At 63.5% G+C, this 57,671-nt stretch carries 48 protein-coding genes (1 of these 48 cut by a window edge); 32 read left to right on the top strand and 16 right to left on the bottom strand.

The features are described 5' to 3' along the window. The 11 genes from NH14_RS06600 to NH14_RS06550 all read left to right on the top strand — a co-directional run. Positions 1–1,074, top strand: partial view of an NADH-quinone oxidoreductase subunit M gene (locus NH14_RS06600; RefSeq protein WP_035533887.1) — the 3' portion only. 474 nt of this gene lie to the left of the window's left edge; only the last 1,074 of its 1,548 coding nucleotides appear in the window; its start codon lies off the left edge, out of view; the stop codon is at positions 1,072–1,074. 351 nt (positions 1,075–1,425) lie between these two features. Continuing rightward, entirely contained in the window at positions 1,426–2,313 is an 888-nt protein-coding gene (gene cyoA / locus NH14_RS06595; RefSeq protein ID WP_035533912.1) for a ubiquinol oxidase subunit II, read from the top strand. Between the two features lie 7 nt (positions 2,314–2,320). After that, the gene (cyoB, locus tag NH14_RS06590) at positions 2,321–4,357 is read left to right on the top strand and encodes a cytochrome o ubiquinol oxidase subunit I (RefSeq protein WP_035533885.1); all 2,037 of its coding nucleotides are present in this window, start codon (positions 2,321–2,323) and stop codon (positions 4,355–4,357) included. Next, a complete protein-coding gene (gene cyoC / locus NH14_RS06585; RefSeq protein ID WP_035533883.1) occupies positions 4,357–4,968 on the top strand; it encodes a cytochrome o ubiquinol oxidase subunit III in 612 nt (203 codons plus the stop codon). Before cyoB ends, cyoC begins: the two co-directional genes overlap by 1 nt. Continuing rightward, positions 4,969–5,298: a cytochrome o ubiquinol oxidase subunit IV gene (gene cyoD / locus NH14_RS06580; RefSeq protein WP_035533881.1), complete on the top strand. Its 330-nt coding sequence runs from the start codon at positions 4,969–4,971 to the stop codon at positions 5,296–5,298. It abuts the gene before it with no gap. 209 nt (positions 5,299–5,507) lie between these two features. Further along, a complete protein-coding gene (locus tag NH14_RS06575) occupies positions 5,508–6,110 on the top strand; it encodes a TetR/AcrR family transcriptional regulator (protein WP_035533879.1) in 603 nt (200 codons plus the stop codon). A 193-nt stretch (positions 6,111–6,303) separates the two neighbouring features. Then, a complete protein-coding gene (locus NH14_RS06570) occupies positions 6,304–6,987 on the top strand; it encodes a type 1 glutamine amidotransferase domain-containing protein (protein ID WP_035533877.1) in 684 nt (227 codons plus the stop codon). Between the two features lie 327 nt (positions 6,988–7,314). Further along, positions 7,315–8,412 carry an NADH:flavin oxidoreductase/NADH oxidase gene (locus tag NH14_RS06565; protein WP_035533876.1) on the top strand — a complete coding sequence of 366 codons (1,098 nt, stop codon included), beginning with the start codon at positions 7,315–7,317 and terminating at the stop codon, positions 8,410–8,412. A 153-nt stretch (positions 8,413–8,565) separates the two neighbouring features. After that, positions 8,566–14,541: an excinuclease ABC subunit UvrA gene (gene uvrA, locus NH14_RS06560; protein ID WP_052148535.1), complete on the top strand. Its 5,976-nt coding sequence runs from the start codon at positions 8,566–8,568 to the stop codon at positions 14,539–14,541. A 333-nt stretch (positions 14,542–14,874) separates the two neighbouring features. Further along, positions 14,875–15,105: an H-NS family nucleoid-associated regulatory protein gene (locus NH14_RS06555; protein WP_035533873.1), complete on the top strand. Its 231-nt coding sequence runs from the start codon at positions 14,875–14,877 to the stop codon at positions 15,103–15,105. Positions 15,106–15,362: 257 nt separating this feature from the next. Next, positions 15,363–15,941 carry an NnrU family protein gene (locus tag NH14_RS06550; protein ID WP_035533871.1) on the top strand — a complete coding sequence of 193 codons (579 nt, stop codon included), beginning with the start codon at positions 15,363–15,365 and terminating at the stop codon, positions 15,939–15,941. Positions 15,942–16,077: 136 nt separating this feature from the next. On the opposite strand, the gene pcaG is transcribed toward NH14_RS06550, so the two are convergent. Together pcaG and pcaH are read right to left on the bottom strand one after the other, a co-directional pair. After that, positions 16,078–16,668 (bottom strand): protocatechuate 3,4-dioxygenase subunit alpha, encoded by a 591-nt coding sequence (gene pcaG, locus NH14_RS06545; protein ID WP_152617318.1) that lies wholly within the window; start codon positions 16,666–16,668, stop codon positions 16,078–16,080. Then, entirely contained in the window at positions 16,668–17,372 is a 705-nt protein-coding gene (pcaH, locus tag NH14_RS06540) for a protocatechuate 3,4-dioxygenase subunit beta (protein WP_035533867.1), read from the bottom strand. Before pcaH ends, pcaG begins: the two co-directional genes overlap by 1 nt. A 138-nt stretch (positions 17,373–17,510) precedes the next feature. Between pcaH and pcaQ the strand changes: the two genes are divergently transcribed. After that, the gene (gene pcaQ, locus NH14_RS06535) at positions 17,511–18,551 is read left to right on the top strand and encodes a pca operon transcription factor PcaQ (RefSeq protein ID WP_035533865.1); all 1,041 of its coding nucleotides are present in this window, start codon (positions 17,511–17,513) and stop codon (positions 18,549–18,551) included. A gap of 12 nt (positions 18,552–18,563) precedes the next feature. Here pcaQ and NH14_RS06530 read toward each other — a convergent pair whose 3' ends face one another. Continuing rightward, positions 18,564–19,256 (bottom strand): helix-turn-helix domain-containing protein, encoded by a 693-nt coding sequence (locus tag NH14_RS06530; protein ID WP_052148534.1) that lies wholly within the window; start codon positions 19,254–19,256, stop codon positions 18,564–18,566. Between the two features lie 187 nt (positions 19,257–19,443). Between NH14_RS06530 and NH14_RS33410 the strand changes: the two genes are divergently transcribed. After that, a complete protein-coding gene (locus NH14_RS33410) occupies positions 19,444–19,791 on the top strand; it encodes a DUF6900 domain-containing protein (RefSeq protein WP_237179518.1) in 348 nt (115 codons plus the stop codon). 293 nt (positions 19,792–20,084) lie between these two features. Here NH14_RS33410 and NH14_RS06520 read toward each other — a convergent pair whose 3' ends face one another. The 3 genes from NH14_RS06520 to NH14_RS06510 all read right to left on the bottom strand — a co-directional run bounded on the left by NH14_RS06520 (position 20,085) and on the right by NH14_RS06510 (position 22,618). Beyond that, positions 20,085–20,591 carry a metal-dependent hydrolase gene (locus tag NH14_RS06520; RefSeq protein WP_035533862.1) on the bottom strand — a complete coding sequence of 169 codons (507 nt, stop codon included), beginning with the start codon at positions 20,589–20,591 and terminating at the stop codon, positions 20,085–20,087. A 116-nt stretch (positions 20,592–20,707) separates the two neighbouring features. Next, entirely contained in the window at positions 20,708–21,061 is a 354-nt protein-coding gene (locus NH14_RS06515; RefSeq protein WP_035533860.1) for a hypothetical protein, read from the bottom strand. A gap of 393 nt (positions 21,062–21,454) precedes the next feature. After that, positions 21,455–22,618, bottom strand: coding sequence for a porin (locus tag NH14_RS06510; RefSeq protein ID WP_035533858.1), 1,164 nt, complete (start codon positions 22,616–22,618; stop codon positions 21,455–21,457). Between the two features lie 699 nt (positions 22,619–23,317). On the opposite strand from NH14_RS06510, the gene NH14_RS06505 reads away from it, so the two are divergent. After that, positions 23,318–23,848, top strand: a complete 531-nt coding sequence (locus NH14_RS06505) for a hypothetical protein (RefSeq protein ID WP_035533856.1) — start codon at positions 23,318–23,320, stop codon at positions 23,846–23,848. Positions 23,849–23,914: 66 nt separating this feature from the next. Here the strand turns inward: NH14_RS06505 and NH14_RS06500 are convergent, their stop codons facing one another. Next, a complete protein-coding gene (locus NH14_RS06500) occupies positions 23,915–24,346 on the bottom strand; it encodes a hypothetical protein (protein ID WP_035533854.1) in 432 nt (143 codons plus the stop codon). Between the two features lie 308 nt (positions 24,347–24,654). Between NH14_RS06500 and NH14_RS06495 the strand changes: the two genes are divergently transcribed. The 8 genes from NH14_RS06495 (at position 24,655) to NH14_RS06460 (ending at position 33,415) form a co-directional block, all read left to right on the top strand. Continuing rightward, positions 24,655–25,356, top strand: a complete 702-nt coding sequence (locus NH14_RS06495; protein ID WP_052148539.1) for a CDP-alcohol phosphatidyltransferase family protein — start codon at positions 24,655–24,657, stop codon at positions 25,354–25,356. Next, positions 25,353–26,201, top strand: coding sequence for a 2OG-Fe(II) oxygenase family protein (locus NH14_RS06490; protein WP_035533852.1), 849 nt, complete (start codon positions 25,353–25,355; stop codon positions 26,199–26,201). The genes NH14_RS06495 and NH14_RS06490 overlap by 4 nt, the downstream gene beginning before the upstream one ends. Further along, the gene (locus NH14_RS06485) at positions 26,198–27,208 is read left to right on the top strand and encodes a flippase-like domain-containing protein (protein ID WP_035533849.1); all 1,011 of its coding nucleotides are present in this window, start codon (positions 26,198–26,200) and stop codon (positions 27,206–27,208) included. The genes NH14_RS06490 and NH14_RS06485 overlap by 4 nt, the downstream gene beginning before the upstream one ends. Before the next feature lie 21 nt (positions 27,209–27,229). Beyond that, the gene (locus tag NH14_RS06480) at positions 27,230–28,009 is read left to right on the top strand and encodes a phosphocholine cytidylyltransferase family protein (protein ID WP_035533847.1); all 780 of its coding nucleotides are present in this window, start codon (positions 27,230–27,232) and stop codon (positions 28,007–28,009) included. Between the two features lie 219 nt (positions 28,010–28,228). Next, positions 28,229–29,632, top strand: coding sequence for an MFS transporter (locus NH14_RS06475; protein ID WP_035533906.1), 1,404 nt, complete (start codon positions 28,229–28,231; stop codon positions 29,630–29,632). A 166-nt stretch (positions 29,633–29,798) separates the two neighbouring features. Next, entirely contained in the window at positions 29,799–31,565 is a 1,767-nt protein-coding gene (gene ggt / locus NH14_RS06470) for a gamma-glutamyltransferase (RefSeq protein WP_035533845.1), read from the top strand. 448 nt (positions 31,566–32,013) lie between these two features. After that, positions 32,014–32,241 carry a helix-turn-helix domain-containing protein gene (locus tag NH14_RS06465; protein WP_035533843.1) on the top strand — a complete coding sequence of 76 codons (228 nt, stop codon included), beginning with the start codon at positions 32,014–32,016 and terminating at the stop codon, positions 32,239–32,241. Between the two features lie 148 nt (positions 32,242–32,389). Further along, positions 32,390–33,415, top strand: a complete 1,026-nt coding sequence (locus NH14_RS06460) for a VTT domain-containing protein (RefSeq protein ID WP_035533841.1) — start codon at positions 32,390–32,392, stop codon at positions 33,413–33,415. A gap of 87 nt (positions 33,416–33,502) precedes the next feature. On the opposite strand, the gene NH14_RS06455 is transcribed toward NH14_RS06460, so the two are convergent. Together NH14_RS06455 and NH14_RS06450 are read right to left on the bottom strand one after the other, a co-directional pair. Beyond that, positions 33,503–34,204 (bottom strand): carbonic anhydrase, encoded by a 702-nt coding sequence (locus NH14_RS06455; RefSeq protein ID WP_035533838.1) that lies wholly within the window; start codon positions 34,202–34,204, stop codon positions 33,503–33,505. Positions 34,205–34,648: 444 nt separating this feature from the next. Continuing rightward, complete coding sequence (locus NH14_RS06450) at positions 34,649–35,893, bottom strand: MFS transporter (protein WP_035533905.1); 1,245 nt, start codon at positions 35,891–35,893, stop codon at positions 34,649–34,651. Between the two features lie 114 nt (positions 35,894–36,007). Here NH14_RS06450 and NH14_RS06445 point away from each other — a divergent pair, with 114 nt between their 5' ends. Both NH14_RS06445 and NH14_RS06440 read left to right on the top strand, forming a co-directional pair. Further along, the gene (locus NH14_RS06445; protein ID WP_035533836.1) at positions 36,008–36,889 is read left to right on the top strand and encodes a LysR substrate-binding domain-containing protein; all 882 of its coding nucleotides are present in this window, start codon (positions 36,008–36,010) and stop codon (positions 36,887–36,889) included. Positions 36,890–37,284: 395 nt separating this feature from the next. After that, a complete protein-coding gene (locus NH14_RS06440) occupies positions 37,285–37,698 on the top strand; it encodes a BON domain-containing protein (RefSeq protein ID WP_035533834.1) in 414 nt (137 codons plus the stop codon). A 163-nt stretch (positions 37,699–37,861) separates the two neighbouring features. On the opposite strand, the gene NH14_RS06435 is transcribed toward NH14_RS06440, so the two are convergent. Further along, positions 37,862–38,815, bottom strand: coding sequence for a LysR family transcriptional regulator (locus tag NH14_RS06435; RefSeq protein WP_035533832.1), 954 nt, complete (start codon positions 38,813–38,815; stop codon positions 37,862–37,864). A gap of 252 nt (positions 38,816–39,067) precedes the next feature. On the opposite strand from NH14_RS06435, the gene NH14_RS06430 reads away from it, so the two are divergent. Both NH14_RS06430 and mmsB read left to right on the top strand, forming a co-directional pair. Beyond that, positions 39,068–40,594, top strand: a complete 1,527-nt coding sequence (locus tag NH14_RS06430; protein WP_035533830.1) for a CoA-acylating methylmalonate-semialdehyde dehydrogenase — start codon at positions 39,068–39,070, stop codon at positions 40,592–40,594. A gap of 41 nt (positions 40,595–40,635) precedes the next feature. Beyond that, entirely contained in the window at positions 40,636–41,526 is an 891-nt protein-coding gene (mmsB, locus tag NH14_RS06425; RefSeq protein ID WP_035533828.1) for a 3-hydroxyisobutyrate dehydrogenase, read from the top strand. A 61-nt stretch (positions 41,527–41,587) separates the two neighbouring features. Here mmsB and NH14_RS06420 read toward each other — a convergent pair whose 3' ends face one another. Together NH14_RS06420 and NH14_RS06415 are read right to left on the bottom strand one after the other, a co-directional pair. Further along, the gene (locus tag NH14_RS06420; protein WP_035533825.1) at positions 41,588–42,676 is read right to left on the bottom strand and encodes a phytoene/squalene synthase family protein; all 1,089 of its coding nucleotides are present in this window, start codon (positions 42,674–42,676) and stop codon (positions 41,588–41,590) included. Between the two features lie 103 nt (positions 42,677–42,779). Continuing rightward, positions 42,780–43,730 carry a LysR substrate-binding domain-containing protein gene (locus tag NH14_RS06415; RefSeq protein ID WP_035533823.1) on the bottom strand — a complete coding sequence of 317 codons (951 nt, stop codon included), beginning with the start codon at positions 43,728–43,730 and terminating at the stop codon, positions 42,780–42,782. A 144-nt stretch (positions 43,731–43,874) separates the two neighbouring features. Here NH14_RS06415 and NH14_RS06410 point away from each other — a divergent pair, with 144 nt between their 5' ends. The 5 genes from NH14_RS06410 to NH14_RS06390 all read left to right on the top strand — a co-directional run bounded on the left by NH14_RS06410 (position 43,875) and on the right by NH14_RS06390 (position 53,119). Then, positions 43,875–45,050, top strand: a complete 1,176-nt coding sequence (locus NH14_RS06410; RefSeq protein ID WP_035533821.1) for a M20 aminoacylase family protein — start codon at positions 43,875–43,877, stop codon at positions 45,048–45,050. A 124-nt stretch (positions 45,051–45,174) separates the two neighbouring features. Next, positions 45,175–46,503 (top strand): MFS transporter, encoded by a 1,329-nt coding sequence (locus NH14_RS06405; protein WP_035533819.1) that lies wholly within the window; start codon positions 45,175–45,177, stop codon positions 46,501–46,503. A 329-nt stretch (positions 46,504–46,832) separates the two neighbouring features. After that, complete coding sequence (locus tag NH14_RS34000) at positions 46,833–48,467, top strand: efflux RND transporter periplasmic adaptor subunit (RefSeq protein WP_035533817.1); 1,635 nt, start codon at positions 46,833–46,835, stop codon at positions 48,465–48,467. 3 nt (positions 48,468–48,470) lie between these two features. Beyond that, a complete protein-coding gene (locus tag NH14_RS06395; protein ID WP_035533815.1) occupies positions 48,471–51,632 on the top strand; it encodes an efflux RND transporter permease subunit in 3,162 nt (1,053 codons plus the stop codon). A gap of 2 nt (positions 51,633–51,634) precedes the next feature. Beyond that, positions 51,635–53,119, top strand: coding sequence for an efflux transporter outer membrane subunit (locus NH14_RS06390; RefSeq protein ID WP_237179517.1), 1,485 nt, complete (start codon positions 51,635–51,637; stop codon positions 53,117–53,119). Positions 53,120–53,149: 30 nt separating this feature from the next. Here the strand turns inward: NH14_RS06390 and NH14_RS06385 are convergent, their stop codons facing one another. Continuing rightward, positions 53,150–53,515, bottom strand: coding sequence for a hypothetical protein (locus NH14_RS06385; RefSeq protein WP_035533814.1), 366 nt, complete (start codon positions 53,513–53,515; stop codon positions 53,150–53,152). A 374-nt stretch (positions 53,516–53,889) separates the two neighbouring features. On the opposite strand from NH14_RS06385, the gene NH14_RS06380 reads away from it, so the two are divergent. Beyond that, entirely contained in the window at positions 53,890–54,546 is a 657-nt protein-coding gene (locus NH14_RS06380; RefSeq protein ID WP_035533813.1) for a peroxiredoxin, read from the top strand. A 123-nt stretch (positions 54,547–54,669) separates the two neighbouring features. Here NH14_RS06380 and NH14_RS06375 read toward each other — a convergent pair whose 3' ends face one another. The 3 genes from NH14_RS06375 to NH14_RS06365 all read right to left on the bottom strand — a co-directional run bounded on the left by NH14_RS06375 (position 54,670) and on the right by NH14_RS06365 (position 57,465). Next, positions 54,670–55,533 carry an ABC transporter permease gene (locus NH14_RS06375; protein WP_035533812.1) on the bottom strand — a complete coding sequence of 288 codons (864 nt, stop codon included), beginning with the start codon at positions 55,531–55,533 and terminating at the stop codon, positions 54,670–54,672. A 45-nt stretch (positions 55,534–55,578) separates the two neighbouring features. After that, entirely contained in the window at positions 55,579–56,373 is a 795-nt protein-coding gene (locus NH14_RS06370) for an ABC transporter ATP-binding protein (RefSeq protein ID WP_035533811.1), read from the bottom strand. Positions 56,374–56,445: 72 nt separating this feature from the next. Continuing rightward, positions 56,446–57,465 carry an ABC transporter substrate-binding protein gene (locus tag NH14_RS06365; RefSeq protein WP_035533810.1) on the bottom strand — a complete coding sequence of 340 codons (1,020 nt, stop codon included), beginning with the start codon at positions 57,463–57,465 and terminating at the stop codon, positions 56,446–56,448. Between the last annotated feature and the right edge of the window lie 206 nt (positions 57,466–57,671).

The following is a 57,671-nucleotide window of genomic DNA, read 5'->3' as shown; positions in this document are numbered from 1 at the left end:
GCTCGCCGCACCTACGCCGCGGTCAAGTTCTTCTTCTTCTCGCTCGCGGGCTCGCTGCTGATGCTGCTGTCGATGCTGTATCTCTACAGCCAGTCGCACACCTTCGACATGTCCGCGTGGCATAACCTCACGCTCGGCTTCGTTCCGCAGATTCTCATCTTTATCGGTTTCTTCGCGGCCTTCGCGGTCAAGGTGCCGATGTGGCCGTTCCACACGTGGCTGCCCGACGTCCACCTCGAAGCGCCCACCGGCGCAACCGTGCTGATGGCGATGCTCAAGCTCGGCGGCTACGGCTTCCTGCGCTTCACGCTGCCGATCACGCCCGACGCCGCGCATTTCTTCGCGCCGGCGATCATCACGCTCTCGCTCGTGGCAGTGGTGTACTCGAGCCTGCTCGCGCTCGCGCAGACCGACATGACCAAGATGCTTGCGTACTCAACGGTCGCGCACATGGGTCTCGTCACACTGGGCCTGTTCCTTTTCAACCAGATCGGCACCGAAGGCGCGATCGTGCAGATGATCTCGTACGGCTTCGTCTCGGGCGCGTTGCTGCTCTCGGTCGGCGTGCTGTTCGACCGCACGAAGACGCGCACGATCTCGGCCTATGGCGGCGTCGCCAACGTGATGCCGCGTTACGCCGCTTTCATGATGCTGTTCTGCATGGCCAACCTGGGCCTGCCGGGCACCTCGGGCTTCGTAGGCGAGTTCATGGTCATCATGGGCGCGATCCGCGTGAACTTCTGGGTCGGCGCGATTGCCGCGACGACCGTCATTCTGAGCGCTGCGTACACCCTCTGGATGTACAAGCGCGTGATCTTCGGCGCTGTGGCGAACAAGCGCGTGGCGAAGCTGGCCGACCTCGGCCGCCGCGAAACGCTGATCTTCGCTTCGCTCGCAGCGCTGGTGCTGGCAGTGGGCCTCTATCCGAAGCCCATGACCGATGCGATCGAGCTTTCGGCAGCGAACCTCGTGAACCAGGCTGGCCGCTCGAAGCAGCCCGCCGACGATGGCGCGCCTGCGGAAGCCGTGCGTGCGGGCACGGACGTTCGTGCCGCGCAGCACTCGCCGACGTAAAGGTCGTGATCAGCAAGTAAGGAATGACGGCGCACCTGCGTGCCGCCCCGCCATGAGGCGGCGCGGCGCGCGAGTGCGTCCAGAAGGTTTCGAATTTTGAGATTCGAAAAGAGCCGCTGCGGATCGGTGTCAAGACCGAAGTAGGGCGCGACGTGCGTGTGTTCCCGAGGCGCGACAAACCTCGCGAACACATGCGACATAGTGTCTCGATTTCGGTTTTGACAAAGATCATTTCTGCATTCATTGATTGTCTTCGATCAGAGCGGCTGTATGATTCGGGCGCGCTTCCCTTGTCTCATGTCAAAGGGGTGTGTCCGGAACTATTCAATGAATGAATTTCAGGCAAACGTGATGAAAAGAACGACCTTGCAAAGGTTACTGCTTCCCGTGAGTGCCGGATTGGCCATGTGTCTTTCCGGATGCAACTTGGAAGTCCTCGACCCCAAAGGCAGCGTGGGGATGGCGGAAAAGTCGCTGATCGCGACCTCCACCTGGGCCATGCTGATCGTGGTGATCCCCGTGATCATTCTGACGCTGTGGTTCGCGTACCGTTATCGCGCGTCGAACCGCAACGCCACTTATGCGCCGAAGTGGTCGCACTCGACGGCTATCGAAGTCGTCGTCTGGACCGTGCCGACGCTGATCATTCTGTTCCTCGGCGTGCTCACGTGGAAAACCACGCATGAGCTCGATCCGTACAAGCCGCTCGAATCGAACGTCAAGCCGATCAACGTCGAAGTGGTCGCGCTGGACTGGAAGTGGCTGTTCATTTATCCGGACCTCGGCATTGCCACGGTGAACCAGCTGGCTGTGCCCGTTGGCACGCCGGTGAACTTCAGCATCACGTCCGACTCGGTGATGAACTCGTTCTTCATCCCGCAACTGGGCACCCAGGTCTACGCGATGGCCGGCATGCAGACGCGCCTGCACCTGATCGCGGACGAAGCGGGCGATTACGCGGGCCTGTCGGCGAACTTCAGCGGCAAGGGCTTCTCGGACATGAAGTTCCGCACGATCGCAACGAACCAGCAAGACTTCGACGCATGGGTCCAGAAGGTGAAGGCGTCGCAAACGTCGCTTTCGATGGACCAGTACGCGACGGTCGCCAAGCCGAGCGAGAAGGCTCCGGTTGAGTACTTCTCGACGGTCGACCCGAAGCTCTTCAACAACATCATTGCGAAGTACAACAACGGCCATGTCACGAATTTCAGTGACCCGTCGTGCGTGACCAAGGGGTAAACCAGGCATGTTCGGAAAACTTACACTGGATGCCGTTCCGTATCACGAGCCGATCATTCTCGGCACGATGTTCGGCATGGCGGTCATCGGCGCACTCGTGCTCGGTGGCATCACTTACTTCGGTAAGTGGAAATATCTGTGGACGGAGTGGCTGACGAGCGTCGACCACAAGCGTCTGGGCGTGATGTACATCATCGTCGCTCTCATCATGCTCGTGCGTGGCTTCGCCGACGCCATCATGATGCGTACCCAGCTCGCGATTGCGTACAACGCGCCGGGCTATCTTCCGCCGCATCACTACGACCAGATCTTCACGGCGCACGGCGTGATCATGATTTTCTTCATGGCCATGGCCTTCATGGTCGGCCTGATGAACATCATCGTGCCGCTGCAGATCGGTGCGCGCGACGTGGCGTTCCCGTTCCTGAACTCGCTGTCGTTCTGGATGACCGCTGTTGGCGCGGCCCTGCTGATGATCTCGCTGGTCGTCGGTGAATTCGCGCAGACCGGCTGGCTCGCGTACCCGCCGCTTTCGGAGCTCGCATACAGTCCAGGGGTCGGCGTCGACTACTATCTGTGGGCGCTGCAGATCTCCGGTGTCGGCACGCTGCTGACCGGCGTGAACTTCTTCGTCACCATCATCAAGATGCGTGCCCCCGGCATGACGATGATGAAGCTGCCGGTGTTCACGTGGACGGCGCTGTGCACGAACGTGCTGATCATGGCTTCGTTCCCGGTCCTGACCATCGCGCTCGCGCTGCTCGGCCTCGACCGCTACATGGGCATGCACTTCTTCACGAACGATGCCGGCGGCAACGCCATGCTGTACCTGAACCTGATCTGGGCTTGGGGTCACCCAGAGGTGTACATCCTGATCCTGCCGGCGTTCGGCATTTTCTCGGAAGTCGTTTCGACCTTCGCGAAGAAGCCGCTGTTCGGCTACAAGGCGATGGTCTACGCGACCTGCGCGATCATGGTGCTGGCGTTCCTCGTGTGGCTGCACCACTTCTTCACGATGGGCTCGGGCGCCGACGTCAACGCGTTCTTCGGCATCGCCACGATGATCATCTCGATCCCGACGGGCGTGAAGATCTTCAACTGGCTGTTCACGATCTACCGCGGCCGCCTCGAGTTCAACTCGGCCGTGCTGTGGACGCTCGGCTTCATGGTCACCTTCACCATCGGCGGCATGACCGGCGTGATGATGGCGATCCCGGGCGCGGACTTCGTGCTGCACAACTCGCTGTTCCTGATTGCTCACTTCCACAACGTGATCATCGGCGGCGTGCTGTTCGGCTATCTCGCCGGCATGAACTTCTGGTTCCCGAAGGTGTTCGGCTTCAAGCTCAACGAAAAGCTCGGCAAGCGCGCGTTCTGGTTCTGGCTCACGGGCTTCTATGTCGCGTTCACGCCGCTGTACGTGCTCGGCTTCATGGGTGCAACGCGTCGTCTGAACCACTACGACAACCCGGCATGGCATCCGTGGATGCTGATCGCCTGGTTCGGCGCCGTGCTCGTGCTGATCGGCATCGTGCACCAGTTCGCACAACTGTACGTTTCGATCCGCGACCGCAACCTGCCGGAAAACCGCGACCTGACGGGCGATCCGTGGGGTGGCCGTACGCTGGAATGGTCGATCTCGTCGCCGCCGCCGTCGTATAACTTCCCGGTCATCCCGCACGTGAGCGAGCTCGACGAATTCGCGCACATGAAGGAAATGGGCCGCGAAACGCCGGACGTCGCGAACACGAAGTACACCGATATCCACATGCCCTCGAACACGAGCGCAGGCGTCTTTATCGGCTTCTTCAGCCTGGTGGTCGGCTTTGCTGGCATCTGGCACATCTGGTGGCTCATGATCGCTGGTTTCGTCGGCATTCTCGCGACGGCAATCGGCTACAGCTTCCAGAAGAACGAGGGTTACTACATCCCGGCCTCCAAGGTCCGGGCCGATGAAGAAGCGCGTAATCGCGCACTGGTCAAGGCGTTCGAAGACAAGCAGCGCCGTGGCAAGGTTGACGAAGCAGCACTGGAGGCCAACTGATGTCGACGAAAGCAAGTGCGGCCGCGCTCGCGGCGCACGATCACCACGATCACCCGCCGTCACATTCGGTGTTCGGCTTCTGGCTGTACCTGATGACGGACTGTATTCTGTTCGGCTCGCTGTTCGCAGTGTTCGCCGTGATGCAGAACCAGTTCGCAGGCGGCCCGACCGGCAAGGACCTGTTCGACATTCCGGGCGTCGCGCTGGAAACGGCAGTGCTGCTGCTGTCGTCCATCACGTACGGCTTCGCGATGATCGGCGCGTACAAGAAGCGCACCGGCCAGGTGATGTTCTGGCTGGCCATCACGTTCCTGCTGGGCGCGACCTTCCTGTACTTCGAACTGCATGAATTCGCGCACCTGATCGAAGAAGGTGCGGGCCCGCAACGCAGCGCGTTCCTCTCGTCGTTCTTCACGCTGGTGGCCACCCACGGTATCCACGTGACGTTCGGCATGCTGTGGATGATCGTGCTGATGGTGCAGACCCTGAAGGCGCCGGAAATCGGCGAGCGCGAAATTCGCCGCCTGTCGTGCCTGAGCCTTTTCTGGCACTTTCTGGACATCGTCTGGATCTGCGTGTTCTCCTTTGTTTATCTTGCGAGCGTGATCTAAATGAGTGCTCATTCCATCCACGAAGATGAAAGCCACGGCAGCCTCGGCGGCTATCTGGCAGGTTTCGTCCTGGCGGTGGTGCTCACGGCCGCTTCGTTCTGGCTCGTGCTGCATGGCGGCTTCTCGCGCGAAACCGCGCTGCTCGGCCTCGCCGTGCTGGCGGTCGTGCAGATCCTCGTGCACCTCGTGTTCTTCCTGCACATGAACTCGTCGTCGAGCCAGCGCTGGAACGTGACCGCGTTCACCTATACCGTGCTGACGGTGTTGATCATCGTTGGCGGTACGCTGTGGGTCATGCACAACGTCGGCATGAATATGATGTCGCGTTAAATGCTTGTTTCGTTATGCCGGAGCTTGACTCCGGCATAACGACAAGACAACGCCGCTTGGGCTCGCGCCCGGCGGCGTTTTTCATTTCTGGGCCTGGAGTTTCGTTTCGGAAACGCCGCGGAGCGAAGGGGTTTCCGATCGTGGAAGACACTACGCCGCATGCGTGTTTACTAGACGACTGGTCTATTCCGCCGGTAACATGACAACCCATGAACGCAGCGCCAGCCGTCGAAACGCGGCAACACATCCTCGATACCGCCATGCCCATCTTGCTGGGCAAGGGTTTTTCGGCCGTGGGTCTCAATGAGATCCTCGCGGCCGCAGGCGTCCCCAAGGGGTCGTTCTATCACTATTTCGGCTCGAAAGAAGCATTCGGCGAAGCGTTGCTGACGTCGTATTTCGCCGAGTACGCGGAACGCCTCGCGGTGCAGCTCTCGAGCGAGGCGGGTACGCCGGCCACGCGGCTCATCGGCTATTTTGACGCGTGGCGCGTGATGCAATGCGCGGACGGTCCGGACGGCAAGTGCCTCGCGGTGAAGCTGGGCGCAGAGGTCAGCGATCTTTCGGAGCCGATGCGCGCGGTGCTGCGCCGCGGCACGGACGAGATCATCGCGCGCATCGCGGCATGCATCGAAGAAGGCCGCGCGGATGGGTCGCTCTCGGGCGTGAGCGATGCTGCCGTAACGGCGGCGGCCCTGTATCAGCTATGGCTGGGCGCGACATTGATGGAGAAGATCCGTCGCGACCGCAGCCCGCTCGACGCTGCGATGACGACTACGCGGCAATTGTTGAATCTGCCGGTCGGCGACTGATTGAAGTCGAGCCGGCGTTTCCCGGTAACACGATTGCAGTGAAGCGGCGCGCTTGAGCGGGGCGCCGTATAAACGGGCGGCTTGGCGCGGCCTATGAATAGACGACTGGTCTAATAGTTCGTATCTGGCGCATTGTGCGGACCGGTTTTGCGAAGTGCGCAAGCACACGGACATCACCAAATAGAGGAACCCGATGAAGGTACTGATCGTTTTGACTTCGCACGAAGACCTCGGCAACACGGGCAAGAAGACCGGCTTCTGGCTCGAAGAATTTGCCGCGCCGTATTACGCGTTGCGAGACGCGGGGGCGCAGATCATGCTGGCTTCGCCCAAGGGCGGCCAGCCGCCGCTCGATCCGAAGAGCAGCGACCCCACGGCTCAGACCGACGCGACGCGCCGCTTCGACGCCGACGCCACGGCGCGTGCCGAGCTTTCCAATACGAAACGCCTCGCCGATGTCGATGCGAGCACGTTCGACGCGGTGTTCTACCCCGGCGGCCACGGCCCGTTGTGGGACCTCGCGGAAGATCCGGTCTCGATCGCACTGATCGAGAAAACGATTGCGGCGGGCAAGCCGGTCGCGGCCGTGTGCCATGCGCCGGGCGTGCTACGCCATGTGAAGGGCGCGGACGGCCAGCCTCTGGTGGCGGGCAAGGCGGTCACCGGCTTTTCGAATAGCGAAGAGGCTGCGGTGCAACTGACCGACGTGGTGCCGTTCCTTGTCGAGGACATGCTCAAGGAAAGCGGTGGCAAGTACACGAAAGCCGCTGACTGGGCGCCGCATGTCGAAACTGACGGATTGCTCATCACCGGGCAGAACCCGGCTTCGTCGGAACCGGTTGCTCACGCGCTGCTTGCGGCGCTGCGCAGCAAGTAAATACGGGCTGGTTGCCTGTAAAGGATTGCAGGCGCGGCCAGTCCAGCTTCGAGTTTCTTCACCGGATGTATCGCACGCGAGTTGTATCCGGTGAGTGCGCCGGTTTGCCCGTTGCGGGGCCGGCGCTCAATCGAGGAGGGCGGGGAGTTCGCGACCGCCGCCGTCTGCTTCCGATCTCTGTTTCCTTTCGGCAACGCGAGGAAATCCCGATTTTTCAAACCCAACGCACGCGTTGCGCGCATTGGGTGCTTGCGTCAATCAGTAACCGTTACGTGACCGGAGCGGGCCACTAGAGTGGCGGCTCGGGTTAATACAGGAGAGCACTAGATGTCTGCATTGTTCGAACCGTTCAAGCTCAAGAGCACAACGCTGCGCAACCGCATCGCCGTTCCGCCGATGTGCCAGTACATGGCCGTCGACGGCGTGATCAACGATTGGCATCACGTCCACTACGCACAAATCGCGCGCGGCGGCGCAGGCCTCGTGATTGTCGAGGCCACGGCGGTTTCGCCGGAAGGCCGCATCACGCCGGGCTGTACGGGCATCTGGAACGACGAGCAGGCCAAGGCCTTTGCGCCGACGGTCGCCGCAATCAAGGCGGCGGGCGCGGTGCCGGGCATCCAGCTCGCACACGCGGGCCGCAAGGCGAGCGCGAACCGTCCGTGGGAAGGCGACGACCATATCGCCGAAATCGATGCGCGCGGTTGGCAGACGATTGCGCCGTCCCCGATCGAGTTCGGCGCGCATCTGCCGAAGGTCCCGCGCGCAATGACGCTCGACGACATCGCGCGCGTGCGCGAAGACTTCGTTGCGGCGGCGAAGCGCGCGCTCGACGCCGGCTTCGAGTGGCTCGAACTGCACTTCGCGCACGGCTACCTCGGCCAGAGTTTCTTTTCGGAACATTCGAACCAGCGCAACGACGCTTATGGCGGCAGCCTCGAAAACCGCAGCCGTTTCCTTCTGGAAACGCTGGCTGCGGTGCGCAAGGTCTGGCCGGAGCACCTGCCGCTGACCGCGCGTTTCGGCGTGATCGAATACGACGGCCGCGACGAGCAGACGCTCGCCGAGTCGATCGAACTGGCCAAGAACTTCAAGCGCGAAGGGCTCGACATGCTGGGCGTGAGCGTGGGCTTTTCCACCCCGGCCGCGCGGATTCCCTGGGCGCCGGCTTTCCTCGCGCCGATCGCGCAGAAGGTGCGTCGCGCGGCGGGGTTGCCGGTGTCGTCGGCGTGGGGTATCGGCACGCCCGAGCTTGCGGAACGTTGCGTGGCCTCGGAGCAACTCGACCTGGTGATGGTCGGCCGCGCGCACCTCGCGAACCCGCACTGGCCGTACTTTGCCGCCCAGGAGTTGAGGGTCGAGCGCGCCGCGTGGACGCTGCCCGCGCCTTACGCGCATTGGCTCGAACGTTACAAGATGGGTTAAGCAGGGCGACGGCAAATATTGCCCATCGGAAACCGAACGGCGCATACCCGGCGTGCTGTATAAACATACAGTAGAATCTCGATCAAGACAGCCCGTGCCGGGCTGCGAACTGCCGGGCGGTCACGCCCGGCTCCCGCGTTTGATCCAGCCGGAATGCCAGCGCAAGTGAGCGATAACCGATCCATTCGAATCCGCGGTGCCCGCCAGCACAACCTCAAGAATCTCGACCTCGATCTGCACACCGGCCAAATGACGGTCGTAACCGGGCCGTCAGGTTCGGGCAAATCAAGTCTCGTATTCGACACCCTTTACGCGGAAGGGCAGCGCCGTTACGTCGAAACCTTCAGTGCCTATGCGCGTCAGTTTCTCGATCGCATGGACCGGCCGCAGGTCGATCGCGTCGACGGCGTGCCGCCCGCCATCGCCATCGACCAGACCAATCCGGTGCGCAGTTCGCGCTCCACGGTCGGCACGATGACGGAGCTCAACGACCATCTGAAGCTGCTCTACGCGCGCGCCGCGAATCTGTTCGACCGCATGACCGCGCAGCCGGTGCGCCACGACACGCCCGAGACGATTTACGCGGAATTGCGCGCGCGCACGGCGGCGGATGATCCGCGCCTCGTCGTGACGTTCCCGGTCGAGCTGCCCGAGACGACTACCGAAGAAGAAGTTGCGCAATGGCTTTCCGCGAGCGGCTATACGCGCGTGCAGGCGCAGCGCGAAGTGAAAACCGCCGACGGCACGCGCAAGATGCTCGACGTGGTGGCCGACCGCTTCCGCCTGCAGAACGCCGAAAAGAGCCGCGTGATCGAGGCGATCGAGGCTTCGCTCAGACGCGGCGCCGGACGCGTGAACATCTATGTCATATCGGAAGCCGACGGCGCCGCCGACGTTTCCGATGAGAAATCCGAGCCGCTGATCTGGCGTTTTTCCACCGGCCTCCATTGCCCCGACAGCGATCTGCGCTATGCAGACCCGCAGCCGGCGCTGTTCTCGTTCAACTCGGCCTACGGCGCCTGCGAGGTGTGCCGCGGCTTCGGCCGCGTGATCGGCGTCGACTGGGGGCTCGTGATTCCCGACGCGCGTAAGACGCTGCGCGGCGGCGCGATCAAGCCGCTACAAACGCCCGCGTGGAAGGAGTGCCAGGACGACCTGATGCGCTACGCCGCCAAGGCCGGCATCCCACGCGACACCGCATGGTCGGAACTGACGCAGGAGCAGCGCGACTGGGTGCTCGATGGCACGCCTGACTGGAAGGGCAGCTGGCAAACGCAGTGGTATGGCGTCAAGCGGTTCTTTCAGTATCTGGAGTCGAAGGCGTACAAGATGCACATTCGCGTGCTGCTTTCGAAGTACCGCAGCTACACGCCGTGCGAAACGTGCGGCGGCGCGCGCCTGAAAACGGAAGCGCTGCAATGGCGCCTCGGCACCGGCGAAAACGCCGACGAAGTGCTCGCGCCCGAAGCGCGCTTCATGCCGCGCGGTGTGGAGTGGTCGCGCGCGCAACTCGAAGCGCTGCCCGGTCTCACGCTGCACGACGTCATGCTGCTGCCGATCGAGCGCATTCGCCTTTTCTTCGACGGTCTTTCGCTATCGTCTGCACTGCTTGACGACGCGCTCAAGCTGCTGCTCGCTGAGGTGCGCACACGACTGAAGTATCTGTGCGACGTCGGCCTCGGCTATCTCACGCTCGACCGCCAGAGCCGCACGCTTTCGGGTGGCGAGGTGCAGCGCATCAACCTGACCACGGCGCTCGGCACGTCGCTCACGAAAACGCTGTTCGTGCTCGACGAGCCGAGCATCGGCCTGCATCCGCGCGACCTGAACCGTATCGTCGAGGCCATGCAGCGCCTGCGCGACGCCGGTAACACGCTAGTGGTCGTCGAACACGATCCCTCGGTGATGCTGGCCGCCGACCGCCTGATCGACATGGGGCCCGGCCCCGGCGAGCGCGGCGGCACGATTGTCTACGACGGCACACCCGACGACATCCGCTCGTCCGGCACCTTGACGGGCGAGTATCTGGGCGGCCACCGCGCCGTCGCCGACGCGTCGCACTGGGCACGCCGAGCCGTCGATGCGGACACGCCACGCCTTGTGCTCGAAGGCGCGAGCGAGCACAACCTGCGCGATGTCACGGTGGAAATTCCGCTGCAGCGGCTAGTGTGCGTGACGGGCGTCTCGGGCTCGGGAAAATCGACTCTGGTGCAGGACGTGCTGTATCCGGCGCTTGCGCGCCATCTCGGCAAGGCAACCGAAGCGCCGGGCGTCTATCGCAATCTGGTCGGCGCGGAGCAGATCAGCGACGCCGTGTTCGTCGATCAGTCGCCGATCGGCAAGACCGCGCGCTCGAATCCGGCCAGCTACGTGGGAGCGTTCGACGAGATCCGCAAGCTGTTCGCCAGGGCGCCGCTCGCGAAGCAGCGCGGCTACACGCCGGGCATGTTCAGCTTCAACTCGGGCGAGGGGCGCTGCCCGACCTGCGGCGGCTCGGGCTTCGAGCATATCGAAATGCAGTTCCTGAGCGACGTCTATCTGCGTTGCCCGGACTGCGACGGCAGCCGCTATCGCCCTGAAGTGCTCGAAGTGAAGATTGAGCGCGGCGGCCGCCTGCTGTCGGTGGCGGACGTGCTGGATCTCACCGTGAGCGAGGCAGTGCAGTGCTTCGGTGAGGATGCCGAAGTATTGAGGGTAATTCAGCCGATCGTCGACGTGGGCCTCGAATACGTGAAGCTCGGGCAGCCCGTGCCGACGCTTTCGGGCGGCGAGGCGCAGCGCCTGAAGCTCGCGGGCTATCTTGCGGAAACGGCGCAGGCAAACGGCAAGGGGAGCAAGGAGACCGCAGCGGGCGGGCGCCTTTTCATGTTCGACGAGCCCACCACGGGCCTGCATTTCGACGACATCGCCAAGCTCATGCGCGCGTTCGGCAAGCTGCTCGCGGGCGGCCATTCGCTGCTCGTGATCGAACATAATCTCGACGTGATCCGTGCTGCGGACTGGCTGATCGACCTCGGCCCCGAAGGGGGCGACGCGGGCGGCGAGGTGGTGTGCGTCGGCACCCCGGACGACGTGATCGCCTGTCCGCGCTCGCATACGGGCGCGGCGCTCGAACGTTATGAAGCCGCGCTCGGCAACGGTGTCGGCACGCTCGTTGCCGAAGAAGAGGGCGTGGCGCTGCAGACGGCGTTGCGTGCGGCGCAGGCGCGCCGCGAGATTCAGGGCGAAGACGTGGTGCGCATCGTGAACGCGCGCGAGCACAATCTCAAGGCGCTCGACGTCGACATTCCGCATGGCCGGTTCAACGTCATTACCGGCGTTTCGGGTTCGGGCAAGTCCACGCTCGCGTTCGACATTCTGTTCCATGAGGGACAGCGCCGTTACCTCGAATCGTTGAACGCCTACGCGCGTTCCATCGTGCAGCCCGCAGGGCGGCCGGAGGTCGATGCGGTCTACGGCATTCCGCCCACGGTCGCCATCGAACAGCGTCTCTCGCGCGGCGGTCGCAAGAGCACGGTCGCGACCACGTCCGAGGTGTGGCACTTCCTGCGGCTGCTGTACGTGAAGCTCGGCGTGCAGCATTGCGTGCACGACGGCACGCCCGTGACGTCGCAAAGCGCCGATGCCATCGTCGCGCAACTGCTGCGCGAGCATCGCGGCCAGCACGTGGGGCTGCTCGCGCCGCTCGTCGTGAACCGCAAGGGCGTGTATACGGATCTCGCGAAATGGGCGAAGGCGCGCGGCAATACGCATCTGCGCGTCGATGGGGAATTCGTGCCGGTAGCGCCGTGGCCGAAGCTCGACCGGTTCCGCGAGCACACGATCGAGTTGCCGGTCGGCGATCTCGTGATCGAGCCCGAAAACGAGGCGCAACTGCGCCAGTTGCTCGATGCGACGCTCGAAGCCGGCAAGGGTGTCATGCATTTGCTGGCGCCGCTCGACGGACTCGATCATGCAATCGGCAACGGCAATTCGACTGCACGCATCGGCATGGTGAAAGTGCTCTCGACGCGGCGTGCCTGCCCCGTGTGCGGCACGAGCTATCCCGAGCTCGATCCGCGCATGTTCTCGTACAACAGCAAGCACGGCTGGTGCACGACCTGCGTGGGCACGGGGCTTGCGCTCACGCGCGAGCAGCGCGCGGTCTATGACGATACCGTTCTTGCTGCCGATGATCGCGGCCGAGAGCAGACCTTGCCGTCCGAAGAGCAGGAACCGGAGGGCATGGTCGACGAGCCGTGTCCGGACTGTCACGGCACGCGCCTGAATCCGGAGGCGCGTGCGGTGACCTTCGACGCGCATGCGATCGTCGATGTCGCGCAGTGGACGGTGGCCGAAACGCGCCGCTGGATCGAATCGCTCGAATTAAGCGGACGCGACGCGCAAATCGCACGCGACGTGGTGAGCGAAATCCGCAGCCGCTTGCAGTTTCTCGAAGAAGTCGGGCTCGGCTATCTGAGCCTCGATCGCGCCGCGCCGAGTCTCTCGGGCGGCGAGGCGCAGCGCATTCGTCTCGCGGCGCAACTCGGCAGCAATCTGCAGGGCGTGTGCTATGTGCTCGACGAACCGACGATCGGTTTGCATCCGCGCGACAACCAGATCCTGCTCGACGCGCTGCGCAGTCTCGGCGAGAAGGGCAATACGCTCGTTGTCGTCGAGCACGATGAAGACACGATCCGCCGCGCGGATCACATCATCGATATCGGGCCGAGCGCCGGCAAGCGCGGCGGACGCGTGGTCGCGCAGGGCAAGGTCGCCGATCTTGCGGCGCAGGCCGACTCCATTACAGGCCGCTATCTCGCGCATCCGATCGTGCATCCGCTGCAGCCACGCCGGGAAGTCAAGCCGGCGCGCGCGGGCCGCGAAGCCGTACCGGCGCAGTGGCTCACGGTGCATGGCGGCAAGCTGCACAATCTGCGCGATGTGACCGCGCAGATCCCGCTCGGCCGCCTCGTGGCGATCACGGGCGTGAGCGGCTCGGGCAAGTCGACGCTCGCGCGCGACGTGCTGCTTTCGAATCTGCTCGACGCGGTGGGGAGGTCGGTGCTGTCGTCGCCGGCGGAGCGCCGCGCGCGCAAGGCGGCAAAGGAAAGCACGCCGGGCGCGGCCGAACGGCGCTCGAGCGTGCTGGCGCGCACGAGCGCGAAGCCGAAGCTCGATGTTTCGCATACGTGGCAGGGCTGCGACTCGATTAGCGGATGGGAAACCATCGACCGCGTGCTCGAAGTCGACCAGACGCCGATCGGAAAAACGCCGCGTTCGTGTCCTGCCACCTATATCGGCGTGTGGGACGCGATTCGCCGCCTCTTTGCCGATACGCTCGAGGCGCGCGCACGTGGCTACAGCGCGTCGCGTTTTTCGTTCAATACCGGCGATGGCCGCTGCCCGGCGTGTGAAGGCCAGGGGGTGCGCACGATCGGCATGAGTTTCCTTCCCGATGTGAAAGTGCCGTGCGATGTCTGCCATGGCCAGCGTTTCAATCCGGAAACGCTGGCCGTGACGTGGCGCGGCCGGAACATCGGCGAAGTGCTGACGATGGAGATCGACGAGGCTGTGGAGTTCTTCGGCGCGATCACGAACATCGCGCATCCGTTGCAACTCATGAAGGACGTCGGGCTCGGCTATCTCACGCTCGGCCAGCCGTCGCCGACGCTCTCGGGCGGCGAGGCGCAGCGTATCAAGCTCGTCACAGAGCTATCCAAAGTGCGCGACGACGTCACGCGGCGCGGCCAGAAGGCGCCGCATACGCTCTACGTGCTCGACGAGCCCACCGTGGGCCTGCACATGGCGGACGTGGCGCGCCTCATTCGCGTGCTGCATCGCCTCGCTGACGCAGGGCATAGCGTGGTCGTGATCGAGCATGACCTCGACGTGATCGCGGAAGCGGACTGGATCATCGATCTCGGTCCCGAGGGTGGTGTAGGCGGCGGCATGATTGTCGGCGCGGCGAATCCGGAGGGGCTCGTGAAGGTGGCCGCGAGCCACACCGGCGCGGCGCTGCGGCCCGTGCTCGCGCGCACGGCGAGCGGCGCGCAGCCGTTGCCGTCTTTGGCGGCGCGCGAGGAGGGAGCGGACGATGCCGACTCCAATGGCGCGCATGCCGAGAATCGGCGGGCCAGCGCTTCGTAAGCGGTTTCGCGGCGGCTCCAGGAGCGCGTCCTGCCGGACGCCCGCGAGCGCCCCGTATGGGCCTCGCGGGCCTCAAACCGCTTGATCTGGGCGGCTCGCGCAAGGTATGATGGGCTCCGCTTGCAGCAAGTCGCCGTGCATTTTTAGCGGCACATTCTGGCGAGTGGAGCAGCGGACCTCAGATCCCCTCCGAACCGGTCGCGGGTTTCATACCCAGGCCACCTCATCAGTGCAGCAGGGCTTCGCGGCAACTGGCGAAGCCTTCGTCTTTTCAGGGCAGACGAATCGATATCGATCGACGCCTGGTCCTTGCGATGCGAGAGGAATTATCCGATGTTCGACCTCGACGGTGAGGCGCGCGAACGGCTCATCCTGTGGATTAAACGCCGCATGGAAGAGTACGACATTACGCTCGAAGATCTTGAATTATCCATTGCCGAAAGTGAACGGCAGCCGATGTACCGCGATGCATACGGCAATACCTGGAATGGGGAAGGCGACATGCCGTCCTGGTTGTTGCGTTACAAGCATGCCGGGCAGGACATAGAGCATTTCCGCTGCTAATGGCAGCGGTGACGCGTGGCATGCCGTCTGGCGGCCTTGGCCGGTTCTGGCAATATTTCAGTATCGTTTTAAAAATACCTTTTGGTGGATATTGCCCATTTAATCAATGGCGCTTCGCATCCGCCCGTTCTGGTTTGACCATAAGCCGTTTAAGTGCATATTCATCGGCAGGTCGTTGATCTTGCCGATTGGCCACGCCATGCAGTTGCGCCACAATTCCGGCCATTGCGCTTATGCCGCATCCAAGGGGGCCGAATATGGCGTTGCTGGTGGTGGGTCTGGCAATTTTCATTGGCATGCATTTGATTCGCGTCGTGGCCGCGCCTTGGCGCGAGGCGCAGATCGAGCGTTTCGGCATGCCTGTGTGGCGCACTTGCTTCGGACTGTTGTCGATTCTCGGCATCGTGTTCATCGTCCGGGGCTACTGGCTTGCCCGGCGCTATCCCGTGCCGGTCTGGCTCCCGCCGTTCGGTATGGCGCACGTCACCGCATTGCTTACCGCGATCGCCTTCGTGATGATTGCGGCCGCCTGCGTGCCGGGCAACCACCTAAAGCGTGCGCTGGGCCAGCCCTTTTTGAGCGGCGTGGCGCTCTGGGCGTTCGCGCATCTGCTTGCCAACGGCACGCTGCACGCCATCGTCCTGTTCAGCGCATTGCTGGTTTGGGCGCTGATCAAACTGCGTGCAGACCGACGGCGCGATCGCGAGGCCGGCGTCGTATATGCGCAGGGTGAATTTGCGCGCGACTTGATGGTCGTCGTGAGCGGGCTCGTCGCGTGGGCCGTATTCGCTTTCTGGCTCCATGGCGTGCTGATCGGCGTGCGCCCGCTCGGCTGACGCGCTGCAAAAAAAGAAGCCTGCTCGAGGCAGGCTTCGTCAAGGTACGACTTGGAGTTCCGCGATCAAATCGCAGCCGCGGCAATTTTGGCAGGCGTCCGCGAAAGCAGCATGAAAGTATGCGGCGGAGTTCAGATCACAGATCGAAGAACACCGTTTCGCGTTCGCCCTGCATGCAGATATCGAAGTGATAGACGATATTGCCGGCCTGCTCGGTGCGCCGCGCGACCAGCGTATGGCGGCGCGCTTCGGGTACCGAGGCGAGCACCGGATCAGCGGCGTTCGCGGCGGCCTCGTCGTCGAAATAGAGCCGTGTGAACGTATGCGTGAGCATGCCGCGCATCATGACGATCACGTTGACGTGCGGCGCTTCGTCTGGCTGTTCGCGCCCCGGCTTCACGGTGCGCACAATGAACCGCTGTTCGGGGTCCGTGCCGGTTCCCACCCGCGCGAAGCCGCGAAAGCCGGTTTCGGCTACCTGCGCGCGCGACGCGGGATATTGGCCGCTTGCGTCGACTTGCGAGAACTCCAGCATGGCGTCGAAGACCGGCTTGCCGTCGCCGTCGATCACGCGGCCCATCAGCGTGATGTGCTCGCCGGGTGTTTGCGGGCCGGCCATCTCGGGCGTGAAGAGGCTCTTGAAGTCGAAGTCGTATTGCTGCGGGCACAGCCCATAGGCGAAGTACGGGCCGACGGTTTGCGAAGGCGTTTCCTTGAGTGCCATGATCAACGCTCCATGGGGGTCTGGTTCGGGCCGCGCAGCACGATGTCGAATTCGTAGCCGAGTGCAAAGCCTTCTTCGGTGGTATCGAGCGAGAAGCGCGAGATCATGCGATCGCGCGCCTGCTCGGGCGTGCCCTGGAAGATCGGGTCGTAGGCGAGCAGCGGGTCGCCGGGGAAATACATTTGCGTGACGAGGCGCGAGCCGAAGTAATCGCCGAACAGCGAGAAGTGAATGTGATTCGGCCGCCAGGCATTGGGGTGATTGCCCCATGGGTACGCGCCAGGCTTGATCGTGAGAAAGCGATAGCGGCCTTCGTCGTCGGTCAGGCAGCGTCCCGCGCCCAGAAAATTCGGATCGAGCGGCGCATCGTGCTGGTCCTGCTTGTGAACATAGCGTCCCGCAGCGTTGGCCTGCCAGATTTCCACGAGCGAATTGCGCACCGGCTTGCCGCCGTCGTCCAGAACGCGACCCGTAACGATGATGCGCTCGCCGAGCGGTGCGCCATTACGCGCCGCATTGCGCGTGAGATCGTGGTCGAGCGCGCCGAGATCTTCCGCGCCGTACACGGGCGCGTGCAGATTGCGCAATTTTTCCTTTAGTGGAATCAGCGGCAAGGTCGGACCGCGCTTGACCGACGAGCGGTACGGCGGATAGACATATGCCGGATGCGAGTCGAAGTCGCGCGGCGACAGAAAGGACTCATCCATGGGGGTGTCTCCTGGCAGGATGGTGGTAAGAGGGTGCGAGACGCGGCGGACGGTCGCAGCGCGCGCATGCAGCCACTTTATCCAAGGTGAAAAGTTATGCAAAATGACGTTTTCTCGCGTCTCGTATAACCAATCGTTATGCAAAACCGGCTTGCGGACTCCCGCGTCAAATTTCGTCACCTTCAGTGCTTTCTCGCGGTTGCGCAGTTCGGCAGCGTGCAGCAGGCGGCTGAGAGCCTTTCCATTACGCAGCCGGCGGTGTCCAAGACGATTGCCGAACTGGAGTCGGCGCTCGGCGTGAAGCTGTTCGAACGCGGCCGGCACGGCGCGGTGCCCACGCGTGAGGGGCAGCTTTTCATGCCGCATGCCAGCGCGTGTGTGAGCGCGCTGCGCCAGGGAGTTGCGCTGCTGGCGCGTGAAGAGGGCGCGGTGGCGGCAACGCTCGACATCGGTGTTTTGCCGACCGTGGCGACCGCACTCGTGCCCGCCGCCCTGCGGCGCTTTGGCGGCGAGTGGCCGCGCGTGAGCGTGCGGCTCATGACGGCGGCCAACGCAGAGTTGCTCGAGCGCCTCAAAGCAGGGGCGATCAGTTTCGCGGTCGGACGTCTCGCGGATCCGGAACGCATGGTGGGCCTAAGCTTCGAGCAGCTCTATAACGAACCGCTGGCGGTGGTCGTGCGCTCGGGTCATCCGCTCGCGCAGGAGGCGGGACCGGCGTTGCCGCTTGCGCAGTTCCCCACGCAGTTTCCACTCGTGCTGCCGCCGTTCGGAACGCTGATTCGCCAGGCCGCGGATAGTCTGCTGGCGGCGTGGGGCGCTCCTCCGCTTACCTCGTTCGTCGAATTATTGTCGGTCTCGGTGGGGCGCGCTCTCGCGCTCGAAAATGACGCGGTCTGGTTCGTGCCATCGGGCGCGGTCGAATATGATCTGCGCGAGGGGACGCTGGTGCGTCTGCCGTTGCCGAGCGCGGGCGGCGAGGAGCCTGTCGGCCTGATCCAGCGCACCGACACCCAACCGACGGCAGCGGGCCGGGCGTTGATCGATGCGGTGAGGGAAGCCGCGCGCGAACGCAATGCGGCCGCGCATACGAAACCGGCAGTACGGCGCGGGCGTCAACGCTCGCACGCGGCGGCCGTCGCCGGGAGCAAGCGCGGTTCGGGCGCCGCTAAAGGTAAATAAAGCGCTAGTGTCTCAGGCTGCCGGAAGTTTCTTTTTGGAACGGGACGGCTTGGCGGGCGGCGGGGCCGGTTCGGCGGCATTGGTGGCATTGGCGGCTTCGAGCGCGCCGGGCACCGTGGCGCCCGTCGACATCCAGAGCACGAGCGCGTCTTCCTTGCTGGTGGAAACGGCAAAGTGGCCGGTGCGGCTGTCGAAGTAGAGGCTGTCGCCGGCCTCGAGATGCGTGGGGGTGTAGAGCTCGGTGTGCAGACACACGCTGCCGCTGATCACATAGATGAATTCTTCGCCTTCGTGCCGCCCCCAGTCTTCGAAAGCGTCCACCGAATGGGCCGTGACGCGTACGAGAAACGGCAGCATGGCCTTGTGCGCGAGCTCCGTGGCGAGCAACTCCATCTCGTAGCCGCGATACGCATGCGGCTTGCCCGCGCCGCGCCGCGTGAGTGCGCGGCGGCCGCCGAAGTCGAGCTTCGGCGTCGAGCCGAACAGCTCGCCCAAGTCGATTTTCAGGCCGGCAACGATCTTCTGCAGCACGTCGAAAGTGGGCGACATGAGCCCGTTTTCGATTTTGGAGAGCGTGGAGCGCGACACGCCGCACGCCTGGCTCGCGTGTTCGAGCGTCAGGTCGAGAACGAGGCGCGCGGCGCGGACGCGGCGGCCGAGGTCCGCGGTCGACGAAGCCGATGATTGCGTGAGCGTGGTGTCCATGAGCGGTGACGAGCAGGATCGAGTGTTCTGATATGTTTCCGATCATAGCAAACCGTCGCCTTTAGGAAACATCGGCCGAATGGCTAACGTTTGCAATCTGATTGTTGGTGCCCCGCGGGTTCGACAGATCGTATTGTTTCGATTCGCACTATTCAGGGAGCCGAATTAACCATCTTTAAAGATTGCCATGGATCTTGTCGTCGTGGAAAAGGTCTTTCAATACAGTAAGAATTTGAGTAGAGCCTCGATCTGCGTCGCGCAGTCGCGTGACGAACCGTATGGCGATCCTTACTATTTGATTGGACGATATAGATCAAGTTTGGAGAAGAAAATGCGCGACGAACGTCTCGAACTGTTGTTGGCCATATCGCGTAGAACACTCGGCATCGAACGCTTCGAGTTGACCGGAAAGCAAACCGCGGACTGCCACCTGGTCAGTGCGGAAGACGTTGGCCGCGCGCTGGAATCCGCGTATGACGCTGGGCTGATTGTTGGTCTAAGGAGTGGCCGCGACGAATGCATCGAAGAGTCCTGAAGGGCTCGATCAAACAGCGCCGTCACTTTCCGTCCGGAAACCGCGCCGCACGTTCAATGTTTCCGCCAGGAAATTCAAATAACGCTTTGGGCGTGCGTTTCTCGAACCTGACGGTAACAACGCAAACTGCGAATGGGTCCGGCGCGCGATCCTGTTCTCCGCGCCAGGTACGGCGGGACAGCCATTAGGGGGGTATGCCCGTTTAGTTTGGATTGCAGATTAACTAGTGCGCCGCACGTGTGCTGCGATCTGCGGCGCAGTCAGTCAATGTGTTTATTGCGAGCTTGCAAGCGTCAGGCGAGCCGGCGTAGCGGCTCGAGCGGCCACCCATGCGGCACGCCATGCACGGCGAAGAACCACGCGGCAACCCACGAGGCCGCGACAACGATCAGATCGCATCGGCCGCTGCGCCACAGGTTCAGTGAGTGGCGCTGCATGATCCACGGCACACCGAGTGGATTCGGCCAGTCAGCGAACAAATGGATCAGCCCGCCGCAAGCGAAGCCGAATGCAGGCGCGGCAATGGGCAGATGCCCGAGCTCGCGATGCGACCACCACAGTAGCGCGATCCAGCCAACGCCCCAATGCGTGAAAGTCCGATGGGTGATCCAGAGCCGGCGCTTCTTGCTCCACCATGCAACCTCCAGCCAGTCCGGCGCGGTGCCGCCGGCCACGCCCGCAACGAAAGCCAGCGCGGCATAGAGATGCCACGGGCTGTCCGCTCCGGTGTGCGTGACGATTGCAGCGGCGATAACGCCGGCAGCCCAGCCGGTGGCGTGATGTGCGGTCCCTGATGCCATGAAGCGATGTGAATGCAAAGTCGAAAGAGGGCGCAATCTTCGCAGATGCGACGGCTTCGTGACAGGGGGTATTCGAGCAATTTATCCCGCGCCGTTTGAGACCGCCGTTCGAAACATCAGGTTGCGCAGCGCGCCACGGCGAAACGCAGATTTTCCTCGGGTGGATCGTTCGAGCTGGACGCTCCGTGCGTCACGCGAATCACCGATCCGTTGCCGTTCGGCGTGAGCGAGACGAAGTACGAGGCGTTCGAACTCGAGCCAATCGCGAGTTCAGTGGCGTTGCCAGAGTGCGATTCGTGAGTGTGTGGCAGACGGCTTCTGAGGCAACTCGCGATCGACGAGGGCGAACGTGCCGAGGATGCGTAGACCATTGCGCCGTTGTCCGAGCTAGTGCTGGGCGGCGACGATCCACAGGCGGCGACGAGTGCGAGCGGCAAGGCGGCGGCAAGACGTTGCGTGAGCATATTCATGGGCGTCGTAGCGAATGCTGGGCGAAGAGCAACGCGAAATGCGCTGCGGCGGAGTGTTTGTGAGTATAGGCACAGGTCTGACAGTCCAGGTTCACGCAGAAGTAAGAAGATGCAACACGGCGGACCTGGGCTGGGAAGGCTCGTGACGGCAACACCACGAAAGTTGCCGATACGAAATTGAGAAAACGCGCGAGAAAAATACGGAGGAAGACCCGGGAAAAGAGCCCGGAGGAGACGGCACGACAAGCCGCGTGAACGAAGCGAAACAAAACGAAGCGAAACAAAAAACGCACATGCGGTCGTGCCGCATGTGCGTTGGGTAGAAGGCGGGCAGGGTGGCGAACCGCGCCGCCTGCCCGAAGGCTTGCGCCGCGAGGCGCAAGCCGGTCCGCTTTAAAAGCGGTGACGCAGGCCGATTGTGGCGGCAACCTGGTTGCCCGTCGACGAAGGCGACAGCGTGTTGATTGCCGCGACGTTGGCGATCGGCACGCCGTTCTGCATGCCGAGCGAACCCGATGCGTGCTGGTACACGCCTGCGAGGTAGACGTCGGTGCGCTTGCTCAGCGAGTAGTCGGTGCCGACCATGACGGTGTGCCACTTGGGATGCTGATCGCCCGCGCCGGTGCCGGTCACGGTGCCGTCAGTGAACGTGTACGAACCCATGAGCGAAAGCGCCGGCGTGAAGTGGTAGGAGCCGTTGATTTCGTAGTTGTTGAGGTGCAGGTTCAGGCCGCTCACGCCCGCGATATTCATGCCGCCGCTGCCGAGGCTTTGCAGGCCGTCGATCTGCGAGTGCGAATACACAAAACCGAACTGCGCCGCGCCGTACGTATAGTTCGCGCCGGCACCGAAGCTGCGTTGCGAGCGGGCCGAGATATTCTGGTCAGCCGAGGCCGCGCCGTTCGCGTTGCCGCCATAGGTGCCCGAATTGTTCAGCTGAAGGTAGCCGGCAGCAAGATTGAGCGGGCCGTGGTTGTACGATGCGCCCGCGCTCCATGCACGGCTGTTGGAGAAGCCGCCGGCTTCATTCGAGAAGCCATACATGCCGCCGAACTGGAAGCCCGCGTAGTTCGCGCTCGAGTACTTGACTGCATTCTTGATCGAGAACGACTGTGCGAAGTTATCGTTGTCGAACGGGTGGCCGGCGAGGTTGTTGCCGTAGCCCATGCCCGCTGCCGAAAGCGGCGCGAGGTACTGGTTCATCGAGTCGTACTGGCGGCCGAGGGTCAGCGTGCCGTACTTGTCGCTTTGCAGGCCGACGAAGGCTTGACGGTTGAAGCCGCTGTCGCCGTTCTGGTAGCCGCCGTTATTGAGGTTGAAGCCGCTCTCCAACGTGAAGATCGCCTTCATGCCGCCACCAAGGTCTTCAGCGCCTTTGAGGCCGAAGTAGTTGTGCGACAACGCCCCGGTGCCTTGCGCCCACAGGCTGTGGCCACCGGCGTTGTTCGCATAGAGCAGGCCGGCATCCAGCGAGCCATACAGAGTTACGCTGCTTTGTGCGTGGGCGCTCATTGCAAATGCACCGAGAACGCCTGCGACGATAAAGGTTTTTTTCATGCTTTTAAACTCCGGACTGTACTTGGGAATCTCAAGGGGACCGATTGCTACGTGTTCCTGTGGTCTGAAGATTCGAGGCGAAGTTTATTCCGACAATCTCGAAGTTTTATTCTGTGCGGCGCAACAATGCATTTTAAAAATCGGAATGGCGGGATTAACTTTTGTAAGTTGCTGCGCCGAAACGGTTTTTTGAAATAGAAATACGGTGCGGCAAAATGCGCCATTCGAGATAACGTTGTGTGGGCGCGACGCCGTGGGTGGCTTGTCAAGCGGGATTGAGCGCTATCATGCAGTTTATTACGGGATATTTCCATCGGTTTGTGCAAGGTACTGTTCCAACTTGTGGGCTCTATTGGAAGAGATGCTGGCGCTACAATTGACTCAGCCCTCGACCAAGGGCGGTCTTTTTCATCTGTTTTACGCGGCCTCCGGGCCGCGTTTTTTTGCTCGTTCATATTGGTCTATTTTTAGTTCGATTGAAAATTCACAAAGCAGTATTGTGAAGAGTGACGGGAGTCATATTGCCGCATTTTGGCGCATGCGCTAAATGACTGCTCTATTTGAAATCGGCGCTTCATGGCGAACCGAACAAAGGTGCGGGAAGGGGAGGCGTCGCCGCCGGCTGCAGGCTTGCGGTTAAAATCTAGCCCCTGCCCGCGATGCAACGGGCAGCTTCCGCAGAACCCGATGGAAACCGCCATGACCGATTCTTCTCCCGCCGACCTTTCCGAAGACACCTTTCACGATCCGGATGCCGGCGCCGGCTCGTCCGAAGTGGTCCAGGACCCGCGCTTGTGGCACAAGGACGGCTGGATGGCGCGCGTCATCAAGAACGAGGACGACGACGGCTGGGCCGTCGAAATGATCAAGGATGGCGAGCCCGAACCCGCACTGGTCGGTCCGTGGACCATGGGCCGCGACAAGAAGAATCCGAAACCGCTCGACACTTCTGCATTCAACACGCTGGTGAAAACGGCATCCGAGGTGTTGCGCCGCCACGAGCAGCAATTGCACGCGATGCTGCACAAGCGCCTGGGCCTGCAGACCGACGACGGCGACATCGACGTGACCCTCGATATCGTGCCCGACGAATACGAGCCCTACGCGCTGCTCACGGCGCTCGATGCGTTCGGCGAGCAGATCGCGCAGGTGCGCGTTGCGCCCACCTTCAAGCTGACCAAAGCGCGAGCCGAGTCTTGGGCCGAAGGCGGCTTCGGCCGCATCGATTGACGCGCAGGGGCCACCACGCAGGACAACCACGCAGGGACAAGCGATAGGCCGCCGGTGAGAGGGCGCTCAGTCCCGCTGGCAGAAAATCGCGGTCAGCAACGGCCCGGCATGATGGACGATGGCGGTGTTGCCGGCCGCATCGAGCGCCGCTTGCACCCGGGCCTGCGTGGCCACGACCACCGCGCCGTATGCCGAGTGCGCAATCGGCTTGCCGCTGCCGGTCTGGAAGAGCGGGTCGTCTTGCTGGAAACCCACGATCGCGAACACGTTGAAGCCATAGGCCGTAAGGTGCTGGCCGCTCGCGGGCCAGAACGCGTTGATCGAATTGCTTTCGACTCTCATGGGCTTTGCGTTGATCAGCTTCTGATCGATGAGCCCCGACACGAACTGGTGTGCCGATTCCTTGCAGGTCAACGCATCGTCGAGCGCGGCGGCATGGCCGGCGAGTGGCACGAAGGGCAGCGTTCCAAGCAGAAAAGCAGCAGTAAGACGTTTCATTGAAATTCTGGCGAGTGGGTCGCGCTGATGCCCGGCATCCCCACGCGTTGCCGGGGGCGCGCACAGCGGATTGCACTGTACGCGGGTTCGGGCGAACTTGCTTGCGGCGCCGTTTCCGGTACCACATTGTGGGATCGTCGCGCGGCTTCTGGGCAATATGGCTCCATCCCCCTTTCAATTCCGCTTTGGCGTCCGGAAAATCTGCAAGTTTTCTGGAAGCCGTATATTATTTCCCGGTTATGAATGGAAAAGATAAAACTGCCGAATTGGCCGCTAATGCGGCATCAAGCGCGGCGCCCAATGCGACTCTGAACGCGGCTCCGAAGCCCGTTCCGCGAACGGTGCCGCAGCCGCGCACATGGGACGCGCGCGCGGCGCGCTGGCTCGTGACACCGCTCGTGCGCACCTGCATTACGCCCAATCATCTGACCACGCTGCGCTTGCTGATCGGCCTCGTTGGCGCTTTCTATCTGGCGCGCGGCAACTTTCTGAATGCCAATATTGGCGCATTTCTGATTGTTTTGTCGAATTTCGTTGATCACACGGATGGCGAGCTCGCGCGGATCAGCGGTAAAACCAGCCGCATTGGCCATTTTTACGATCTCGCCGCCGATGCGGTGACGACCGTTCTATTGTTTCTCGGCATGGGCTACGGGCTCGGCGTAGTGGCGGCCGCAACCGGAGCCCCCGCAACCGAATGGCGAGTGCCGCCCGTCGTGCTTGGCGGGATCGCGGGCGTGGCGGTTGCCGCAATCTTCTTTCTGCGCATGCGCATCGAGGAAATGGCGGGCAAGGCCGGCACCCAGCAGGCGTTCGTAGGCGGCTTCGAAACCGAAGACATTCTCTATCTGTTGCCGCTCGTCACGCTCACCGGGATCGTCGGGCCGTTCGTGGTGGCCGCGTCCATCGGCGCGCCGCTTTTTGCCATCTACGTAGTGCTCGACTACTGGCGCGTCACGCGCCGCGTGAGTTCGGGCAAGGAAACCCGTCAAGTCTGGATCAGCAGATGAGTGCGCAAGCAGAAGAAGAACAAGTTGCATCCACCGCGCGTGTCGCTGGTGCGCGGGCTGCTGCGCCAGCAGCCGGGCTAGCGTCGGGACCCGATGCCGCAATCGGCCAGGCGCTGGGCAAGCTGGACTCGGTGCAACTGCGCGACGAGTACGTAAATCAGGGCTCGTTCCTCTATCTCTCCGATTTTCTGCCTCGCGAAGCGACGCAGCGGCTCATCGACGCCGCCAGCGCGCTGATGCCCGAGGTCAATCGCAACTTCATCCCGGGCCACAAGGCCGGCGGCAGCGTGAGCCGTCACACGATCGACCGCTTGCAGCCGTATATCGCGGAACTGTACCGCTCGCCCAAGCTCATCGCGTGGCTCGAAAAAATCACGGGCGACCGGCTTCAGCTTTCGCCCGAGGACGATCCGCATGCCTACGCGCTCTATTACTACACGCGCGCGGGCGATCACATCGGCTGGCATTACGACACCTCGTATTACGACGGCCGCCGTTATACGGTGCTGTTCGGGGTGATCGACGAATCGTCGTGCATTCTCGACTACGAACTGCACACGCGCGACGACAGCAAGCCCGACGAGCCGGGCGCCGTGCAATATCCGCCAGGCGCGCTCGTGCTGTTCGACGGCGACAAGCTGCGCCATCGCGTGACGCCCAGCCGCGAAGGCGAAGTGCGCGTGTCGCTCACGTTCGAATACGTGACGAACCCGAACATGCGTCCGTGGCGCCGTTTCATCTCGAACATGAAGGACGCGATCGCGTACTTCGGTTTTCGCCAGGTGTTCCGCAAGGCGCTCCAGTCCGCGCGCGCGGGCGGCGGCAAGGCTGGAGGTTCGGTGTGAGCCGTGTTGCCATTTTGCTGTTGTCGGTCGGCACGGCACTCTTCATCGCACTGCTTGCATGGCAAGGCATCGGCTCGGTAACGGGCGCGCTCGCGGCGGCGGGCTGGGGGCTCGCGCTGGTGGCCGCGTTCCACGTCGTGCCGCTCGTGCTCGATGCCGGCGCGATCGCCGTGCTGTTTCGCAAGAGCGGGCAGGTCGACCGGCGGGACGCGGTGCTCGCGCGCTGGAGCGGCGAATCCGTGAACAGTCTGCTGCCGGCGGGGCAGATCGGCGGTCCGGTCGTCATGGTGCGTCAGCTCGCGCAGCGCGGCATGGCCATGCGCGACGCAGCCGCAGCCATCACCGTGAGCACGACGCTGCAGGCGCTCGCGCAAATCGTCTTCGCGGTGTTCGGCATCGTGCTCTTTTCGGTCTACGCCGCGGACAACGCGCCGCGCGACCTCGGCATGGCCGCGCTGATCGCCACCGGCGTGCTCGCGGGCCTCATCGGCCTCTTTTACGTCGCGCAGCGGCGCGGGTTGTTCGGCCGCGTGCTGCGTCTCGCTTCGAAGGTGTTCGGCAAGCGCGACTGGTCGGCGCTCGCCACGCGCGCCGATGCCATCGACGCCGCTGTCAAGGCGCTCTACGCCGATCGCTCCCGCGCGGCGGCCAGCTTCGCGCTGAGCTTCGTGGGCTGGCTCGTCGGCACCGTGGAGGTGTGGCTCGCGCTGCATTTCCTCGGCCACCCCGTTAGCTGGGTAGATGCGCTGCTGCTCGAAAGCATCGGCCAGGCGATTCGCGGCGCGGCTTTCGCCATTCCCGGCTCGCTCGGCGTGCAGGAGGGCGGGTATCTGCTGCTCGCGCCGCTCGTCGGTCTGCCGCCCGAGGCGGCGCTCGCGCTCTCGCTCGCCAAACGCGCGAGGGAAGTCGTACTGGGCCTCCCGGGCCTGCTTTATCTGCATATCAGCGAACGTAGCTGGCAACGGCGGCGCGCAGTGCGCGTGCCGGCTGTCGAAGTTGCCGATTGATTTTTTTCTCCCAAGGAACGCATGCGCGCCATTATTCTCGCGGCAGGTCTCGGCCTGCGCCTTCAGCAACCCGCTGGAGAACAGTTTCCGAAATGTCTGCTGCAATTCGAGGGCGTGACGCTGCTCGAGCGCCATCTGCAGATGCTCGAATCGGCGGGCGTGACCGAAGTCGTGCTTGCGCTCGGCTTTCAGCCTGAGCTGGTCGAGGCCGAACTCAAGCGCATCGGCTGGCCGCATGAAGTGGAGGTGGTGCTCAATCCGCGCTTCGATCTCGGCAGCGTGCTTACGGTGCATCGCACGGCGCAAGCGCTCACGCGCGGCGGCGACGTGCTGCTGATGGACGCCGACGTGCTCTACGACGAGCGCGTGTTCGCGCCGCTCGTGGCGGGCGCGGCGCCGGCCAACCGCCTGCTGATCGACCGCGACTTCGAGGCCGGCGACGAACCCGTGAAGCTGTGCCTGCGCGACGGCGTGCCCGTCGAGTTGCGCAAGCAGCTCGCAGTCGGTTTGAAGTACGACACGATTGGCGAATCGGTGGGCTTCTTCCGCCTGAACGAAGCGACGGCGCGCCGCTTTGCGCAGATCGTCGAAGGCTATGTCGATACGGGTCGTGCGAACATGCCGCACGAAGAAGCGCTGCGCGATTTGCTGCTCGAACGCGGCAGCGAATTCGAAACCGCGGATGTCACTGGCGCGCCGTGGGTTGAAATCGACTTCCCGAATGACGTGAAACGCGCTGCGGAAGAGGTGCTGCCGCAATTGGCTCCGGTCTTGAGCCGCGTGAAGCAGACGGCGGAGTGACAGCAAGCCAAGGTGCGTTTTCGCCTTCGCCATGAAGGGGCCGTGAAGTCCGTTGCCGCGTGAATGCGGTAATGGACTTCACGGCCCTTGTGATTTTCCCGGCGCGTTTCCTCGTGTTTTTGTGCGCCGCTTCATCTGTTGCGGACGCACCGTTTTCGGCAACACGGTGCCATAATGGCAGCTTTACGCCATCAGCCCCGCTGATTGTCGTTTCTGCACATGCCCCTTGCCCTAGGCACTTTCATCGTTCCGCTCATCGTCGCGTGCTCGATGTTCATGGAGAACGTGGACGCGACGGTCATCGTCACATCGCTCCCCGCGATGGCCCGCGATCTCGGCCAAAGTCCCATCACACTGAAGCTTGCCGTCACGAGTTACGTGATCGGGCTGGGCGTGTTCATTCCGATTTGCGGCTGGGTGGCCGACCGCTTCGGCTCGCGCAACGTGTTTCGCACCGCCATCGGCATTTTCATGGCGGGCTCGCTGCTGTGCGCCGCGTCCCGGTCGCTCGAAATGTTCGTGGCCGCGCGCTTCGTGCAAGGCATCGGCGGCGCGATGATGGTCCCCGTGGGCCGCATCATCATCTTTCGCTCGCTGCCCAAATCGGACTTTATTCGCGCGGTCAACTATCTCACCGTGCCGGCCTTGCTCGGCCCCGTACTGGGGCCGCCGCTCGGCGGCTTCATCACGACGTATCTGCACTGGCGGCTGATTTTCTTCGTCAACATTCCGATTGGCCTGCTTGGCATCTGGCTCGCGAACCGGCACATCGCGAACATGCACGAGGAGCATCCAGGGCCGCTCGACTGGATCGGCTTCCTCCTCTCCGCGGGCGGCGCTTCGCTCTTCATGCTCGGCCTCTCGCTCGTGGGCGGCGAACTGGTTTCCAATGGGAAAGCCGTGGCAATGTGCGTGGCCGGCGCGCTGTTGCTGGGCGCTTACTGGTTCTACGCGCAACGCGTCGAACGGCCCGTTCTCGATCTGAAATTTCTGCGCATCCCGAGTTTTAACGCGAGTGTGGCGGGCGGGTCGCTGTTTCGCATCGGACTGGGCGCCGTGCCGTTTCTGTTGCCGCTCACGCTGCAGGAAGGGCTTGGCATGACGGCGTTCGTTTCGGGCGCCATCACGTGCGCGTCGGCATTTGGCTCGATCTTCATGAAATCGGTGGTCTCGCGCGTACTGGGCCGCTTTGGCTTTCGCCGCACCCTGATCGTCAATGCCGCGCTTGCGGGCGTGTCCATCGCCGTCTATGGACTGTTCACGCCGGGCACGCCGGTCTGGCTCATCTGGCTCGTGGTGCTGTTGGGCGGCGTGTTTCCCTCACTTCAGTTCAGCGGCCTCAACTCGCTCGCCTACGCCGATATTCCCACTCGGGACATTGGCCGTGCCACCAGCGTCGCCAGCGTGATCCAACAGGTTTCGCTGGGGCTTGGCGTGACCATCGCGGGCATCGTGCTGCAGATTTCGCATCGGATACAGGGCCATTCGACCATTGTGTGGTCGGACTTCTGGCCGGCGTTCTTTGTCGTGGCGCTCTTTTCCGTGGCTTCGATTCCGGTGACGATGCGCCTGCCCGCCAATGCAGGCGAGGAAATCGCGCGCGGGCGGCACGGCAAAAGCTGATTTTTCGCCCGGTTTCGCTGTTGCTTGTCGGCGGAAGGCTATCGGCGGATGGCCTGATCGCAAACGATTTCTGTGCGTGCTATAAGCGCAAGATCCGGGCTGAAAGTCGAATAAAACACCGGGTCACAAGTTGTTGCTCGATGAACCGAATCATGGAGGTCACTCAATGAAGCTGGTCGATAGAACGAAGATTTCCGCTGCTGCTCTCGCACTCGTATCGCTTTCCGCCTTGTCCGCGGGCTTTCTCGAAGCCACGCCCGCCATTGCGAAGGATACGGCGCAACGTCCCGCCGTACTGAACGCATCGGCGGTGGCCGTTGCCGACAAGTACGCCGCCGACGCCGCCGAACAGATCTTCAAGGAAGGCGGCAATGCCGTCGATGCGGCGGTCGCGATTGCCTTTTCGCTGGCGGTCACGTACCCCGAGGCCGGCAATATCGGCGGCGGCGGGTTCATGACGCTGTACGTGAACGGCAAGCCGTACTTCCTCGATTATCGCGAGCGCGCGCCGCTGGCGGCCACGCGCAACATGTACCTCGACGACAAGGGCAATGTGATCGAGGGCAAGAGCCTCTACGGTTACGACGCCGTGGGTGTGCCGGGCACCGTCGAGGGCATGTGGGAAGCTCAGCGCCGCTTCGGCAAGCTGAAGTGGAAACAGGTGCTGGAGCCTGCGATCAAGTACGCGCGCGATGGTTTCGTCGTCGACGAGCAACTGGCCAAGCGCCGCGAAGAGGCATCGAAGGAGTTCGGCGGCAAGACCAATTTCGACCAGTTCTTCGGCGAGATGAAAGAGGGCGTGAACTTCAAGCAGCCCGATCTCGCGGACGTGCTCACGCGCATCGCGAACCAGGGCGCGAAGGACTTCTACGACGGCAAGACCGCCGACCTGATCGCGGCGTCGATGAAGGGCCATGGTCTCATCACCAAGCGCGATCTGCAGGAGTACAAGGCCGTCTGGCGTCAGCCGGTGGAGGCCAAATGGAACGGTTATGAGGTGATCACTGCGCCGCCTCCGAGCTCGGGCGGTGTCGGTCTCGTGCAGCTGCTCAAGATGAAGGCGATGCTCGCTCCGCAGTTCAAGGACGTGCCGCTCAATTCGCCGCAATACATTCATCTGATCGCGGAGATCGAGAAGCGCGTATTCGCGGACCGTGCGCAATACCTCGGCGACCCGGACTTCTACAAGGTGCCGGTTGCCCAACTGACCGCCGACGCCTATCTCGCCAAACGCGCCGCCGACGTAGACCCCGACAAGCCGTCTGACACCAAGAGCGTTCAGCCCGGCCTCGGCACCTCGATGCCGGAAAAGGCGGACGCGGCACACGGCAACAAGATGCCCGAAAAGGCGGAGACGACGCACTTCTCGGTGGTCGACAAGTGGGGCAACGCCGTGTCGAACACCTATACGATCAACGGCTACTTCGGCTCGGGCGTGGTGGTGCCGGGCGCGGGCATCGTGCTGAACGACGAAATGGACGACTTCTCGTCCAAGCCCGGCGTGCCGAACATGTTCGGCGTGGTGGGCAGCGACGCGAATGCGATTGCGCCGAAGAAGCGTCCGCTTTCGTCGATGAGCCCCACGATCCTCACGAAGGACGGCAAGGTGGCGCTCGTGATCGGCACGCCTGGCGGCTCGCGCATCTTCACGTCGATCTTCCAGGTCATCAACAACATCTATGACTTCAAGATGCCGTTGAAGGACGCGGTTGGCGCCATGCGCTTCCATCATCAACTGCTGCCGCCCAACACGATCTTCTGGGAGCCGTACCATCCGATCGACGGCGATCTCGCCAAGCAGGTCGAGGCCAAGGGCTACGTGCTCAAGGGCCAGGACTTCAGCGGCGATATCCAGGCGATCCGCATCGACGGCGATACGCCGGAGGCGGCTGCCGATCCGCGCGGACGCGGCGTGACGCGCGTGATTCAGTGAATCGAAGCTCGCATGCGATGAATGTTTGAATACGTTTTGTCCTCTTTACTGAGGATTCGGCGATCGGATTCATCGCGTAATACGCAAGCTCCGGTGGCGTGAAAACTCAACCGGCGTGTGTTTTCCCGGGCGGCTTTGCCGCCCGTTTTTCTTGTCGGCTCCGGTTGCATGCACGGGTTCTCTTGAATGGGGCGCGCAGGCTAGATGCGCTCTAATGCTTGCGGCTGCCCTGATGTCTGTGCATGCAACGGGTCCGACCTGACGGCCTCACAGGAGTTTTTTAATTTACGTTCGTTTACGTCGCGCATGCATCTCACAAGCCGCGAACTGGCGTTGCTCTCCGACGTCTTCAAGCTGCTAGCCGACCGCACGTTGCCGGAGGACGTTCTGCGGCTCGAAGTGGGGCGAAGCCGGCCTGGCGAGAGAGACCAATGCTTTCGCGGGTGGCATGGCGGCAGAGTTGGCGCAAACCGGCGGCGATCTGCTCGGGCGGCTTACGCGTCGCGAGCGCGAGGTGGTCGGTCTCGCGGCGGAGGGGCTGCTGGACAAGGAGATCGCGCAGCGGCTCGGAATTTCCTATACGACCGTGCGCACCCACCTCGATCGTTCGTTTCAGAAACTCGGCATCAACAACCGGTCACGGCTCGCGCGGCTGTTGCAACTGACGCGGCGCTGAGTTGAGCTGCGCGAGACGGTGTGTTGCGCGGCGCGCACCTTGGCGGCAAGCAAGAAACCCTCCAGTTAGGGTAATCTCCAGCTTCGTGCTGCAACAGCACACAAACTTGCTTCTGGATCAAAACGCCTTTCGCGCAGGAATTCCCGCTATGTGGACGCTTCCCACCGCCATCCCGCCCGATTTCGGGGTTGGGGTGGTATTTCTCAGCGTGCTCGTGACGCAGCTAGGCGCGCCGGTTCCCGCTGCGCCGGTGCTGATCCTGGCGGGTACGATGGCGGCGGGAAGGGAGGCGTCGTACGCAAGTCTGCTGCTGGCGGCGGTGGTGGCGACCTTGTTCGCCGATACGCTCTGGTTTACGGCCGGCCGCATGCGCGGTCGTCGCCTGCTAAACGCACTCGTTCGCTTTTCGTTGTCGCTCGATACGACGATTCGCGTGGCGCGCAATGTGTTCGAGCGCCACGGCGCGCCCATCCTCGCGGTGGCGAAGTTCGTGCCCGGCTTGGGACTCATGTCCGCGCCGCTGCTGGGCACCACGTCGATGGGCGTGCGCCTGTTCCTGATCTGGGACGCGGTGGGCGCAACGCTGTGGGCCGGCACGTGGCTCATCGGCGGGGCGGCCCTGCACACGCAAATCGCCCGCTTCGCGATGTTCGTGCGCGCCAATGGCTGGACCATTTTCGACGTGCTCGCACTGGCGGGCCTGTTATTCCTCGCGTATCGCTGGGTGCGCCGCATGCAGTTGCGCCGCTGGCTGGCCACCCACCGGATTTCGCCCGCGCAGCTAGACGAGATGATGAAATCGCCGCTGCCGCCGCTGGTGTTCGACGCGCGCCCGCAAAGCGTGCGCGAGAGAGAGGCTTATCGCATTCCGGGCGCTCGCCCGCTCGATCTGGAGTCGACCGAAGTGCTTGCGCCCGAACTGATCGCGCGCACGATTGTGGTGTATTGCGTGTGCCCGAACGAGGCGACGGCCAAGCGCATCGTGAGCCGGCTGCGCAGCAAGCAGATCCATCACGCTCACGCGCTCAAGGGCGGCCTGGACGCCTGGGAGCGCGATGGCTATCCCGTCGAGCCGCTTTCTTCGGAATTCCACGGCGCGTATGCGCGCGAGGACGAGGCGTTCGAAATGGGCATCGAGCAGGAGTTCGCGGTTCGGGCCGGCGTTTCGGAGTAGTCCGTCCGCTCGTTGCCATCCGTCGACACCCGTTGCTACGTCAGGCGACCGCGCATGCCGGGCGGCGGCACGACCTGTTTCGGCTGTTCAGCCCGCGGTGTCCTTGAGCATCCGGGCGCGCGCCGCGCCGAGCGATTCGAAGCGGCCGTGGGTGTCGTCGAAGATGGAAATCGTGCCGTGGCCAATGTCGTACACCCAGCCCTGCACCTGAAGCTTGCCTTGCGCCACGCGGGCCGCAACCGCGGGGTGCGTGCGCAGGTGCGTGAGTTGGAGGCGAACGTTCTCCTCCACGAGCGCCTGCACGACTTGATCGGGGTTCAGCCCGCGCGTTTGCACGACGCTGCGCGCCGCTTCGGCGTTGCGCAGCCATGCTTGCACCGTGGGCATATCCGCCGCGGCTTCGGGGCCGTTGGCGAGGCCCTTCATTGCGCCGCAGTCGGTATGGCCGCACAGCACGATCTGCCGCACGTTCAGCGCGAGCACCGCGAACTCCACCACCGCCGAAACGCCGCCGAGCATTTCCCCGTAGGCCGGCACGATATTGCCGATGTTGCGGCAGACGAACAGCTCGCCGGGGCGCGTCTGCGTGATCAGCTCGGGCGAGACGCGCGAATCGGCGCAGGTGATGAACAGCGTATGCGGCGCCTGGAAGTTGGCAAGGCTGCGAAACAGCTCCTTGTCACCCGGGAACACGTTACGAGAGAACTCATCCACGCCGTTGAGAAGGTGCAGCAAATCGCAACCGCACGATTCGGAATGGCTGTCGTGCGAATGGTTATGGTCTGGCATGGAAGTATCTCTCTTAGTCATGAATCGACACATTCGAATGTCAACAGCGGCAGTTTATGCCGAGTTACGTCCGGTCGCTGCGTTTCGGTTCGGAAAAATCCGTCCGATCGTGCGTTTTCCCGTTTTCCGATCATCACGTGCATGCGCGAGCCGCGCGTAAAGCACCGTGACGCGCGGCTCGCCTTATTCGTCATACGACCGGCCAGTCGATTGGTCTGGCGAGCCGCGCCGAAGCCCCGGAAGGCATGCATCTGCCGAGGCCGGCGGGGCAGCATTGTACTCGACGTACAAATATATGCGAGGGGTCGGGGTAGAGAAGGGGGGATGGAAGCGGCTGGCGGGCGAGGGGCGATCGCTGGCGCGCGACGGGATCGATTGCGGGCGCCGATTTCGCGCCGCGGGCAATCAGTTTGGACGCCGAATGAACGGTTGAGGCGCTCGTGCTCAAGATTCCAGGGCGGGACGCGCAGCGCCGGCGCGCCGGTTTGGCATGAAGTACCACACGCCGGCGAGCACCTGCAGCCCGATCAGGCCGGCCCAGACGGCTTGATGGGCGACAGCCGGATAGTGGCCGTCCACGGCGCTCCAGCGGCTGAGCGCTGCGCCGATCGCGATCTGCGCGAAAAAAATGCCGATGAAGATGACGAGTGTGAACGTGGTGTTGACGCGGCCGATCAGGCGCGGCGGAAAGTGTTCGGCGAGCACGGCGTAAGTGAGAATCCCGGTGCCGCCTAATGCGCCATATGCGGCCCACAGAAACGCAGCGGGCAACGGCACGCGGGCTGCGAGCAGCGCCTGGACGACCACGAAGAGGACCATCGTCACGCCGGAAAAGCGCGCGACGCTCACGCCATATTGCTCGAAGGTTCGTGCGAGCGCACCGAACCCGATGTTGCCGACGATGAACGCACCGCCGAGCACGGAAATGAGCGACGCCGCGCGCGACGCCGCATCGGCGGTGCCGGCGGGCGCCATGTCGCGCAAAAACGCGCCCACCCACAGCGACTGCATCGCATAGAACACGATCTGCGTGAAAGCGGAGAACGTCGCGGCCTTCCAGAACGCATGGCTACGCAGAATGTGGGCGGTGCCCTTGAATTGCTCGAGTACGCTCGCCTGATGATGTGTGTCGCGCGTATGCGGACCGCCGATCCAGATAATGGCCGCGACTGCCGCGGTGAGCACGGCAAGCCCGACGCTCACGCTGCGCCAGGGCGCGATCGTGAGCAGCCAGGAGAGCGGCGCGCCGACTGCCACGCCGCCGAGGCCGCCCACCGCCATCACGAGGCCGTTGACGAGCGTGAGCTGGGCGACCGGGAAGTGCTGGGCCGTGGCCTTGAACGCCCCGCCAAGACAAACCGAGACGCCCACGCCCACCATTAGACGCCCGGCCATCATCGCGCCCATGCTGTGGGACAGCCCGAACACCAACGCGCCCGCGGCGGCCACCAGCATCACGCATGCGGTCACGCGGCGCGGGCCGAAGTGATCGAGAAGCACACCGGCAGGGATTTGCGCGCCTGCGAAGCCGAGGAAGTAGAGGCTCGTAAGCGTGCCCAGATCGGTGGCGGTGAGGCCCATTTCATGCGTCAGGAACGGGGCAAAGCCGAGATTGACGCCGCGAAAAAGATACGAAATGAAATAGCCGAGCGCGAAAACGGCGAAGACGCGCAATCTGAGTGCGGTCATGGTGCGTACGAGACCTGAAAGCGAATTGAATAACTGGCTCACGATTATTGGCGAGAAGCCGGTTTCGATGCCAGCGAGAGATTTCAGCCGCGATTGTGAGTAAAATTTGACGTCATGTCCGGATCGCTCCCACCCTTGCAGGCTCTGCGCGCGCTCGAAGCAGCAGCGCGGCGGCGCAGTTTCAGCCGTGCGGCCGAAGAATTGCATTTGACGCATAGCGCCGTGAGCCATCATTTGCGCGCGCTTGAAGCCGAGCTGGGCGTCGAGCTGTTTCGCCGCGTGGGCAGCCGCATGATTCCCACAGCGGCCGGCGCGCAGCTGGCCGATCGTGTGCGGCGCAGTCTCGAAGAGCTGCGCGAGGCGCTCGACGCCACGCGTCCGGGTGTGAGCGGCGTCACACGGCTCGAACTGAGCGTGATGTCCGATTTCGCATCGGTCTGGCTGATACCGCGTCTGGGCGACTTCTATGACCGCCATCCGAACGTCGATCTCTCGGTGCGCATGCACGCCGACGTCGCGCCGCCCGATCCTTATCCGTTCGATATCGGCATCTGGCATCGGCGCGTGGACGAGCCGGGTTTCCAGTTCCGCAAGCTGCTGGACGATCAGGTGGTGGCCGTCTGCAGCCCCGCGCTGCTTGCGCGCCACCCGGCGTTCCGTATTGAAGATCTCGCCGCCATGCCGTTGCTGCGCTTCTCGCGCCGCTCGTGGCGCGACTTCTTCGAAGCGGCGGGCGTGGCGGGCGACGAGCCCGAACGCGGACCGGTATTCGACGATGCCGGTCTTCTGCTGCAGGCCACGGTGGCCGGACAAGGCGTTGCCACGGCGCGTCTGCAACTCGCACGCGGCTTCATCGATCGCGGCGAATTGGTGCAACTGGGGCAAGTGCGCATTCCCGCGTCGCTGGACTATTACTTTACGTGGCGCGAAGGCCATCCGCGCGAAGCGGCGATCCAGCAGTTCTATCGCTGGGTGAAATCCCATCTCGTCAATTGACGCACGCTATTTTTTTTTATGAGTAAATGCGGGTATAACCTGTGTCCGGCCTGTCAACGGCACGCTATTGATACGCGTTGCTCGTCGATAAGGACATGCAATCCCGCATACATGGAATTAGCGGCGTCGGTTGTCCATGAAAGGTAAGAGTTAGCCGTAAATGCCATTCAATAGCATTTGAAATGGCGGCAATAGCGGTTGGCGATTGCAGGTTTGCATCAAGTCTGACGTAAATGGAGTATCGTTACCTCCCAATGCGATCTTCGTGTCGGACTCGACCGGGCATCAATGGAGAGTCAGTCGCAATGGCAGCGGCTGTTTACCGGTAGTGAATGGTATGTAGTGCAACGGTCCACCGAGGGCCATTGAAAAACTGTGACAACAGGAGAAACCGCATGAAGGCTATTCAGGCGTTCAAACTCGCAGCCGGCACGATGCTGGTCGCCGCTTCGCTTCACGTGTATGCGCAGACCGCCGCAAGCGCGCCTGCCGCTGCCCCGGCAGCCGCCGCACCGATGGCGTCCGCACCGACCGACGCCGCCCAGGCTCAGGTGAAGCAGTCGAAGGCCGACCTCAAGAAGGCGAAGGCCGCCAACCGTGCACTCTCGCACAAGGTGCGTGGTGCCCTCGCCAAGGACAAGAACATCAGCGTGGCCAACATCACCGTGCGAGCCAAGGACGGCGCGATCGTCCTGCAAGGCACCGTGCCGGAGCAGTCCCAGATCGACCACGCCACGGAAGTGGCGAAGGGCGTTGCTGGCGTGACCTCGGTTAAGAATGCACTGACGATCCGTCCGGTCGGAACCTGATCGATCGAACCGTAACTGAATGGCATCCGGAACGGAGTCAATCCGTTCCGGATGCATTCGGGTTCGCTGATTTTGGTTCACTGCGCAAGCCGTATATGCAGTCCGTGAAACGGATTGCATATACGGCTTCTTCATTGCCGCCGTTGGTGCGATCAGGGTGCAGTCAGGGCTCGATGTAGTGCATCTTTGACGACTCGCCCATCAGCAGCGCGTGGTTCGCGTCGGCGGCCGCACGCAAATAATCCCAGAGCGAAGTGATGCGTCGCAGCTTGCGCAGATCTTCGCGGCTGCACAGCCAGAAACGCCGAGTCACGACGATTTCGTCGGGCAGGATCGCCACGAGCCGCGGGTCGGGCTCGGCCATGAAGCAGGGCAGGATGGCGAGCGCGCTGCCTTGCAGCGCGGCATGATATTGCGCGATCACGCTCGTGCTGCACAGGCTCGCCGTAACGTTTGGCGCCGTGCGTTCGAGGTAGAGCAGTTCGTGGCTGAAGGCGAGATCCGCGACATAGCTGATGAACGCGTGATGGCGCAGGTCGGCCGCGTTCCGGATAGGGGCGTGCCGCTCGATATAGTCAGGTGTCCCATATAAACGCAGGCGGTAGTCGCACAGCTTCGTATAGACGTACTGGCCGCGTTCGGGGCGCTCGAGCATGATCGCCAGATCGGCTTCGCGCTTCGAGAGGCTCACGAAATGCGGAACCGGCAGCAGATCGATCGACATGTCGGGGTGCTTGCCGGTGAAGCGCGCCAGTTGGGGAGCGAGAAAGAAGCAGCCGAACCCCTCGGTCGACCCCACCCGCACATGGCCGGAAAGCGATTGCGCCCCAAGCGCGAACTGTTCGCTTGCCGACTGGACCGTGCTTTCGACGGCGTCCGCATAAGCCAGCAGGCGCTGGCCTTCGGCCGTGAGCACGAAGCCGCCCGAACGCGATTTGTCGAACAGCACCGTGCCCAGCGCCGCCTCCAGTTCGCGCACGCGGCGCGCGACCGTGGTGTGATCGACGCCGAGGCGCTTGGCCGCGCCGCTCGCGCGCTGCGTGCGCGCTACCTCCAGGAAATAGCGTAAATCGTCCCAGTTCAGCGTCTCCATTGGCCTCGTTGTGCTTTTTTGCATATCGGATGGGCTTTTTCGTCTCTACACCGTGGATATTCGAATAACTATACTCGGTTGGAGACCGCTTCATAAGCGCCCGCCTACAATAAATAAGGATGGAGACACGCGATGCAGATCAGCACGCCGCCAGGCCCCCCTTTCTTTGCGCACACGCGATGCGCTTGCGCCATGATGAAGCCCCCCGAAATTAGATCGTAATCCTGTCTATCCGGCTCGCGCCGGCCCGTTCAGACTTTACAGAGAGAGTTCAAGATGAACGCAGTCACCCAGGCATCCAACGCTCAAGTCTCGACCGTCAAGCTGTTGATCGACGGCGAGTTCGTCGAATCGAAAACCACCGAATGGCGCGACATCGTCAATCCGGCCACCCAGCAAGTGCTGGCGCGCGTGCCGTTCGCAACCGTCGAGGAAGTCGACGCGGCCGTCAAGAGCGCGCACGCAGCGTTCGCGACGTGGAAGAACACGCCGATCGGCACGCGCCTGCGCATCCTGCTCAAGTTGCAGGCGCTGATTCGCGAGAACATGTCGCGCATTGCGCAAACGCTCACGGCGGAGCAGGGCAAGACGCTGCCCGATGCCGAGGGTGACATCTTCCGTGGCCTCGAAGTAGTCGAGCACGCATGCTCGATCGGCACGTTGCAACAAGGAGCGTTCGCGGAGAACGTCGCCGGCGGAGTCGATACTTACACGTTGCAGCAGCCGCTGGGCGTATGCGCGGGCATTACGCCGTTCAATTTCCCCGCGATGATTCCGCTATGGATGTTCCCGATGGCGATTGTCTGCGGCAACACGTTCGTGCTCAAGCCGTCCGAGCAGGATCCGCTCTCCACGATGCAGCTCGTCGAACTGGCCATAGAGGCCGGCATTCCCAAGGGCGTGCTCAATGTGGTGCACGGCGGCAAGGAAGTCGTCGATGCGATCTGCACGCATCCGCTCGTCAAGGCGATTTCGTTTGTGGGCTCGACGGCGGTGGGCACGCATGTCTATCGCCTCGGCAGCGAGCACGGCAAGCGCGTGCAGTCGATGATGGGCGCGAAGAATCACGCGGTCGTATTGCCCGACGCCAACCGCGAGCAGGCGCTCAACGCGCTCCTCGGCGCGGCGTTCGGCGCAGCGGGCCAGCGCTGCATGGCCACTTCGGTGGTCGTGCTCGTGGGCGAGGCCCAGCAGTGGGTGCCCGAGCTCGTCGAAAGGGCGAAGACGCTGAAGGTCAATGCCGGCAACGAACCGAAGACCGACGTCGGGCCGGTCGTTTCGCGCGCCGCGAAGGCCCGCATTCTGAGTCTGATCGAGTCGGGCGTGAAGCAGGGCGCCACGCTCGCGCTCGATGGCCGCGACGTGAAGGTGCCCGGCTACGAGAGCGGCAACTTCATCGGCCCGACGGTGTTCACCAACGTGAAAACCGATATGGACATCTACACGAACGAGATCTTCGGACCGGTGCTCGTGGTGCTCACGGCGAACACGCTCGACGAGGCCATCGCCATGGTCAACGCGAATCCGTTCGGCAACGGCGTGGGGCTCTTCACGCAAAGCGGCGCGGCGGCGCGCAAGTTCCAGAGCGAAATCGACATCGGCCAGGTGGGCATCAATATTCCGATTCCGGTGCCGGTGCCGTATTTCAGCTTCACAGGTTCGCGCGGCTCGAAGCTCGGCGATCTCGGTCCCTACGGCAAGCAGGTCGTGCAGTTTTATACGCAGACCAAGACCGTGACGGCGCGCTGGTTCGACGACGCCACCATCAATACCGGCGTGAACACGACGATCAACCTGCACTGAAGCGCCGCCGTGCCTGATTATTCACCAAGGGAGAATCGCTCATGAAAATCGGTTTCGTCGGGCTGGGCCACATGGGTGCGCCGATGGCGCTCAACCTGCTCAAGGCAGGGCACGCGCTTACCGTGTTCGATTTGAGCGCCGAGGCGATGCAAACCCTCGCCGACGCCGGCGCAACGAAGGCCGTCTCGCCCAGCGCGGCCGCCACGGGCGCGGAATGGGTCGTTACGATGCTGCCCGCGGCGGCGCACGTGCGTACCGTGCTCACCGCCGAGGACGGCGTTCTGGCGGGCATCGCCAAGGGCGTGACGATCATCGATTCGAGCACCATCGATCCGGCGAGCGCGAAGGAATTCGGCGCGCTCGCCGCGAAGAATGGCAACGCGTTCGTGGATGCGCCGGTGTCGGGCGGCACGGGCGGCGCGGCGGCGGGCACGCTCACGTTCATGGTGGGCGGCAGCGCCGCGCTCTATGAAAGCGTGAAGCCGGTGCTCTCGGGGATGGGCAAGAACATCGTCCATTGCGGCGAGACCGGCACGGGGCAAGTGGCGAAGATCTGCAACAACCTCGTGCTCGGCGTCACGATGGCGGGCGTGGCGGAAGCGATGGCGCTGGGCGAGGCGCTTGGCATCGACGCGAAGGTGCTGGGCGGCATCATGAATACCTCGACGGGGCGCTGCTGGAGCTCGGACACGTATAACCCTTTCCCGGGCGTGATCGAGACGGCGCCTTCGTCGCGCGGCTATACGGGCGGCTTCGGCACGGACCTGATGCTCAAGGACATGGGCCTCGCAACCGATGCCGCGAAGAGCGTCCACCAGCCCGCCTATATGGGCGCGCTCGCGCAGCAGCTCTACCAGGCGATGAGCAGCCGCGGCGACGGCAAGCTCGACTTCTCGGCCATCATCAAGCTGTATCGCGGCGAGAAGGGCTGAAGCGGTTCGCAGCGCGGTGTTTCTGCGCGTGCTGTTAACGTGATTAACGGCACGCGTTTTTTTACGCCTTCTCGATGGCGGCCATGCGCGTCTCGATGCGTGCGAGCAGGCGCTTGAACCATCGGTCGAGCAGCGCATTGGAAGGCGCTGCGAGCGTCGAGCACGCAAGAATGCGATAGACGTCGTTGCGCGTGACTTTGGAGGGCCGAGCGGGATCGAGCCAGTCGTCGTTGCCGACCAGCCGCTCCAGCGTTTCCAGGCCGATGAGGATCGGCCACAGGCACGCGAGCCGCAGACGCACGGACAGGCGCGGCAACGCGAACGTGTAGTCGATGGCCGCGCGGAAGTGATCGAGGGTAATGCGCACGAGCCCGAACATCAGCGGCCGGGCGCGCGCCGAGGTGCCCGGGTGGAGCAGGTCCTCGGGCGCAAGTCCAGCCTGCGCGAGCATGGTCACGGGCAGGTAGCAGCGGCCGATGCGCAGGTCCTTGCCGCAATCGCGGAGCACGTTGACCATTTGCAGCGCCTTGCCGAAGCGCACGCCGCGCTGGTACATCGTCTCGCGCAGCGCGGGGTCGAGCGTGCCGGGCAGATGCATATAGGTCATCTTCGTCCAGAACTCGCCCACGCAGCCCGCCACCAGATACGTGTAGCGGTCGAGCGCGTCCCACGTGCCGAGCGCGGCCACCTTGCCCGAGCGTTCGTCGGGGAATGTGTTCAGATCGAACTCCATGCCCTCGGTGAGCGTCGTGACGATCTCGCGCACGGCGGTGCGGTCGGCTTCGTCGAGTTGCGCCAGCACGTCGAGCGCGCCGTCGAGCGATTCGAGCAGCAGCTTCTCGTCCGACTGCGTTTGCTGGTCCGCGACTTCGCCGGCGATGCGTTGCAATGCGTCGGCGTGCGCCGCGCCGGACGTCGCGCCTGCCGTGATGCCATTGACGCGCTCGCGCAGCGCGAGCAGCAGTGCGAGGCGCTGAGGCGGCGGGATCAGCGAAGTGTCGGCGATGGTATCGGCGGCGCGCGCGAGCAGATAGGCCTTGCCCACGGGGTCGCGCATCCCGGCGGGCAGCACGCGCATGGTGAGGTAGAACGAGCGGGAAACGCCTTTGAGCAACGGACCGAGCAGGAAAGCCCGATTAGAATTCTGCATGTCGGTGGGGGCAGTGGAACGGCAGCCGCATTGTAGCGTGGACGAGTAAAGGGGGGATCGGCGAGGCTTGATCGACGCACGCCGGCCAGCCCGCCCACGCGCTTCAAATCAGCAGTTCCAGCGAGTGATAAAGGCGCCGCCGTTCCGGGTCCTGCGAAGCCTCGCCTGCGTGGATCGCCTCCTTGAGGCAGGCGAGAAAGCATTCGGAGGCCGCCGAAAGCGGCACGCCGCGCCGCGCGACCACGCTCACCACGGTGCGGTCCACTTCCTCCTGGAGCGAGAGCGCGCGCAGGTTCTCGCGCGCGAAGCGCGTCTCCACGAGCGGCCAGGGAAAGATGCTCGCCATGTCGGTGTTCATGATGAGCCCCATGGCCACCACGAGCGAATGCGCGAGATGCACCGTGCGCGGCAGCGGCAGGCCGTGGCGGCGGAAAATATCGTCGGTGATCATCTCCTTGCTCGCCGGATCCCAGTTGAGCAGCCATTCGCAGTCCTGCAGTTCCGTGAGCGACTGCGCATGTTCGAGCGGATGACCGCGGCGCATGACCACGGCGGATTCGGTGGCAAAGATCGGCGTCTGCGTGAATTCGGCGTGCAGCGAAGCGGGACCGGGTTTGCCGAGCGAGAAGTCGAGGGTGCCGTCGCGCAGGCGCGGCATCACGATATTGAGTAGTCCCTCATAAAACTCGAGTTGCATGTCCGGCATGCGCGCGCGAAACAGCGTTACGGCGTCGGGCAGGAACGACAGCGCGAGCCACGGCGTCACGCCGATCGAGAGCTTGCCGCCAGCGCGCCCGCGCCGCGCGTCGAGCTCGTCCTGGGCGCGCGACATCTGGTGCACGATGGCCCGCGCATGCACGAGCAGCGCCTGGCCGGCCTCGGTGAAGGCGATGCCGTTCGCATTGCGCGTCACTAGCGCGATCTGCTGCTCGGCTTCCAGTTCGCGCACGGCCTTGGTGGCGGCCGCGGGGGAGATTCCGAGCGCGCGCGCCGCCGCGCGGATGCTGCCGGTGTCGGCCATGGCGACGAGCGCCCTGAACTGGTGGAATTTCATAGGGGAAACCCGGGTGAAAACCTGCGGTTGGCAGGCTAACCATTCTAGGGCTGTCCGCGGAAAAACGGCGTGATTATCCTGAGTCATCTTGCAATCAATGGATTGAACGCGGATTGAACGCGGCTTGAACACAGGAGACGACGGATGAACACCATGGCGATCCCCCCGGCTATCGCGGAAATCGAAGCAGAAATGATCGCGTTGCGCCACGCGATCCACGCGCACCCGGAACTCGGTTTCGAGGAATTCGTCACCAGCGACCTCGTAGCCGAGCGGCTCGCCGAGTGGGGCTATGAAGTGCATCGCGGGCTCGGCGGCACCGGCGTCGTTGGCACGCTGAAAGTGGGGACCGGCAAGCAGCGCCTCGGCCTGCGCGCCGACATGGACGCGCTGCCGATCCAGGAAAACACGGGGCTCGATTATGAGAGCCGCGTGCCCGGCAAGATGCACGCGTGCGGCCACGACGGGCACACGGCCATGCTGCTCGCGGCGGCGCGGCATCTCGCGCAGTCGCGTTCGTTCGACGGCACGCTGCACGTCATTTTCCAGCCGGCCGAAGAAGGGCTCGGCGGCGCGAAGCGGATGCTCGACGAAGGCCTGTTCGAGCGCTTCCCCTGCGACGCCGTTTTTGCAATGCACAACATGCCGGGCTTTCCCACCGGCAAGCTCGGCTTTCGTCCGGGGCCGTTCATGGCGTCGTCGGACACGGTGATCATCGACATCGACGGGCGCGGCGGCCATGGCGCGGTGCCGCACAAGGCCATCGACCCGGTGGTGGTGTGCGCGAACGTGGTGCTCGCGCTGCAAACCATCGTGTCGCGCAATGTGCCGCCGCTCGACATGGCGATCGTCACGGTGGGCGCGATTCACGCGGGCGAGGCGCCCAACGTGATTCCGCAGACCGCGCAGATGCGCCTCTCGGTGCGCGCGCTGCGCCCCGAGGTGCGCGACCTGCTCGAAGAGCGCATCACGACGCTCGTGCACGCGCAGGCGAGCGCCTATGGCGCCACGGCGCGCATCGATTACCAGCGCCGCTACCCGGTGCTCGTGAACGACGCGGCAATGACCGCGTTCGCGCAGGACGTCGCGCGCGACTGGCTGGGCGAGGATGGCTTGATCGACGATCTCCCGCCGCTCACGGGCAGCGAGGACTTCTCGTTCCTGCTCGAACAATGCGCGGGCAGCTATTTGATCATCGGCAATGGCGATGGCGAAGGCGGCTGCATGGTCCACAACCCCGGCTACGATTTCAACGACGACTGCCTCGCCACGGGCGCCACGTACTGGGTGAAGCTCGCCGAGCGCTTCCTGCGCGCCTGAGCCGCCAAAGCGTATTTGATCGACGCATTCGATCAACGCTTTTAATCAAGACACGAAGACATGAGCTTTGCATGGGGCGGGACCAGGCGCTAAAGCGCCAAGTCCCGTCGACAGGAGACCCAAGATGAACGCCACTTCACCAAATTCACAGGCGAATGCCGACGCGCACGGGCACACTCGCGCCTCGCGCGCGAAGGCCATCGCTGCGATTACGCTCGGCAACGGCCTGGAGTTTTTCGACTTCACGGTCTACAGCTTTTTTGCGACCACCATTGGCACACTGTTCTTTCCGGTGCACGGCTCGCTGAATCAGTTGCTGCTGGCGGTGGGCAGCTTCGGCGTGGGCTTCATCGTGCGGCCGCTCGGCGGCGTGCTGATCGGCGCGTTCGCCGACCGCGCGGGCCGCAAGGCGGCCATGACGCTCACGCTCTGGCTCATGGCGCTCGGCTCGGCGATGATCGCATTCGCGCCCACCTATGCGCAAATCGGTCTCGCAGCGCCCGCGCTGATTATGCTCGCGCGGCTCGTGCAAGGCTTCGCGGTGGGCGGTGAAGTGGGCGCCTCGACCACGATGCTGCTCGAATACGCCGACGACCGCACGCGCGGTTTCTATGGCAGCTGGCAGTTCGTGAGCCAGGGGCTCAACGTGGTGTGCGGCGCGCTGCTTGGTGTGGCGCTGTCCTCGGCGCTCTCGCCCGAGGCGCTCCAGAGCTGGGGCTGGCGCGTGCCGTTCGTGATCGGCATGCTGGTCGTGCCGGTGGGTGTCTATATCCGCCGCCATCTCGACGAAACCCTCGAGCATGCCGAACCCGTGGACATGGCCGCGCCCGTGACCGAGACCGCGCGCCCGCTGCGCGAGATCTTCTCGAAGCATCGTGCGGCGCTCGTTGCGGGCGTCGTGACGACCATCGGCGGCACGGCGGCGAACTATATCGTGCTGTTCTACATGTCCACCTATGCGATCAAGATCCTCGGCCTGCCGATGTCGGTGGGCATGAGCGCGGCGCTGGTGGCCGCGCTCGTCACGGCCGCGTGCTCGCCGTTCGCCGGCATCCTGTCCGACCGCTTTGGCCGCAAGCGGGTGTTCGGCTATTCGCGCGTGCTGCTGATCGCGGTGATCTATCCGGCCTTCATGGTGATCCACGCCATGCCTACGGTGCCGGCGGTGCTCGCCGTCGTGGCCGTGCTGGGCGCGCTCGTCGCGTTCACCGCGGTGCCCAACATCGTCATGCTGCCCGAGCTGTTCCCGCAGTCGATCCGCGTGACGGGCATGTCCATCGTTTATTGCGTGGGCGTTTCGATCTTCGGCGGCTTCGCGCAGTTCTTCGCGACCTGGCTCATCAAGCTGCTCGATAACCCGCTCGCGCCGGCCTGGTATCTGATCGGCTGCGGACTCGTTTCGCTGCTGGCCTTGCCGCTGATTCGCGAACCGGCGGGCCGGCCGCTCGACTGAGCGCTTGTGCGGCCCGAAGGGCGTTGCTCAGGCGGATGGGGCCGCCTGGATGCTGTTTGGGCCGCTGTAAAAAGGTTTGCATTCCGACATTTCCTGATTTGTTTCTGTTTGCGTAACGTTTCGCTCGATTATTTTGAAATAAATAACGGATTTTGATTGCCAGCAAACACCTGTTGTTTGCAGACAAACTCGACTCTGTCTAAAAGGGAAACACAGTAAGATTCCGCTCCGGGCTTTCTGGCGGCGCAGCATATTCGGCATATCCGGCATTACGGGATTCGTCCGGTGTTCGTCGGTCCAGCGCTGATCGTCGAAAACGGAGAAAAAGCATGACGAGCGGAAACAGGGTGGCACGACTGTGCCTGTCCGTGGGTATGGCATTCGGGGTTGCTGCGTGTCACGACAAGACGCCTGAGGCGTCCGCGCGGCCGCCCGCGAATGTGGACGTTATCAACGTCGCGCTGCGCGACGTGCCGGTGGTATTCGATTACGTGGGGCAGACCGAAAGCTCGCAGCAGGTCGAGATTCGCTCCCGCGTCAACGGCTTTCTTGAAAAGCGTGTCTATGAAGAGGGCTCGCTGGTTCATCAGGGCGACGTGATGTTCCAGATGGACCGCAAGCCCTTCCAGGCCGCGCTCGACGCCGCAAAGGCGGAGTACGCGCAACAGAAGGCGCGGCTCGACACGGCGCAGGCCAACCTCGCGCGCGTGCGCCCGCTCGCGGCCAAAAATGCATTGAGCCAGAAGGACCTCGACGATTCCGTGGGCCAGGAACGGGCGGCCGCGGCTGCGCTCGAGCAGGCGCGCGCCAACGTGACGAGCGCGAACCTGAATCTCGGCTACACCACGATCACGGCGCCCGTCACCGGGCTGTCGAGCTTCGCGAAGAAGCAGGACGGCTCCTATATTGACGCGAGCAACAGCCTGCTCACCTACGTCGCGAAACTCGATCCCATGTGGATCAACTTCTCGCTGTCCGAAAACGAGATGCTGAGTCTGCGTTCGCAGGTGAAGAGCGGCGCGCTCAAGCTGCCGCAGATCGGCGAGCTGGAAGCGGTGATCGTGCTCGCAGACGGCAGCGTGTATCCCGAGCGCGGCCGCATCAAGTTCGCCGACGCTTCGCTAAGCGAAGAGACGGGCACATACATGATCCGCGCCGAAGTGAAGAACCCGACCGGCAGCTTGCGGCCGGGGCAGTTCGTGCGCATCAAGCTGCTGGGCGCCGATCGGGCGAACGCGGTGGCGGTTCCGCAGGTGGCCGTGCAGCAGGGGCCGCGCGGCGCATTCGTGTGGACCGTGGACAAGGACGGCAAGGCGCAGCAGCGTGCGGTGGAAACCGGGGAATGGAACGGTAACGACTGGGTTATCAGCTCGGGGCTGCATGCGGGCGACCACGTCGTGATCGACAACACGCTCAAGCTGATGCCGGGCGCGCCAGTGAAGGAGAAGGTGGTGCCCATGCCGTCGGACGCGGTGAAGATCGGCGGGCAGCCGGTTGATGTGGCGGGTGCCAATGGCGCGAACGCGGCTAATGCCAACGCGGCTAACGCGGCCAATATCGCCAACGCCAACGCCAACGCCAAGGCGGGCGCCGGCGCGGCAGGCGAGGCGAAGGCGTCCGCCGCCAATGCGAACGCGTCCGGGCCGGCGCAGCTTTATTTCGCGCAGGGCAGCGCGAGCCTCGACGAGCAATCGGCCACGGCGCTCGCAGCGGTCGCGCAGCGTCTTGTCGCGTCGCCCGAGGCGCATGTGGTGATTTCGGGCTACGCCGATTCGAGCGGCTCCTACGCCCAGAACGAACGCCTCGCCCATGCGCGCGCCTCGACCGTGCGCACGGCGCTGATCGTCGCGGGCGTGCAGGACGCGCGCATCGAGATGCGCAAGCCAGCGAAGGTCGTCGCCACTGACCCGGCCGACCAGTCCCGCCGCGTGGACGTGACGCTCTCGCCCGCAGCGGGAGGTTGAGCGATGAAGCTTTCGCACTTCTTCATCGACCGGCCGATCTTCGCGTCGGTCCTGTCGATCATCATCGTCGTGGCCGGCTTCGTGGCCATGCTCAACCTGCCTATCGCGCAGTTCCCCGACATCGCGCCGCCGCAGATCACGGTGAGCACGACCTATCCGGGCGCGAGCGCCGACATCATCGCGCAAAACGTTGCCGCGCCTATTGAAGAGCAGGTGAACGGCGCCGACAACATGATGTACATGAGCTCGTCGAGTTCCTCGACGGGCAACATGACGCTCACCGCGTACTTCAATATCGGCACCGACCCCTCGCTGGCCCAGGTGGACGTGCAGAACCGCGTGAACCTCGCGCTGCCCACGCTGCCCGACGCGGTCACGCAACAGGGCGTTTCGGTGCAGAAGCGTTCGTCGGCGTTCATGATGGTGATTGCCGTCTATTCGCCCGACAACACCTTCGATCAGCAGTATGTGGCGAACTACGCGAACGTCTATGTGCTCGACGCCATCAAGCGTCTGCCAGGCGCGAACCAGTCGGCGATCCTCGGTTCTGCAGACTATGCGATGCGCGTCTGGGTCAAGCCGGATCGCATGGCCAAGCTCGGCATCACCGTGGACGACGTGAAGAACGCAGTCAGCGCGCAGAACCAGCAGTTCTCGGCCGGCCGCCTCGGCCAGTCGCCAACCAGCAGCCCGGTGCTGCAGACCTTCCCGGTCTCTACCCAGGGGCGCCTCACCGAACCTTCGCAATTCGACAACATCATCCTGCGCGCCAAGTCGGGCGATGCGGCGATCGTGCGCATCAAGGACATCGGCCATACCGAACTGGGTTCGAAGGATTACTCGATGCGCGGCCGCTACAACGGCAAGACCGCCACGCTGCTCGCGGTCTACCAGCAGCCGGGCGCCAATGCGCTGCAGGTGTCCAAACAGGTGCGCGCCACGCTCGCGCAATTGCAGAAGAGCTTCCCGCCCGGCCTCAAGTATGAAATCGCGCTCGACACGACCGAGTTCGTGCACGAGTCGATCGACGAGGTGGTGAAGACGCTGCGCGACGCGGTGATCCTCGTGATTCTGGTGGTCTTCATCTTCCTGCAAAGCTTCCGCGCCACGCTGGTGCCGATTCTCGCGGTGCCGGTGTCGATCATCGGCGCATTCATCGGCATGATGGCGTTCGGCTTCTCGGTGAACATGCTCACGCTATTCGGCATGGTGCTCGCGATCGGCATTGTCGTGGACGACGCCATCGTCGTGATCGAGAACGTCGAGCGCAACATGACCGAGTTCAAGCTGCCCCCGAAGGAGGCGGCCAAGCGCGCGATGGACGAAGTGAGCGGCCCTGTGGTGGCCATCGTGCTCGTGCTGCTCGCCGTGTTCATCCCGGTTGCGTTCCTCTCGGGCATCACGGGTCAGCTCTACAAGCAGTTCGCCGTGACCATCGCGGTGTCGGTGGTGCTGTCGGGCATCGTCGCGCTCACGCTCTCGCCGGCGCTTGCCGCGATCCTGCTCAAGCCGGGCGAAAAGAAGAAGAACCGTTTCTTCGTGTGGTTCAACGAGCGCTTCGAGCGGCTGACCGAGGGCTATGGCAAGACGGTGCAGTCGGCCATTCGCCGCGTCGCGCTTTCGGTGTTGCTGATCGCCGTGATGTGCGCCGCTACCGGTGTGCTCTTCAAGAAGATTCCGACTTCGTTCGTGCCGGTCGAGGACCAGGGCTATTTGTTCGGCGCGGTCATCACGCCGGACGCCGCGAGTCTCGACCGCACCGGAGACCTCTCGAAGCGCGCCGAGGACTGGTTCATGAAGCAGCCTGCGGTCAAGGCCGTGGCCGCGCCAATCGGCTATAGCCTGATCGACTCGCAGTACAAGGCCAACGCCGGCACGCTGTTCGTCACACTCAAGGACTTCAAGGACCGCGGCAAGGACGGCAGCGCCGCCGACCTCATCACCGCGGCCAACCGCGCGTTCGCGGGTTTCAAGGACGGCGTGGTGATACCGGTCAATCCGCCTTCCATTCCGGGCCTCGGCACGACGGGCGGTTTCGAGTTCTGGGTGCAGACGACCGGCGACGGCACGTATCAGCAACTCGAAGAGAAAGTGCGCCAGATTATCGCGAAGGCGCGCCAGAACCCGGCGCTGCGCGGCGTCAATTCGACCATCGACACGAACTCGCGGCAGTTGCTCGTGACCGTGGACCGCGAGCGCGCCGAATCGCAGGGCGTGGCGGTGCAGGACGTCTACTCGGCGTTGCAGACGATGTTCGGGTCCTCTTACGTGAGCCAGTTCCCGAAGGGCAGCCGTCTGTTCCAGGTGATCGTGCAGGCCGAGCCGGAATACCGCACGCGCCCGGAGGACATCCAGCAGCTCTACGTGCGTAACCGCTCCGGAGACATGGTGCCGATCAAGGCCGTAACGACCTACAAGTTCGTCAACGGCGCGGACATCGTCAGCCGCTTCAACAACTTTCCGGCCGGCAAGATCACGGGCGACGCCTCGCCGGGCCATAGCTCGGGTGAAGCGATCGCGGCCATGGAGGAGATCGCGAACGAGGTGCTGGGCGATGGTTACAGCTATTCGTGGAGCGGCCAGGCCTACGAGGAAAAGACCGCCGGCTCGACGGCCGGGCTCGTGTTCGGCTTCGCGCTGCTGATGGTGTTCCTGATTCTCGCTGCGCAGTACGAGAAGTGGTCGTTGCCGATCGGCGTGCTGCTGGCGGTGCCGTTCGCGGTGTTCGGCGCGCTCGTGGGCATTCTTATCCGCGGCATGGAAGACGACGTGTACTTCCAGATCGGCCTCACGGTGCTGATCGCGCTGGCGGCAAAGAACGCCATTCTGATCTTCGAGTTCGCCGTGGAAATGCGCGAGAAGGAGGGCATGTCGCCGTACGAGGCGGCCCTGCACGCCGCGAAGCTGCGTCTGCGGCCGATCATCATGACCTCGCTGGCGTTCATTCTCGGCTGCGTGCCGCTCGCCATCGCGAGCGGGGCGTCGGCGGCAAGCCGCCGTTCGCTCGGCACGGGCGTGGTGTTCGGCATGCTCGGCGCCACGCTCATCGCGCTGTTCTTCATTCCGATGTTCTTCTGGGGTCTCGAAACGCTCTCGTCGCGCAAGAAGCCCACAGCCGCACCGGATTCGCCGCCGCCGGCGGTGCCGCCGGCGCAGGAGGGGTGAACATGAGCCCGAAAATCATGCGCATGCTGAAACCCGTGTTGAAACCCGCATTGAAGCCTGCATTGAAACCGATCTTCATCGCCGCGAGCACGCTCTGGCTCGCGGCCTGCGCGGTGGGCCCTGACTACCATCGGCCCACGGTCGACACGCCGTCCACATACCGGTTCGCATCGTCCGATGCCGAAGCGGTCGACACGTCGCTCGACTGGTGGAAGCAGTTCAACGACCCCGTCCTCGACGATCTGGTCGCGAAGGCGCTGGCGCAGAACAAGGATCTTGGCATTGCGGCGGCGCGTGTCGAAGAGTATTACGGCCGCTATGTGGTCGCGCGCTCCGGCCTGTTCCCGCAGGTGGGCGTGAATTTCGGCGCCACGCGCAGCCGTGGCGTGCCCGCGCCTGGCTTTCCGCCGCTGGTCGGCAATCAGGTGCAGCTGCAGGGCGTGGCGTCGTGGGAACTCGACTTGTTCGGGCGCCTGCGCCGCCTGACCGAAGCCGCGCGCGCCGAGTATCTGGCCACCCAATCGGCGCAGCAGGCGACCCGCATCGCGCTGATCGCCAATGTCGCAACGAGCTATCTGCAACTGCGCGATTTCGACAATCAACTGTTGATTGCGCAGGAGACGCTCAAGAGCCGCGACGACTCGGTCAAGCTGTTCGAGGAGCGCTTCGGGGGCGGCGTGGTTTCGAAGCTGCAACTGAGCCAGGCACGTTCCGAATACGAATCCGCGCAGGCATCGGTCTATTCGATCCAGAAGCAGATCGCGCAGCAGGAGGACGCGATTTCCTTGCTGCTCGGCCAGAACCCGGGGCCGATTCCGCGCGGCAAGTCCATCTCGCAGCTTGCCGCGCCGGCGATACCGGCGGGGTTGCCGTCGTCGCTGCTGGAGCGCCGCCCCGACATTCAGCAGGCCGAGCAGACGCTGATCGCGGCCAATGCGCAGATCGGCGCCGCGCGCGCGCAGTACTTCCCGGAGATCTCGCTCACCGGCATGTTCGGCGCGGCCAGCACGGCGCTGTCCGGTCTCTGGACCGGGCCGGCGCGCGTATGGTCGTTCGCGGGTGCAGTCTCGCAGCCGATCTTCCAGGGTGGCGCGATCGCGGGTTCCGTGCATTCGGCGGAGGCGGCGCACCGGGAAGCGCTGCTGAACTACGAGCAGACGATTCAGCAGGCCTTCGCGGATGTCGAGAACTCGCTCGTAGGCGCCGCGCGCGCGCACGACCAACTCGAGGCCACCACGCGCGAGGTGGACGCGCTCACGCAGTACGCGTCGCTTTCACGCGATCTCTACGAGGGCGGCTACACGAGCTATCTGGAAGTGCTCGATGCCGAGCGCAGCCTCTTCGCAGCGCAAATCCAGCAATCGCAGTTGCAGGATCAGCGGCTCGCGGAGGTCGTGAACCTCTACAAGGCGCTCGGCTACGGGTGGGCGCCGCCAGCACAGGCGGGTGCGAGCCAGGCTCCGCAACAGCCCGCGCCGCAGTCCTGACGCGGGGCGGTCAGTCGGTTAGTCGGTTAGTCAGTCGGGGGAACTACGGTCTGCGAGCGCAAGCTCGCAGTCCTTCAGTACCTGCATGACCAGCTTGGCCTGATAGTTTAGGTCATCGGTGTCGAGAATTTCCTCGACGGCGTCGCGCGCCCATGTGGCGTCGACAAACCATGCGTGCTGCCTGGCGATTTCCTGGGCGATCGCGGTCAGCCGCGCGATCGCGAGCCAGTCGGCTTCGCGCCCGTGGCGGTCGAGCCACTTGTGCGCCGCCTGCACGTGAAAAGCCGCATTGGGCCAGGTTTCGTTGAGGTAGTAGGCTCCGAGGCTCCCGCAGGTGAGCCAGCAGAGCAGCTCCACGCGGTCGCGTGGGCTCAGATGGTGGCGTACATCACTCATGGCGACGCTCGCGAAGGTGACAGAGTTCGATGGACGGGCACATGCGCGCTACGACTCCGGGATTCCACAATATCACGCTTGGCTCAAGCTCGTCGCAGCAATAGACGTGCCGCGTGCGCAGGCTACGGGAATAGCGTCGCCTGGTGGCGCGGGTATGCAAACCAGGACTGACACCAGGCTGACGCCAGCCTGAAATCAAACCGAACCCGGTCCAATCGGGCCACGCCGTGGTCGCGCCCCATATCGCTATATCGCTTTGCCGCCTGAACTTCGCTTCAACAAATCTCAAAACCGTCCGCTGGACTTCCTAAAATCAAGAGCACGCCTTGCACGACTGCGAGGCACTGTAGTCCAACCACCCTTGGAGGTTCGAGATGACCATACGTCTAGGAGAAGATGCACCCGATTTCACTGCGGAAACCACCGAAGGACCGATTCGTTTTCACGAATGGATTGGCGATCACTGGGCCATCCTGTTCTCTCATCCGAAGGATTTCACGCCGGTATGCACGACGGAACTCGGCTACATGGCCCGGCTCAAGCCCGAATTCGACAAGCGCAATACGCGCATCATCGGCCTGAGCGTGGACCCGGTAAGCGACCACCAGAAATGGGTCAAGGACATCGAGGAGACGCAGGGCAGCGCGGTTAACTATCCGCTGATCGGCGACGCGGACCTCAACGTCGCCAAGCTCTACGACATGATCCATCCGAACGCCAGCGGCGGCGCACCGCGCACGGCGGTCGACAATGCGACAGTGCGCTCGGTGTTCATCATCGGGCCGGACAAGAAGGTGAAGGCCATGCTCGTCTATCCGATGAGTTCGGGCCGCAACTTCGATGAAGTGCTGCGCTTGCTCGATTCATTGCAACTAACTGCCAAGCACACGGTGGCCACGCCTGTGAACTGGAAACCGGGCGAAGACGTGATCATCCCGACTTCGGTTTCGGACGATACGGCCAAGCAGAAGTATCCGCAGGGCTTCAAGACGCTCAAGCCGTATCTGCGCACGGTCGAGCAACCCAAGTAGCGCGGAGTTTTCGGGGTTGGCGGACCGGTAAAAAAAGCGGCGCACAGAAGTGCGCCGCGAATGACAGGCCGGAGGATATCAGCCTCTCGCGCCCGGACAGACTTGACAGAAGGCGTTGGAAAATCAGTTCGTGGACGTGGGCCGCCATTTGAGCAGACGATGCTCGACGGCGGTGAGCAGGTAGTCGGCCATCAGCGCGACCACCGCGAGCACGATCATCGCCGCGAACACGCCGCTCGCGTTGAACGCGCCTTGCGCGGTCGAGATCAGCAAGCCGATGCCCTGCTTCGAGCCGAGGAATTCGCCCACCACGGCGCCCACCAGTGCGAAGCCGAAGCTCACGTGCAGGCTCGCGAGAATCCACGAAAGCGCGGAGGGAATCACCACCGCAGTGGTCACCTGGCGGCGCGACGCGCCAAGGATCTGCGCATTGGCGATCATGTAGCGGTCCGCTTCGCGCACGCCCTGGAACGCATTGGCGAACACCACGAAGAACACCATCACCACGGCCAGCGCCACCTTAGACGCCATGCCGAGACCCAGCGCGATCACGAACACCGAGCCCAGCACCACACGCGGGATCGAGTTGGCGATCTTGATGTAGAGGCTGAATACATCGGAGAGCAGCTTGTTGCGGCCCAGCACGATGCCGCAGAACACGCCGCCAATCGAGCCGATGATGAAGCCGAGCCCGGTTTCCTCGAGCGTGACCCAGACCTGGGTGAGCAGCGGGCCTTGCGAGGTGCCGTTCACGAACCAGTCGACGATCTGCTCGAAGATCAGCGAGGGCATCGAGAAAAAGAACGGATCGATCCATTTATGACGTGCGGCCAGTTCCCAGCCGCCGAGCACGACGACGAGCACCAGGATGCGCAAGCCGATCACGAGCGCGTGGCGCTGGCGGATGCGGCGTTGCGCGGCGCGTTCGACTGCGTCGAGCGAAGCCGCGTCGATGCCTTGCGGCAAGGTTTGTTGCGGGGTGGACATGAGCGTTCGCTCCAACTTGCTTGATGTTTGGCTGGGTCGGCCGGGTTAGCCGATCTGCACTTCTTCACGCAGGTCGTGCCAGATATCGCGCGACAGCTCGATGAAATGCGGCGTATAGCGGATTTCCGACGTAATGCGCGGGCGCGGCAAGTCGATTTCATAAACCTTCTTGAGCGTCGCGGGCCGCGCCGTGAGCACGAACACGCGATCGGCCAGCGCAATCGCTTCTTCGAGGTCGTGCGTGACGAACACCACCGACCCCGTGCCGCCCCACAGTTGCAGCAACTCGTCCTGCATCAGCGTGCGCGTTTGCATGTCGAGCGCCGAGAACGGCTCGTCCATCAGCAGGATTTCGGGCTTGTTGATGAAGGTCTGCGCGAGCGCCACGCGCTTGCGCATGCCGCCCGAGAGTTGATGCGGATAGTGCTTGCCGAACTTGTCGAGGCCGACGCGGCGCAGCCATTCGTTCGCCTCGTCATAGGCCGCCGATTTCGAGCGGCCGCGAAACAAGGGACCGGCGGCCACGTTGTCGAGCACCGAGCGCCACGGAAATACCGCATCGGCCTGGAACACGAAGCCAATGCGCGGATCGATGCCGTTCACGGGCGCGCCCATCACGCGCACCTCGCCCGTGGTGGGCTTGAGCAGGCCCGTGATCATGCTGAGCGTAGTGGACTTGCCGCAGCCCGTGGGGCCGACGACGGCAACGAACTCCCCGCGCGCGACCGCCATGCTGAAGTCGCGCAGGGCGAGCGTCGCCTTGCCGTCGGGAGAGATGAAACGGCACGATACGTTGCGCAGCTCGATGGCCGGCGTGCCTTGCGCGTGGGGAGAACTCATGCTTCGTTGCCTCGATGGTGCGTCGTCATTCGTGCGTGGATCTGGCGATGGGCGTCGGCGTCGGCGTTGGCGTTATTTCGCCGCCGTGGCCGTCGCGGCCGGCAAGTAGTCGTTCGAGTAGGTCTTCGCGAGATCGATATGCTTGCCCTTGACCGAAGGGTTGAACGCCGACAGCACCTTGAGCACGGTCTCGGGACCATCGGCGGGCATGCGGCCGTCCTTCGTGAACATCGGCAGCGAAGCGCCCAGCGCCTTTACATAGAGATCCTTATTACTACCGTAGTAGTCCTTCGGCATTTTCTCGGCGATTTCGTCGGCCTTATGCGTGGCAATGAAATTGAGCGTGCGCGAGAACGCATGGGCGAGCTTGGTGGCTTCTTCCTTGTGCGACTGCGCCCAGGCGCGCTGCACATAGAAGCTCGAAGCCGGGTAGGTGCCGCCCAGCGCGGCGCGCGTGCCGTCGAGCGTGCGCATGTCCACCAGCACCTTGGCGTCGCCGGTCTGCAAGAGGCGCGAAACGGTGGGCTCGGTCGTCATGCCCGCGTCGATGCGGTTCTGCTTGATCGCGGCGATGAAGGTGGCGTCGGCACCCACGGGCAGCAGCGTGTACTGGGTCGAGGCAATGCCGGCGCGCTGCGCGAGGTATTGCGTGAGGAAGCTCGTGGACGAGCCCAGACCCGTCACGCCGAGCGTCTTGCCCTTGACGTCGGCCATGCTCTTGATCGTGCCGGCCGCCGCGTTCGACACCATCTCCACTTCGCCCGGCACCTGGCCGAAGATCACGAGCGTCTGGACTTCCTTGCCCTTGCTTTGCAGATCGATCGTGTGGTCGTAGAAGCCCACCACGCCCTGCACGGCGCCCGCGAGCAATTCGTTTTCGGCGTCCACGCCGGCCGGCTGCGACTGGATTTCCACGTCGAGCCCTTCGTCCTTGAAGTAGCCGAGCTGCTCGGTCAGCTTGGCGGGCAGGTAGATGATCTTGGTTGCGCCGCCAACCATGATGGTGATCTTTTCCGCATGCGCGGCGGCGGAGGTGGCGGCGAGAGCGAAAGCGACACTCGATACGGCGGCGATCTGGCGCAACGTGGGCATCGTGGAGTCTCCTTGAGTATGGCGCGAGGCCTCGCGGGCCGCGCCTTTTTTGATGGATGCAGCCGATTATAGAAACGCCAACCTTTCTGCCAGCCTTCGATACCCCTTCGGGAATGTCCGTGTTAACCCGCAAGGCGGTCATGCTCGCGGGGCGGCACAATCCGGCACAATCGCGGCGCACGCGCCGCACACGTGTTTTCCATCCA

It is taken from the genome of Paraburkholderia sacchari, assembly GCF_000785435.2.
GTDB lineage: Bacteria > Pseudomonadota > Gammaproteobacteria > Burkholderiales > Burkholderiaceae > Paraburkholderia > Paraburkholderia sacchari.
The sequence above is the reverse complement of the archived record's forward strand: the minus strand, read 5'-3'. Positions and strand labels throughout refer to the sequence as shown.

Coding starts and splice junctions, on each gene's coding strand:
- cyoA (WP_035533912.1), top strand. CDS start 1,426: ATGAAAAGAACGACCTTGCAAAGGTTACTGCTTCCCGTGAGTGCCGGA.
- cyoB (WP_035533885.1), top strand. CDS start 2,321: ATGTTCGGAAAACTTACACTGGATGCCGTTCCGTATCACGAGCCGATC.
- cyoC (WP_035533883.1), top strand. CDS start 4,357: ATGTCGACGAAAGCAAGTGCGGCCGCGCTCGCGGCGCACGATCACCAC.
- cyoD (WP_035533881.1), top strand. CDS start 4,969: ATGAGTGCTCATTCCATCCACGAAGATGAAAGCCACGGCAGCCTCGGC.
- NH14_RS06575 (WP_035533879.1), top strand. CDS start 5,508: ATGAACGCAGCGCCAGCCGTCGAAACGCGGCAACACATCCTCGATACC.
- NH14_RS06570 (WP_035533877.1), top strand. CDS start 6,304: ATGAAGGTACTGATCGTTTTGACTTCGCACGAAGACCTCGGCAACACG.
- NH14_RS06565 (WP_035533876.1), top strand. CDS start 7,315: ATGTCTGCATTGTTCGAACCGTTCAAGCTCAAGAGCACAACGCTGCGC.
- uvrA (WP_052148535.1), top strand. CDS start 8,566: ATGCCAGCGCAAGTGAGCGATAACCGATCCATTCGAATCCGCGGTGCC.
- NH14_RS06555 (WP_035533873.1), top strand. CDS start 14,875: ATGTTCGACCTCGACGGTGAGGCGCGCGAACGGCTCATCCTGTGGATT.
- NH14_RS06550 (WP_035533871.1), top strand. CDS start 15,363: ATGGCGTTGCTGGTGGTGGGTCTGGCAATTTTCATTGGCATGCATTTG.
- pcaH (WP_035533867.1), bottom strand. CDS start 17,372: ATGGATGAGTCCTTTCTGTCGCCGCGCGACTTCGACTCGCATCCGGCA.
- pcaQ (WP_035533865.1), top strand. CDS start 17,511: ATGCAAAACCGGCTTGCGGACTCCCGCGTCAAATTTCGTCACCTTCAG.
- NH14_RS06530 (WP_052148534.1), bottom strand. CDS start 19,256: ATGGACACCACGCTCACGCAATCATCGGCTTCGTCGACCGCGGACCTC.
- NH14_RS33410 (WP_237179518.1), top strand. CDS start 19,444: ATGGATCTTGTCGTCGTGGAAAAGGTCTTTCAATACAGTAAGAATTTG.
- NH14_RS06520 (WP_035533862.1), bottom strand. CDS start 20,591: ATGGCATCAGGGACCGCACATCACGCCACCGGCTGGGCTGCCGGCGTT.
- NH14_RS06515 (WP_035533860.1), bottom strand. CDS start 21,061: ATGAATATGCTCACGCAACGTCTTGCCGCCGCCTTGCCGCTCGCACTC.
- NH14_RS06510 (WP_035533858.1), bottom strand. CDS start 22,618: ATGAAAAAAACCTTTATCGTCGCAGGCGTTCTCGGTGCATTTGCAATG.
- NH14_RS06505 (WP_035533856.1), top strand. CDS start 23,318: ATGACCGATTCTTCTCCCGCCGACCTTTCCGAAGACACCTTTCACGAT.
- NH14_RS06500 (WP_035533854.1), bottom strand. CDS start 24,346: ATGAAACGTCTTACTGCTGCTTTTCTGCTTGGAACGCTGCCCTTCGTG.
- NH14_RS06490 (WP_035533852.1), top strand. CDS start 25,353: ATGAGTGCGCAAGCAGAAGAAGAACAAGTTGCATCCACCGCGCGTGTC.
- NH14_RS06480 (WP_035533847.1), top strand. CDS start 27,230: ATGCGCGCCATTATTCTCGCGGCAGGTCTCGGCCTGCGCCTTCAGCAA.
- NH14_RS06475 (WP_035533906.1), top strand. CDS start 28,229: ATGCCCCTTGCCCTAGGCACTTTCATCGTTCCGCTCATCGTCGCGTGC.
- ggt (WP_035533845.1), top strand. CDS start 29,799: ATGAAGCTGGTCGATAGAACGAAGATTTCCGCTGCTGCTCTCGCACTC.
- NH14_RS06465 (WP_035533843.1), top strand. CDS start 32,014: ATGGCGGCAGAGTTGGCGCAAACCGGCGGCGATCTGCTCGGGCGGCTT.
- NH14_RS06460 (WP_035533841.1), top strand. CDS start 32,390: ATGTGGACGCTTCCCACCGCCATCCCGCCCGATTTCGGGGTTGGGGTG.
- NH14_RS06455 (WP_035533838.1), bottom strand. CDS start 34,204: ATGCCAGACCATAACCATTCGCACGACAGCCATTCCGAATCGTGCGGT.
- NH14_RS06450 (WP_035533905.1), bottom strand. CDS start 35,893: ATGACCGCACTCAGATTGCGCGTCTTCGCCGTTTTCGCGCTCGGCTAT.
- NH14_RS06445 (WP_035533836.1), top strand. CDS start 36,008: ATGTCCGGATCGCTCCCACCCTTGCAGGCTCTGCGCGCGCTCGAAGCA.
- NH14_RS06440 (WP_035533834.1), top strand. CDS start 37,285: ATGAAGGCTATTCAGGCGTTCAAACTCGCAGCCGGCACGATGCTGGTC.
- NH14_RS06435 (WP_035533832.1), bottom strand. CDS start 38,815: ATGCAAAAAAGCACAACGAGGCCAATGGAGACGCTGAACTGGGACGAT.
- NH14_RS06430 (WP_035533830.1), top strand. CDS start 39,068: ATGAACGCAGTCACCCAGGCATCCAACGCTCAAGTCTCGACCGTCAAG.
- mmsB (WP_035533828.1), top strand. CDS start 40,636: ATGAAAATCGGTTTCGTCGGGCTGGGCCACATGGGTGCGCCGATGGCG.
- NH14_RS06420 (WP_035533825.1), bottom strand. CDS start 42,676: ATGCAGAATTCTAATCGGGCTTTCCTGCTCGGTCCGTTGCTCAAAGGC.
- NH14_RS06415 (WP_035533823.1), bottom strand. CDS start 43,730: ATGAAATTCCACCAGTTCAGGGCGCTCGTCGCCATGGCCGACACCGGC.
- NH14_RS06410 (WP_035533821.1), top strand. CDS start 43,875: ATGAACACCATGGCGATCCCCCCGGCTATCGCGGAAATCGAAGCAGAA.
- NH14_RS06405 (WP_035533819.1), top strand. CDS start 45,175: ATGAACGCCACTTCACCAAATTCACAGGCGAATGCCGACGCGCACGGG.
- NH14_RS34000 (WP_035533817.1), top strand. CDS start 46,833: ATGACGAGCGGAAACAGGGTGGCACGACTGTGCCTGTCCGTGGGTATG.
- NH14_RS06395 (WP_035533815.1), top strand. CDS start 48,471: ATGAAGCTTTCGCACTTCTTCATCGACCGGCCGATCTTCGCGTCGGTC.
- NH14_RS06390 (WP_237179517.1), top strand. CDS start 51,635: ATGAGCCCGAAAATCATGCGCATGCTGAAACCCGTGTTGAAACCCGCA.
- NH14_RS06385 (WP_035533814.1), bottom strand. CDS start 53,515: ATGAGTGATGTACGCCACCATCTGAGCCCACGCGACCGCGTGGAGCTG.
- NH14_RS06380 (WP_035533813.1), top strand. CDS start 53,890: ATGACCATACGTCTAGGAGAAGATGCACCCGATTTCACTGCGGAAACC.
- NH14_RS06375 (WP_035533812.1), bottom strand. CDS start 55,533: ATGTCCACCCCGCAACAAACCTTGCCGCAAGGCATCGACGCGGCTTCG.
- NH14_RS06370 (WP_035533811.1), bottom strand. CDS start 56,373: ATGAGTTCTCCCCACGCGCAAGGCACGCCGGCCATCGAGCTGCGCAAC.
- NH14_RS06365 (WP_035533810.1), bottom strand. CDS start 57,465: ATGCCCACGTTGCGCCAGATCGCCGCCGTATCGAGTGTCGCTTTCGCT.